General features: G+C 38.3%; 54 protein-coding genes and 1 tRNA gene (1 of these 55 running past the window's edge). 29 read left to right on the top strand and 26 right to left on the bottom strand.

The window, feature by feature from the left end; all coding sequences use genetic code 11:
* Positions 1 to 18, top strand: partial view of a hypothetical protein gene (locus FFJ24_RS16710; protein WP_138818288.1) — the final stretch only. It extends 579 nt beyond the left edge of the window; only the last 18 of its 597 coding nucleotides appear in the window; its start codon lies off the left edge, out of view; it ends in the stop codon at positions 16 to 18.
* Between the two features lie 225 nt (positions 19 to 243).
* On the top strand, positions 244 to 1,518 hold the full coding sequence (locus tag FFJ24_RS16705; RefSeq protein WP_138818287.1) for a mechanosensitive ion channel family protein: 1,275 nt from the start codon (positions 244 to 246) through the stop codon (positions 1,516 to 1,518).
* Here FFJ24_RS16705 and FFJ24_RS16700 read toward each other — a convergent pair whose 3' ends face one another.
* The 3 genes from FFJ24_RS16700 to FFJ24_RS16690 all read right to left on the bottom strand — a co-directional run bounded on the left by FFJ24_RS16700 (position 1,519) and on the right by FFJ24_RS16690 (position 3,578).
* Complete coding sequence (locus FFJ24_RS16700; protein ID WP_138818286.1) at positions 1,519 to 1,965, bottom strand: UPF0158 family protein; 447 nt, start codon at positions 1,963 to 1,965, stop codon at positions 1,519 to 1,521. It abuts the gene before it with no gap.
* Between the two features lie 9 nt (positions 1,966 to 1,974).
* Positions 1,975 to 2,802: a S9 family peptidase gene (locus FFJ24_RS16695; protein WP_138818285.1), complete on the bottom strand. Its 828-nt coding sequence runs from the start codon at positions 2,800 to 2,802 to the stop codon at positions 1,975 to 1,977.
* A gap of 392 nt (positions 2,803 to 3,194) precedes the next feature.
* The gene (locus FFJ24_RS16690) at positions 3,195 to 3,578 is read right to left on the bottom strand and encodes a DoxX family protein (RefSeq protein ID WP_138818284.1); all 384 of its coding nucleotides are present in this window, start codon (positions 3,576 to 3,578) and stop codon (positions 3,195 to 3,197) included.
* A gap of 136 nt (positions 3,579 to 3,714) precedes the next feature.
* On the opposite strand from FFJ24_RS16690, the gene hemA reads away from it, so the two are divergent.
* The 15 genes from hemA (at position 3,715) to FFJ24_RS16615 (ending at position 18,091) form a co-directional block, all read left to right on the top strand.
* The gene (gene hemA, locus FFJ24_RS16685) at positions 3,715 to 4,941 is read left to right on the top strand and encodes a glutamyl-tRNA reductase (protein WP_138818283.1); all 1,227 of its coding nucleotides are present in this window, start codon (positions 3,715 to 3,717) and stop codon (positions 4,939 to 4,941) included.
* A 378-nt stretch (positions 4,942 to 5,319) separates the two neighbouring features.
* Positions 5,320 to 6,900, top strand: a complete 1,581-nt coding sequence (hemC, locus tag FFJ24_RS16680) for a hydroxymethylbilane synthase (RefSeq protein ID WP_210419386.1) — start codon at positions 5,320 to 5,322, stop codon at positions 6,898 to 6,900.
* 235 nt (positions 6,901 to 7,135) lie between these two features.
* Positions 7,136 to 8,104, top strand: coding sequence for a porphobilinogen synthase (gene hemB, locus FFJ24_RS16675; RefSeq protein WP_138818281.1), 969 nt, complete (start codon positions 7,136 to 7,138; stop codon positions 8,102 to 8,104).
* 163 nt (positions 8,105 to 8,267) lie between these two features.
* Entirely contained in the window at positions 8,268 to 9,638 is a 1,371-nt protein-coding gene (gene hemL / locus FFJ24_RS16670; protein ID WP_138818280.1) for a glutamate-1-semialdehyde 2,1-aminomutase, read from the top strand.
* Between the two features lie 104 nt (positions 9,639 to 9,742).
* Positions 9,743 to 10,609, top strand: coding sequence for a sensor histidine kinase KdpD (locus tag FFJ24_RS16665; protein WP_138818279.1), 867 nt, complete (start codon positions 9,743 to 9,745; stop codon positions 10,607 to 10,609).
* An 8-nt stretch (positions 10,610 to 10,617) separates the two neighbouring features.
* On the top strand, positions 10,618 to 11,322 hold the full coding sequence (locus tag FFJ24_RS16660; RefSeq protein WP_025146905.1) for a response regulator transcription factor: 705 nt from the start codon (positions 10,618 to 10,620) through the stop codon (positions 11,320 to 11,322).
* A complete protein-coding gene (locus FFJ24_RS16655) occupies positions 11,322 to 11,837 on the top strand; it encodes a hypothetical protein (RefSeq protein WP_138818278.1) in 516 nt (171 codons plus the stop codon). Before FFJ24_RS16660 ends, FFJ24_RS16655 begins: the two co-directional genes overlap by 1 nt.
* A 178-nt stretch (positions 11,838 to 12,015) precedes the next feature.
* Positions 12,016 to 13,041: a uroporphyrinogen decarboxylase gene (gene hemE, locus FFJ24_RS16650; protein ID WP_138818277.1), complete on the top strand. Its 1,026-nt coding sequence runs from the start codon at positions 12,016 to 12,018 to the stop codon at positions 13,039 to 13,041.
* A 57-nt stretch (positions 13,042 to 13,098) separates the two neighbouring features.
* Complete coding sequence (locus FFJ24_RS16645) at positions 13,099 to 13,305, top strand: hypothetical protein (protein WP_138818276.1); 207 nt, start codon at positions 13,099 to 13,101, stop codon at positions 13,303 to 13,305.
* Positions 13,306 to 13,587, top strand: coding sequence for a type II toxin-antitoxin system YafQ family toxin (locus FFJ24_RS16640; protein WP_138818275.1), 282 nt, complete (start codon positions 13,306 to 13,308; stop codon positions 13,585 to 13,587). It begins immediately after the preceding gene.
* 28 nt (positions 13,588 to 13,615) lie between these two features.
* A complete protein-coding gene (locus FFJ24_RS16635) occupies positions 13,616 to 14,176 on the top strand; it encodes a CopD family protein (protein WP_138818274.1) in 561 nt (186 codons plus the stop codon).
* Between the two features lie 189 nt (positions 14,177 to 14,365).
* Positions 14,366 to 15,523 (top strand): hypothetical protein, encoded by a 1,158-nt coding sequence (locus FFJ24_RS16630; RefSeq protein ID WP_138818273.1) that lies wholly within the window; start codon positions 14,366 to 14,368, stop codon positions 15,521 to 15,523.
* A 396-nt stretch (positions 15,524 to 15,919) separates the two neighbouring features.
* On the top strand, positions 15,920 to 16,489 hold the full coding sequence (locus FFJ24_RS16625; protein WP_138818272.1) for an RNA polymerase sigma factor: 570 nt from the start codon (positions 15,920 to 15,922) through the stop codon (positions 16,487 to 16,489).
* Positions 16,470 to 17,222 carry a hypothetical protein gene (locus FFJ24_RS16620; protein ID WP_138818271.1) on the top strand — a complete coding sequence of 251 codons (753 nt, stop codon included), beginning with the start codon at positions 16,470 to 16,472 and terminating at the stop codon, positions 17,220 to 17,222. The genes FFJ24_RS16625 and FFJ24_RS16620 overlap by 20 nt, the downstream gene beginning before the upstream one ends.
* A gap of 83 nt (positions 17,223 to 17,305) precedes the next feature.
* The gene (locus tag FFJ24_RS16615; RefSeq protein ID WP_138818270.1) at positions 17,306 to 18,091 is read left to right on the top strand and encodes an outer membrane beta-barrel protein; all 786 of its coding nucleotides are present in this window, start codon (positions 17,306 to 17,308) and stop codon (positions 18,089 to 18,091) included.
* A 119-nt stretch (positions 18,092 to 18,210) separates the two neighbouring features.
* On the opposite strand, the gene FFJ24_RS26140 is transcribed toward FFJ24_RS16615, so the two are convergent.
* Positions 18,211 to 18,360: a DUF6364 family protein gene (locus tag FFJ24_RS26140; protein WP_168202496.1), complete on the bottom strand. Its 150-nt coding sequence runs from the start codon at positions 18,358 to 18,360 to the stop codon at positions 18,211 to 18,213.
* A 132-nt stretch (positions 18,361 to 18,492) separates the two neighbouring features.
* Between FFJ24_RS26140 and FFJ24_RS16610 the strand changes: the two genes are divergently transcribed.
* Complete coding sequence (locus FFJ24_RS16610; protein ID WP_138818269.1) at positions 18,493 to 19,485, top strand: ABC transporter ATP-binding protein; 993 nt, start codon at positions 18,493 to 18,495, stop codon at positions 19,483 to 19,485.
* A gap of 133 nt (positions 19,486 to 19,618) precedes the next feature.
* Here the strand turns inward: FFJ24_RS16610 and FFJ24_RS16605 are convergent, their stop codons facing one another.
* Positions 19,619 to 20,014 (bottom strand): hypothetical protein, encoded by a 396-nt coding sequence (locus FFJ24_RS16605; RefSeq protein ID WP_138818268.1) that lies wholly within the window; start codon positions 20,012 to 20,014, stop codon positions 19,619 to 19,621.
* Between the two features lie 135 nt (positions 20,015 to 20,149).
* On the opposite strand from FFJ24_RS16605, the gene FFJ24_RS16600 reads away from it, so the two are divergent.
* Positions 20,150 to 20,710, top strand: coding sequence for a DUF4230 domain-containing protein (locus FFJ24_RS16600; RefSeq protein WP_138818267.1), 561 nt, complete (start codon positions 20,150 to 20,152; stop codon positions 20,708 to 20,710).
* A gap of 232 nt (positions 20,711 to 20,942) precedes the next feature.
* Here the strand turns inward: FFJ24_RS16600 and FFJ24_RS16595 are convergent, their stop codons facing one another.
* From FFJ24_RS16595 to FFJ24_RS16500, 20 genes are all read right to left on the bottom strand, one after another.
* On the bottom strand, positions 20,943 to 21,293 hold the full coding sequence (locus tag FFJ24_RS16595) for a cupin domain-containing protein (RefSeq protein ID WP_138818266.1): 351 nt from the start codon (positions 21,291 to 21,293) through the stop codon (positions 20,943 to 20,945).
* 157 nt (positions 21,294 to 21,450) lie between these two features.
* A complete protein-coding gene (gene ilvA, locus FFJ24_RS16590; protein WP_138818265.1) occupies positions 21,451 to 22,701 on the bottom strand; it encodes a threonine ammonia-lyase IlvA in 1,251 nt (416 codons plus the stop codon).
* A 305-nt stretch (positions 22,702 to 23,006) separates the two neighbouring features.
* Positions 23,007 to 24,167 carry a 2-isopropylmalate synthase gene (locus FFJ24_RS16585; protein ID WP_138818264.1) on the bottom strand — a complete coding sequence of 387 codons (1,161 nt, stop codon included), beginning with the start codon at positions 24,165 to 24,167 and terminating at the stop codon, positions 23,007 to 23,009.
* A 10-nt stretch (positions 24,168 to 24,177) separates the two neighbouring features.
* Positions 24,178 to 25,269, bottom strand: a complete 1,092-nt coding sequence (leuB, locus tag FFJ24_RS16580; RefSeq protein WP_138818263.1) for a 3-isopropylmalate dehydrogenase — start codon at positions 25,267 to 25,269, stop codon at positions 24,178 to 24,180.
* 151 nt (positions 25,270 to 25,420) lie between these two features.
* Complete coding sequence (locus FFJ24_RS16575) at positions 25,421 to 26,887, bottom strand: ATP-binding cassette domain-containing protein (protein WP_210419384.1); 1,467 nt, start codon at positions 26,885 to 26,887, stop codon at positions 25,421 to 25,423.
* Entirely contained in the window at positions 26,887 to 27,471 is a 585-nt protein-coding gene (gene leuD, locus FFJ24_RS16570; protein ID WP_138818261.1) for a 3-isopropylmalate dehydratase small subunit, read from the bottom strand. The genes FFJ24_RS16575 and leuD overlap by 1 nt, the downstream gene beginning before the upstream one ends.
* Before the next feature lie 121 nt (positions 27,472 to 27,592).
* Positions 27,593 to 27,895 carry an antibiotic biosynthesis monooxygenase gene (locus FFJ24_RS16565; protein WP_138818260.1) on the bottom strand — a complete coding sequence of 101 codons (303 nt, stop codon included), beginning with the start codon at positions 27,893 to 27,895 and terminating at the stop codon, positions 27,593 to 27,595.
* A gap of 130 nt (positions 27,896 to 28,025) precedes the next feature.
* Positions 28,026 to 29,438 carry a 3-isopropylmalate dehydratase large subunit gene (leuC, locus tag FFJ24_RS16560; protein ID WP_138818259.1) on the bottom strand — a complete coding sequence of 471 codons (1,413 nt, stop codon included), beginning with the start codon at positions 29,436 to 29,438 and terminating at the stop codon, positions 28,026 to 28,028.
* A 60-nt stretch (positions 29,439 to 29,498) separates the two neighbouring features.
* Entirely contained in the window at positions 29,499 to 30,980 is a 1,482-nt protein-coding gene (gene ilvC / locus FFJ24_RS16555; protein WP_138818258.1) for a ketol-acid reductoisomerase, read from the bottom strand.
* Between the two features lie 386 nt (positions 30,981 to 31,366).
* Entirely contained in the window at positions 31,367 to 31,828 is a 462-nt protein-coding gene (locus FFJ24_RS16550; protein ID WP_138818257.1) for a DinB family protein, read from the bottom strand.
* A complete protein-coding gene (locus tag FFJ24_RS16545) occupies positions 31,825 to 32,223 on the bottom strand; it encodes a glyoxalase superfamily protein (protein WP_138818256.1) in 399 nt (132 codons plus the stop codon). Before FFJ24_RS16545 ends, FFJ24_RS16550 begins: the two co-directional genes overlap by 4 nt.
* Positions 32,224 to 32,330: 107 nt before the next feature.
* A complete protein-coding gene (gene ilvN / locus FFJ24_RS16540; RefSeq protein ID WP_138818255.1) occupies positions 32,331 to 32,969 on the bottom strand; it encodes an acetolactate synthase small subunit in 639 nt (212 codons plus the stop codon).
* A gap of 76 nt (positions 32,970 to 33,045) precedes the next feature.
* Positions 33,046 to 34,797 carry a biosynthetic-type acetolactate synthase large subunit gene (gene ilvB, locus FFJ24_RS16535; RefSeq protein WP_138818254.1) on the bottom strand — a complete coding sequence of 584 codons (1,752 nt, stop codon included), beginning with the start codon at positions 34,795 to 34,797 and terminating at the stop codon, positions 33,046 to 33,048.
* A 21-nt stretch (positions 34,798 to 34,818) separates the two neighbouring features.
* Entirely contained in the window at positions 34,819 to 35,391 is a 573-nt protein-coding gene (locus FFJ24_RS16530) for an ORF6N domain-containing protein (RefSeq protein WP_246862634.1), read from the bottom strand.
* A gap of 43 nt (positions 35,392 to 35,434) precedes the next feature.
* Positions 35,435 to 37,117, bottom strand: a complete 1,683-nt coding sequence (gene ilvD / locus FFJ24_RS16525; RefSeq protein WP_138818253.1) for a dihydroxy-acid dehydratase — start codon at positions 37,115 to 37,117, stop codon at positions 35,435 to 35,437.
* Between the two features lie 233 nt (positions 37,118 to 37,350).
* Positions 37,351 to 37,929 (bottom strand): O-methyltransferase, encoded by a 579-nt coding sequence (locus FFJ24_RS16520; RefSeq protein WP_138818252.1) that lies wholly within the window; start codon positions 37,927 to 37,929, stop codon positions 37,351 to 37,353.
* 121 nt (positions 37,930 to 38,050) lie between these two features.
* On the bottom strand, positions 38,051 to 38,941 hold the full coding sequence (gene ilvE / locus FFJ24_RS16515) for a branched-chain-amino-acid transaminase (protein WP_138818251.1): 891 nt from the start codon (positions 38,939 to 38,941) through the stop codon (positions 38,051 to 38,053).
* Positions 38,942 to 39,759: 818 nt separating this feature from the next.
* Positions 39,760 to 40,005 (bottom strand): ATP synthase F1 subunit epsilon, encoded by a 246-nt coding sequence (atpC, locus tag FFJ24_RS16510; protein WP_025145830.1) that lies wholly within the window; start codon positions 40,003 to 40,005, stop codon positions 39,760 to 39,762.
* An 85-nt stretch (positions 40,006 to 40,090) separates the two neighbouring features.
* Complete coding sequence (gene atpD / locus FFJ24_RS16505; RefSeq protein ID WP_090498722.1) at positions 40,091 to 41,593, bottom strand: F0F1 ATP synthase subunit beta; 1,503 nt, start codon at positions 41,591 to 41,593, stop codon at positions 40,091 to 40,093.
* A gap of 203 nt (positions 41,594 to 41,796) precedes the next feature.
* On the bottom strand, positions 41,797 to 42,411 hold the full coding sequence (locus FFJ24_RS16500) for a hypothetical protein (RefSeq protein WP_138818250.1): 615 nt from the start codon (positions 42,409 to 42,411) through the stop codon (positions 41,797 to 41,799).
* 245 nt (positions 42,412 to 42,656) lie between these two features.
* On the opposite strand from FFJ24_RS16500, the gene FFJ24_RS16495 reads away from it, so the two are divergent.
* The 3 genes from FFJ24_RS16495 (at position 42,657) to FFJ24_RS16485 (ending at position 44,272) form a co-directional block, all read left to right on the top strand.
* On the top strand, positions 42,657 to 43,559 hold the full coding sequence (locus tag FFJ24_RS16495) for an SDR family oxidoreductase (protein ID WP_138818249.1): 903 nt from the start codon (positions 42,657 to 42,659) through the stop codon (positions 43,557 to 43,559).
* Positions 43,560 to 43,634: 75 nt separating this feature from the next.
* The gene (locus tag FFJ24_RS16490) at positions 43,635 to 44,099 is read left to right on the top strand and encodes a redoxin domain-containing protein (RefSeq protein ID WP_138818248.1); all 465 of its coding nucleotides are present in this window, start codon (positions 43,635 to 43,637) and stop codon (positions 44,097 to 44,099) included.
* A gap of 99 nt (positions 44,100 to 44,198) precedes the next feature.
* A tRNA-Arg gene (locus FFJ24_RS16485) sits at positions 44,199 to 44,272 on the top strand.
* Positions 44,273 to 44,901: 629 nt separating this feature from the next.
* Here the strand turns inward: FFJ24_RS16485 and FFJ24_RS16480 are convergent.
* Entirely contained in the window at positions 44,902 to 45,276 is a 375-nt protein-coding gene (locus FFJ24_RS16480) for a chorismate mutase (protein WP_138818247.1), read from the bottom strand.
* A 547-nt stretch (positions 45,277 to 45,823) separates the two neighbouring features.
* Between FFJ24_RS16480 and FFJ24_RS16475 the strand changes: the two genes are divergently transcribed.
* From FFJ24_RS16475 to FFJ24_RS16445, 7 genes are all read left to right on the top strand, one after another.
* The gene (locus tag FFJ24_RS16475) at positions 45,824 to 46,402 is read left to right on the top strand and encodes an RNA polymerase sigma factor (protein ID WP_168202495.1); all 579 of its coding nucleotides are present in this window, start codon (positions 45,824 to 45,826) and stop codon (positions 46,400 to 46,402) included.
* Positions 46,403 to 46,503: 101 nt separating this feature from the next.
* A complete protein-coding gene (locus FFJ24_RS16470) occupies positions 46,504 to 47,685 on the top strand; it encodes a FecR family protein (RefSeq protein WP_138818245.1) in 1,182 nt (393 codons plus the stop codon).
* Positions 47,686 to 47,945: 260 nt separating this feature from the next.
* A complete protein-coding gene (locus FFJ24_RS16465) occupies positions 47,946 to 51,437 on the top strand; it encodes a SusC/RagA family TonB-linked outer membrane protein (protein WP_210419383.1) in 3,492 nt (1,163 codons plus the stop codon).
* Between the two features lie 5 nt (positions 51,438 to 51,442).
* Positions 51,443 to 52,813, top strand: a complete 1,371-nt coding sequence (locus tag FFJ24_RS16460) for a RagB/SusD family nutrient uptake outer membrane protein (RefSeq protein ID WP_138818243.1) — start codon at positions 51,443 to 51,445, stop codon at positions 52,811 to 52,813.
* Positions 52,814 to 52,824: 11 nt separating this feature from the next.
* On the top strand, positions 52,825 to 54,810 hold the full coding sequence (locus tag FFJ24_RS16455; protein ID WP_138818242.1) for a TlpA disulfide reductase family protein: 1,986 nt from the start codon (positions 52,825 to 52,827) through the stop codon (positions 54,808 to 54,810).
* Positions 54,810 to 56,441 (top strand): S41 family peptidase, encoded by a 1,632-nt coding sequence (locus tag FFJ24_RS16450; protein ID WP_138818241.1) that lies wholly within the window; start codon positions 54,810 to 54,812, stop codon positions 56,439 to 56,441. Before FFJ24_RS16455 ends, FFJ24_RS16450 begins: the two co-directional genes overlap by 1 nt.
* Positions 56,442 to 56,451: 10 nt before the next feature.
* The gene (locus tag FFJ24_RS16445; protein WP_138818240.1) at positions 56,452 to 57,600 is read left to right on the top strand and encodes an AhpC/TSA family protein; all 1,149 of its coding nucleotides are present in this window, start codon (positions 56,452 to 56,454) and stop codon (positions 57,598 to 57,600) included.
* The last annotated feature ends 71 nt before the right edge of the window (positions 57,601 to 57,671 follow it).

The following is a 57,671-nucleotide window of genomic DNA, read 5'->3' as shown; positions in this document are numbered from 1 at the left end:
AATGTCGTTTTATTATAGATAAGATCCTTTAGTCCGTATCCTTACAGACCACTATACTGTCATTCTGAGCGCAGCGAAGAATCTATATTCTGGTAGCACCGACTAAAAACTACTGTGCCATTATCAATACTAGCATAGTTTTAGCAGTACCAATATTCTCACAGCAGATTCTTCATTGTATTCAGAATGACAAAGACTACAGCACCATTTAATTTTCTGACCAATAAATCCTAAATTGCCTTGATGAATATCCCCGAGTTTCAATACCTGTTTAGTGAACTTAGAAACTGGCTGGCTGGTAAAGGCCTTGCAGGTAGTGAACTTGTTTATTCTTATTTTTTTATCGGACTGGTAGGCGTTACGCTATTTTTATTCATCACTATTTTTGTAACTCGCCAGGCTTTTATCGTAGTCGTAAAAAGTGCCAAAACCAAATCGGATTGGCAAAAGGCATTGTTCGAGTTTAGGGTGTTCAGGGCTTTCGCTTTAATATTTGGAGCATACATTATTTATAATGTTGTTCCTTATCTTTTTATCGATTTTAAAAACGGGTTATTTTATGCTTTAATATTTGCTAAAATCTACATGGTTTTAGCCGTAATGTTTGCTATAAATGCATTTCTGAATGCTTTGGTGTCCATCATGGAATCATCAAAGAAATATGCCGATAAACCCATAAGGAGTTACAAACAGGTAGCCAAAATTGTATTTTATATTGTTGGCTTCGTGTTGATTCTATCAATTATTTTAGGTGAATCACCCTTATATGTCTTTGGTGGTTTCGGTGCGGTTACTGCTGTTTTTATCCTGGTTTTCCGGGATCCTATTTTAGGTTTTGTAGCTTCGGTACAGATGAGTGCCATCGATCTGGTGAGGGTCGGCGATTGGATTACGGTAGAAAAATATGGTGCTGATGGCGAGGTAACCGAGATTAATTTGACGACCATTAAAGTACGTAACTGGGATAAAACGGTAACCATTGTACCTAGTTATGCCATTGTAAGTGAGTCGTTCAAAAATTGGCGTGCCATGGAAGAAAGTGAGGGCAGAAGGATTAAACGCCACATCAACATCAAAATTTCGAGTATTAAATTCTGTGATGAAGAACTGATCGGGAGGTTACAGAGCATCGATTATTTAAAAGATTATCTCAAAGAAACCCAAGCCTTTATTGAGCGTTATAATGCGGAAAATACGGTGAATCCCAACAACCTGGTTAACGGCCGCCACATGACCAATATTGGTACTTTTAGGGTTTATGCCGAAAAATACCTCGAAAGCAATCCTCATATCAATAAGGAACTCACCTTTATGGTACGCCAGTTACAGGCTACAGAAAACGGATTACCGATTGAAATTTATGTATTCTCGAAAGAAAAAGGTTTAAAACGTTTTGAAGAAGTGGCTGCAGATATTTTTGACCATTTGTTGGCTGCGGTTCCCTATTTTGATTTGGAGATTTTCCAAAGCCCTAGTGGAAGCGATATGCGTAATTTTGTAAGGAGAGGCGATGATTAATCATCGCCGGGGGTTCTCTAGCACAATAATATCTCCAATCCTCTCTAGCACGTAGTCAATTAATTTTTGATTTTTAAAATCAAACCATAGCTGCCTGTATTCGCCTGAATTATCTATCTCATATTTGAATTCTCTGAAAGGTTTTCTTTTATTAAGTGCTTCGATTAATGTAACTTTTATCCGTGTATTGTCGGGTAGCTCATCTGTAAAATCTTCCATAAACCTAAAAGACTCAGTGGAATCCGGTTTTTCAATTTTCCTATAATCGTTAAAATTATGCTCTACTTCTTTAATATCCTCATCCCATGCATCCGAGTCGTTATATTGCATTAGTTGATCGCTTGGTAGAAAGATCAGTTTATTATTCTTAATATTCCAATGGCACACTAAACCGCAATCAATAGTGTCTGCTATTTCTTTAATTTGTTCTGAAGTTAAAGCAGTCATAAAATTCAATTATTCTTCACCCAAAAATAATAAAACCTTTTCGCAAACCTTAAACAAAAGTGGTGGTAAAGTTTCACTCGTGTAAGGCTGTGTTGCTCCATACACATGGTTGGCAGCTTCAATTTTAACCAACCTGCTGCCCGGGTTGGCTTCTGCCAAGGTCTGAGCGGTTTCGAAAGGAACATTTACATCATCATCACCGTGGATAATTAACCAGGGAATATTTACACGTTTTGCCGCATCTGTAATATTCAATGTTGCGGCATTTTCTTCCAGATCTTCCAATAAAGTAACATTCAAAGGCATCTGTTCTTTGGTACGGGCATTGGTGACGAATATTTTACTGTTTTTCTTCCACTCTGCCTCCTGTTCTTTTTTCCAGAGACTATTAAAATCGGCAATGGCACTCCAGGTAATCAGTTTGTTAATCCTCAAATCGTTTGCAGCCTCTATGATGGATAATCCACCGCCACGACTATGGCCAATCAAATTTACTTTTGTGTTTGCGCCGTAAGCTTTTTCAATAAAATCGAGTACCGCGTTTACATCAAAAAGCTCTTTCGATACGGTATTGCTGGCAAAAGCTTCCATATCCGTCACATCTTTCGGGTCATCAACCGGCACACCGCTATGTGATAAATTGAACTTGATGTAACGGTAACCATTGCCGGCAAAATACCGGGCGACTAAATTATGTGCGCCCCAATCTTTAAAACCTTTAAAGCCATGTACAAAAAGTATAATGGGTGTATTGGGATTTTTTTCATCAAAAGTGATGTCGCCGATAATTAATTTTCCGTCAGCACCGCTAAGGCTAAAATTGCTTTGTATAATCATAGTTTAGAAATTGGTATAAAATATAAACCTAAAAAATCTAATTTTGTTGTATTTGGGATAGTAAGAAACAGATTACTACCTTTAGTATAATAGCCCTGATGGAAATGGAAATCCCTTTTGGAACCGATGAATTGTTGTTTAAAGATTTTATCCAAAAGGATTGCAATGTACAGCAGGACAGTACCTTTCCTAATTGCACAGGCATTGCGCTTCAAAAAAAGCATATTATTTTAATAGGGCCTGTTTAAAAATTAAATAAATTAATTCGTATGTCAGTCTGAGCGTAGTCGAAGACCATTTTAACACATTAATAAAATCAATCCATTACGCTCATCGTGAAAGCAAAAGGCTATGTAATATTTGCTATAAAAATTAAACAGCCTAATAATATATTATTCTTTAGTGTAATAATACGATGCCCAGCCAATAAAAACTAACTGAAAAGGCAACCTCAGCCACGCAATTAGTGGAGTAATCATTATTTGGCCCAACATAAAGGGTGCTTTCCGGATCATGTAAATGTGCGCAGGCAAAAAAGCAATCAGCATTAGTATAATTAGTACCGAAGCAAGATTTCTGGTCTTGTTAAACAACAATAAAAACCCTAAAATAATTTCTAATATTCCAGAAAAATAAATCAAAAAGCCAGGTGCAGGCAACCATTTTGGCATAATTACGTAATATACTGCAATGGATAAAAAGTGGTTACATCCGGCCAGAACGTAGAAAAGGGCATAAACCCAGAGAAAAATTTTATGGACTGGTCTGTTTATCATGATTAATAGATGGTTTAATTTTTAGAAGGTTGCTATTTAAAACCGTTCTAAATTGATGTAAATTACAGGTTAATGACAGTCACATGCCTTCACCATGTTACTTTTGTATCCCGATAATAGTTAATAACGGAAGCACTTGGAATATTTAAAAGTAATAGCTTTTACGCATCACCACATCGACCTGAAATCTTTAGGGAAATTAGTTATTTGTGATCAGAGTTTAGATAGCAGGTTGAAGAATGTTCAGGCTGAGCTTCCCGTTAGCGAAATTTTCTATGTCGGGACGTGTAACCGTGTGGAGTTCGTTTTCCTTACCAAAGAGAAAACAGACAAGGAATTTGTAACCAGATTTCTTACTGTTTTAGACATGGGTCTGCCTCCTGAATTTATGGAGCGTTTTCTGGATAATGTTACCGTATACGAAAACGAAGAAGCTTTTAACCATTTGCTCAGAACATCATGCTCTTTAGAAAGTTTGGTGGTTGGTGAAAAAGAAATTCTTGCCCAGATCCGTAAGGCTTACGAAAACTGCCGCGATGCTGGTTTTACGGGCGATTACATGCGTATGATTATGGATCGTGTGGTTAAAACCGCAAAAGAAGTTTATACGCACACTAATATTTCTAAAAATCCGGTTTCTGTTGTTTCATTGGCTTACCGCAAGCTAAAAGAGTTAAATATGTGTGGTAACTCGCGGATTTTAATTATAGGTGCTGGCGAAACCAATCAGAATATTGCAAAATATCTTAACAAACATAAATATTCAAATTTCTCAATTTTCAACCGTACGTTCTCTAAGGCCGAATCTTTGGCAGGAGAGTTAGGTGGTAAAGCTTATCCATTAGCAGCACTTGAAGATTTTAATGAAGGATTTGATGTGATCATTACCTGTACGGGTTCTACTGAGGCGATTATTAATGAAGCGTTGTACGCTAAGCTTTTAAATGGCGATCAGGGCAAAAAGGTGATTGTAGATTTGGCCATCCCGAATGATGTTACACCTGCAGTAATCCATAACAATCCTGTACATTATATTGAGGTCGAATCGCTGAAAGAGGTGGCACGCAAAAATATCCAGGAACGTTATAACGAACTGGTACATGCCGAAGAAATTATCAGCAATAACATTACCGAATTTTTCTCTGTTTTAAAACAACGCCGTATCGAATTGGCGATGCAGGAAGTGCCAAGAAAGATTAAAGAAATCAAAAATACAGCCATAAATGGCGTGTTTGCCGATGAAATTAGTCAGATGGATGAAGCCTCACGCGAAGTTTTAGAACGTGTAATGAACTACATGGAGAAAAAATATATCAGCGTTCCGATGGTAATGGCCAAAGAAATCTTGGTTAATCAATCTTAATTTAACCGCAAAGAGCGCTAAGTTTAGTTTTTCATTTTTATCATTCTTTTTAATAAAAAGAGTCGTCATCTCGACTGAAGCGCAGCGAAATGGAGAGATCTAAATCAAAAGTACTCTCGAGATAGATTTCTCGACTGCGTTGCACTCCGCTCGAAATGACGGTAACGTGGGGAGTTATATAAATTAACTTCTCTGTCATTCATATTGATTTTATTCCATAACCTTAAACCGAGATTGACAAAACCTTATGGTGTCAATCGCGTAATGTCACAGAAATCCTTTAAATTATCCCTTCTGTAACCTCACTGTCTCATTTTTAAACAATTCATGGTATAAACCACTAATTAAATTAAATTTGCAACTCATTTAACCTTTATAGTGAAGAAATTAACCATCGGAACACGCGGTAGCGACCTGGCTTTGTGGCAAGCAAATCATATAAAAGATGAATTGGCGGCCATTGGAATTGAAGCAGAAATAAAAATCATTAAAACACAGGGTGATAAAATCCTGAATTTAAGATTGGACAAACTGGAAGGCAAAGGCTTTTTTACCAAAGAACTGGAAGAAGAGCTTTTGGGTGGAACAATTGATCTGGCTGTACATTGCCTCAAAGATTTACCTACTACACATCCAGAAGGATTAATTATTGCTGCTTTACCCCCGCGAGAGGAAGCAAGCGAATATTTATTGATTTTAAAAGATTGTGTAGATGTTTCGCAGAAGCTATCGTTAAAAAAAGGTGCAATGGTGGGTACTTCATCTAACCGTCGCAAAGCCCAATTATTGGGTTTACGCCCCGATTTAGAGATTGAAGATTTACGTGGAAATGTACCTACCCGTATCCAAAAGCTCCGTGATGAAGATTACGATGCCATTTTGATTGCGAAAGCAGGTGTTAAGCGCTTAAATCTTGATGTAACCGATTTACATGTAGAAGAATTGGAAACCACTGAATTTATCCCAGCTCCTGCGCAAGGCGCATTGGCTATTCAGATCCGGGCAAATGATACCGAGCTTTTTGATGCACTGCAAAAATTGCATGATCCGGAGACAGCGGAAACAGTAACCGTAGAACGTAAGGTTTTAAACCTTTTTGAAGGTGGTTGCCACATGCCTTTAGGCTGTTATTGCAAAAAGGAAAACGGAAAATTTGAAATATGGACTTCAAAAGCTGAAACTGCTGATGATTTTCCAGAACGTTTGTTTTTACGTGCAGACACTACCGAAGGGTTAGCCGAAAAAATTGTAGCCAAGTTTAGTACAGACAGAAAGAAACCTGCAAAGGTTTTTATTTCGCGAGAAATAGGTGAACACAGTTATTTTCGTAGGGCATTAGAAAATAATAATATTGAAATAGAAGGACGTTCGCTAATACGTACGTTTCCGATTGTAACTGTTTTAGATCAGTTTATACTGAAGCATGTAGACTGGGTTTTCTTCAGTAGCCGCAACAGTGTCGAATATTTTTTCAATCTGAAACCGGTATTGCCCAAGAAAACCAAATTTGGTGTCGTGGGAAGAGGATCGGAGGATGCTTTGCGTAAATTTGGTTATATCGCCGATTTTGTTGGTGAAAGTGGCGATATTACAGAAGTTGCAGAAGATTTTGCGAAATTGGTTGGTGGTCAGCAAATATTGTTTCCAAGGGCGCAGGATTCTTTACAGTCTATTCAAAAATCGTTACCGGATGATGCTAAAATAATCGATCTTCCGATTTATGAAACGGTAATCGAAGAAGATATTGACCAGAGTTATGCTGATGTACTCATTTTTACCAGTCCATCAAATGTTGACGCCTATTTCGCAGATAATTTATTAGAACCCGAGCAACAAGTAATTGCCATTGGAAACTCCACAGGAAAGAAATTTGATGAAATGGGTGTGAAATACGCTTTGCCATATTCGCCAGATGAAATTGGATTGGCCGAAGCAGTGTTTGGAATAGAGATGAGGTAAGAAGGTAGTAAGGTAGAAGGTTTAGGGTGTAAGGTAAGGATAGGAAGGTTTACGAGTCTTGATACTCTATACTACAATCTTGATACTCAATACTGTGATCTCGATACTAAATACTAAATCCTCCAATCTGTGCAATCACCCCCGAAGGAAAAAATAAAAGATATTCAAGTCTTGATACTCGATACTAAAATCTCGATACTTCAAATCTTGATACGAAATACTTGATACTAAAAAAATGTTAAATCGTCCGCGTAGATTACGGAAAAATCCGTTAGTGAGAGAGATGATAGCCGAAACACGGTTATCGAAAGATATGTTTGTGTACCCTTATTTCGTCGTGCCGGGCACTAATGTTACCCATGCCATTGATGCCATGCCTGGGGTAAACCATTACTCAGTTGATACTTTGGTAAAAGATGTGGAAGCCGGATTGAAAAAAGGACTCAACAAAATCATGCTTTTTGGTGTTGGCGATGAAAAATCGGAAGATGCAAAATCTGCTTACCACGATCATTCTTTAGTGCCAACGGCGGTGCGTGAGTTGAAAAAACAGTTCTCCGACGATTTATATGTAATTACCGATGTTTGCGTTTGTTCATATACCACCCATGGTCATTGCGGTATTTTAGAAAACGATTACGTACAAAATGATAAAACGGTTGAGGTAATCGCTAAAATGGCTTTAACACATGCAGAAGCTGGTGCTGATATGTTTGCACCATCGGATATGATGGATGGGAGGATTGAAGCCATGCGTAATCTTTTAGATGAAAACGGCTTTGTAAATGCGGCCATTATGAGCCATGCTACAAAATTTGCTTCTGCATATTACGGCCCTTTTAGAGAGGCTGCAGATTGCGCACCGGGTAAAGGTGATAGAAAAGCCTATCAAATGGACTTCAGAAATCCATTAGAAGCCTTACGTGAAGCTGCTTTAGATGAACAGGAAGGTGCTGATGTGTTAATGGTGAAACCGGGATTAGCTTACCTGGATATTATCCAACGGTTAAAACAAGATACCAATCTACCTATAGCGGTTTACAATGTATCCGGCGAATACTCCATGGTAAAAGCGGCTGCCGAACGCGGTTGGATAGACGAACAAAAAGTAGTGATGGAAACCATGCATGCCTTTGCCAGAGCAGGTGCAAGCATTATTACCACTTACCACATTAAAGATATTTTAAATAACAACTGGCTTTAGAGGTGGGTGGCAGAAGGTTTAAGGTTTATATCCGTAATCTAATCCCAAGCTATTCAGTAATAAAATCTACAAAATATTAGGAGAAAAGTTGATGGTTTATCGCTTGTGGGGTATGTACCCAAAGCCTTCCGCCTTCTACCTTTCAGCCTTCAACCTTAAAAAGATGTTAGATTCATTAAAGAAAATGTTTTCAGGCAACGAAGCCGATATTCCGGTAAATACAGGTAGTAAACCTGATATTTCGAGGGTAAAATCTGCCGAGCTTTACGAAAAATCAAAAACGTATTTCCCTGGCGGAGTAAACTCTCCGGTAAGGGCTTTTAAATCGGTTTATGGTACACCGCTTTTTATCGAAAAAGGTGATGGCTGTTACATCTGGGATGCCGATGGTAATCAGTTTATCGATTTCTGTGGTAGCTGGGGACCATTAATTTTAGGACATAATAATCCTAAAATTCGCGAAAAAGTGACCGAAGTAATGCAGAACGGCATGAGCTTTGGTGCGCCAACTGCATTGGAAAATGAATTGGCAGAGCTGATTATCAAAAACAACCGTTTTGTAGAAAAAATACGTTTCACCAGTTCGGGTACCGAAGCCGTAATGTCGGCTATTCGTTTGGCAAGAGGGTTTACCGGCCGGGATAAGATTTTAAAATTCGAAGGTTGTTACCATGGCCACAGCGATTCACTTTTGGTAAAAGCAGGTTCGGGTTTGGTTACTTTTGGTGAAACTTCTTCTGCAGGTGTGCCAAAATCTTTTGCCGAAGAAACCATCGTGGTACCTTTAAATGATAAAACAGCCATTGAACAGGCTTTTGCCCAGTTTAAAGATCAGATTGCCGCGGTAATTATCGAAGGGATTCCTGCAAACAACGGTTTAATTATGCAGGATGAAGAATATATTCATTTCTTGCGTAAAATCTGTACCGATAATGGTTCCCTTTTAATTTTTGATGAAGTAATTACAGGATTCAGGATTGGTTTTGAAGGTGCTGCTGCACATTATGGCATTATACCTGATATTGTTACTTATGGAAAAATCATCGGTGGTGGTTTACCTGTGGGAATGTATGGTGCGCGAGCTGAAATTATGGAACATATTTCTCCCGATGGTGGCGTTTATCAGGCCGGAACCTTATCAGGAAATCCGGTAGCCATGGCAGCGGGCATCGCAACATTAACCGAATTGAATAAATCCGGCTTTTATAAAGATTTGAATAATAAGGCACAGGAATTTGTAGCGAGCATTCAACGTTTTGCAACGGCACGTAACTATAAATTTAAAGTATTCACCATTGGCTCTATTTTCTGGTTTGCCTTTACCGATAAAGATAAAATCCAATCTGCTGATGATATTGATGCCAGCAGCATGGAGAAATTTAAAGTGATGCACCGCGAATTATTAAACAGAGGAATTTATTTAGGTCCATCGGGATATGAAGTTGGTTTTGTATCTTCAGCTCATACGAAGATCGAGTTGGAGAAAGCAAAGAGAGCTATTTTTGAAGCATTAGATTTGGTGTTTAAGAAATAGTTTATTACTCATTATATGATACTGTGCGATGGTTCGTGGAGACACGAACCATGTATAAAAATAATCGGTGTAATCAAATCATCGGTGTAATCAACCCTAAGGGAATGAAGAAATCTATAATTATATTTTACGCCTTATTGCTTTACGCGCTGATTCAGCTCATTTCGTGGGGTACTTTAGTGGTGCGTTTGCAACCCAGCCGCATGACGATGATTATGGGCGAAGGCTCGGTATTTTTATTTCTGCTTTGTATTGGTGGTTATTTTCTCCATCAATCTTTAAAACGTGAAGATAAACTGAGGGAACAGCAGCAGAACTTTTTAATGTCGATCACGCATGAGTTAAAATCTCCATTGGCCGCAATAAAACTTTCTATCCAAACCATTGTTAAACGGGATTTGGATAAGACCCGCCAGGTATCGTTGCTCAACAATTCATTAAAAGATATTGAGCGGTTAGACGATTTGGTTGAAAATATGCTTTTAGCTACCAAGATTGAAAACCGTTCTTACACTTTTCCGAAAGAGGAATTTAATTTTTCAGAACTGGTGTATAAAATTACTGATCGGTTGCAGGTTCACTCTTGTGGCAACGAACAATTGATAAGTGCCCAAATTCAGCCAAATTTGCAGTTAATGGGTGACAAATTTGCCTTATCGTCAGTAGTGACCAATTTGATAGAGAATGCCGTTAAGTATTCGAGCCCATGTGATGAGATAAATGTGCATTTAAACAAAGTTGACGGACATATTCAGTTAAGCGTGATTGATAAAGGTCCGGGTATTTCAGATGCCGAAAAAATGTTGATATTTGATAAGTTTTACCGCGTTGGTAACGAGAATGTCAGAAAAGCGAAAGGAACAGGTTTAGGCTTGTTTATTGTGAAAGAGGTTTTACAATACCATGATGCAGATATTACAGTAAAAGACAATTTGCCTCAGGGAAGTATTTTTGAAGTAACATTTAGTTAATCTCAATTATGTCACAAAAATTAAGAATTCTATTGGTAGAAGACGAGGATCACTTGTTAGATGCTATCAAATTAAACCTCGAACTTGAGGGTTATAAAGTTCACGCCGTTAAAGACGGTAAAACCGCTCTTAAAATTTTTAAAGAAGAACGCTTTAATCTAATCATTTTAGATGTAATGTTGCCTGAAATGGATGGTTTCCAGGTTTGCGAAACAATCCGTTTAGAGAATGCAGAAGTTCCGATTATGTTTTTAACAGCTAAAAACACTTCTGAAGACCGTGTTTTAGGTTTGAAAAAAGGAGCTGACGATTATCTGGTTAAACCATTCAACCTGGAAGAACTCATTCTTCGTGTGGGGATTTTGGTGAAACGCAGTTTAAAATCTGATGATTTAAAAGAATTGAATTCTTACAAAATCGGGGATAAAACAATCTACTTTAACTCTTTCGAATTAAAACATGATGATGGCACCATCACACCGTTAACCAAAAAGGAAACGATGTTGCTGAAACTGTTAATTGAGCGTAAAAATGATGCCGTTTCAAGAGAACAGATTTTAGAAACGGTTTGGAATTATGATGTTTATCCGTCAACCAGAACGATCGATAACTTTATTTTAACGTTCCGTAAGTATTTCGAACCTGATCAAAAAAATCCGGTTTATTTTCACTCTATCCGTGGTGTAGGCTATAAATTTACAGATAGTCATTAATGTACAATAATAAAGGCAGGTATGCTTTAATGGCAGTTTTTGCGCTGGCTGCATTGGTTTGTATTTTTTACTATCAATATCAGTTGGCTGCTGTTTCTGGTGTTTTATTTGCCTTTGTTATTTGGAGCCATTTTAAGCATAGCTCGGTGTTAATGGCATCGAAACATTTCAAAAATAACGAATTTGGTAAAACCAGAGCATTGTTGGCCGAGGTAGCAAAACCGGAACGTTTGGCCAAAAGCCGCAGGGGTTATTACGAATTTATGCAAGGCAATATGGCTTTGAAAGAACAGGATTATGATAAAGCTGAATATCATTTTCAATTGGCCAGCCGTTTTCCGGTAGGGGGTAAAAATGAAAAATCGTATGTGCTGATCCATTTGGCTAACCTCGCTTTGCGGAAAAAAGACAAGGAAAGGGCAGAAGCTTATACCAAACTGGCAAAGGAACTTGCCGAAACACAACGATCAAAGGATATTATCGTTAAAATTGAAAAAGAAATAAGCAAAATATAATAGGACTATTGTCATTTTGAATAAACGAAGCACCGGTTTTTGATAAAAAGGTACTTCGTTTTTTTTTTATTTATACCTTTGCAGCCGATTCGTCATGCTGAATTTGTTTCAGCATCTCTTACTTTATTTATATGTTAAGTGTGGCAGGATGACGATAAAGCGATACCAAATACAGATCATGAAGAATAACTTATTTTTAGACGCAGCATTTTCAAAACAAACAGAACGCCCACCCGTGTGGATGATGCGTCAGGCAGGCCGTTTTATGCCACAATATTGGGAGATAAAAAACAAATACTCTTTTTTAGAGATGTGTAAAACTCCTGAGATTGCAGCTGATGTAACGATGTTGCCTGTTGATCTGCTGGATATAGATGCCGCGATTTTATTCTGTGATATTCTGGTAACCGGTGAGGCTATGGGTGGTGATTTAAGCTTCACTCAAGGTGTTGGTCCTAAATTTTCAAATCCGGTACGTACAGCCCAGGATATTGAAAATCTAAATGTTGATTGTTTGGATGAGTTACAATATGTGGCTGATGCGATTAAAGTGATTCAGCAAAGGTTAAATGGGAATATCCCTTTGATCGGTTTTGCTGGTGCACCGTTTACGGTAATGAGTTATTTAATTGAAGGTGGATCTTCTAAAGATTTCAAGTTAACTAAACTCTTTATACATAACCAACCAGAACTGGCACACAAGCTTTTGGCTAAAATTGCAAAAGTAACCGCAGATTATCTGAACCTTCAGATTGCTGCTGGCGTAAATGCAGTTCAAATTTTCGATAGTTGGGCACTTGCCTTAGCATGGAATGATTACCAGGAGTTTTCGCACCGTTATATTCAGGAAATTATTGCCAATCTAAACAGAAAAGATATTCCGGTGATTTCGTTCTGTAAGGGAAGTTCGGTTTTTGCTCCGATTATGGCAGAAGCTAAACCAGATGTAATTTCGGTTGACTGGAATGCTGATTTATTGAATATTAAAAATGCTTTGCCAAAAGGTATTGCTGTACAAGGAAATTTAGACCCACATATTTTATATGCGGATAAAGCTGTAATTAAGGCACAAATCCATAAGTTATTCGAACGCATGCGTGGTACTGAAGGATTTATCTTCAATTTAGGTCACGGTATTATGCCTGATATTCCTTTCGATAATGTGAAGTATGCAATTGATGTGGTGAAGGAGTTTAGGTATTAACCCCTGAATTCCCTAAAGGAGACTTTGAACGGTTGCTGTAAATCGTTATATTTGGATATGGAAACACTTATTATAAATATTCCTGAAAAAAAAAGCGAACTGGTAAAACAGCTTTTAAGGGAGCTTGGTGTTACTTTTAAAAAGGAGAGTGCAAGTAAATCTGTACCCAATTCGGTTACGCAAAAAACTATCGATGATGCACACAAGGGTATTGGGATAGGCGAACCGATTAAAGATATAAATTCATATATCAATTCCTTGTAGATGTTTGTTCTAAAGCCTACCAATCAATTTGATAAAGATATTAAGCTAATGAAGAAACGTTCTGCAAAGAACATAAATCTCATTAAGGATTTTTTGTTTAGATTAGAGATTGATGGTGCCAGTGGAATTGATAAGAAGCATCGCCCGCATAAATTAGTTGGAAACTATAAGGACAATTGGGAAGCCCATATTAAGCCCGATTTATTGATGATATGGTTTGAGATAACCGAAGAAAAGGAAATAATTCTATTAAGAGTCGGAACACATTCTGATCTATTTTAAATAAAAGGCTTTATCCTACAAACATTCCATGATAGAAACCTTATTGCCATATTACCACTATTTTCTTGCAGTACACATTGTATTTGTAATTAGCTGGATGGCCGGTTTATTTTATATTTTAAGTCTTTTTATTTATCACACGGAAGCAAACGATAAACCTGAACCTGAAAAAAGTATCCTCCAAAAACAGTTTGTTAAAATGGAAGCTACTTTATGGAAAATTATAGCTACTCCGGCCATGGTTATTTCTGTTTTGGCGGGCGCATCTATGCTCACTTTAAATCCGGGCCTGCTTCAAGCTGATTGGATGTGGGTAAAGCTAGGTTTTGTTGTTGGCCTGCTCATTTATCACTTTATCTGTCAAAATCTCGTTAAACAGCTTAAAAACAATCAATATAAGCTAACCAGCTTTCAGTTGAGGTTATGGCGTGAGCTGGCTACCATTTTTATGATTGCTATTGTATTTGTCGTGATCTTAAAAAGTGCCATCAATTGGATTTATGGTTTAATTGGTATCATGGGCGTAGCAATGGCCATCATGATTGCAGTTAAGCTGTATAAGAATTATCGTAAAAAAAGTGGTGAATAATCTTTTAACCACAAAGTCACCAAGGCACAAAGAATATTGTTTGTAATTAAAGGTGTCAATAAAACTTTGTGTTCTTTGTGCCTTGGTGGTCGATCCATATTAACTTTGTTTCCTTTGCGTAAACTTCGCGTGTTTTGCGGTTAAATAAACCAAAAACTATTCTAAATTTGGGCGATAAAATCCAAGCTCATGTTTACAAACACAGGTCTGAAAAGGGCCTTAATCTTAATAACTTTTCTTTTCAGTTCTTATTTTGCTTCTGCACAGTTTAATCAATCGGCTTTCGAAAACAGAATCCGCCCCGATAGCAGCTTAACCAACGAGGTTCACTTCAATTTTTACAATTTAAACTACGTCCGCAATTACGAGTACACTAATGATTTTCATGATGGTTATACTTTGTACGGAACGCAATTGCAGCCGCAAATCGTTTATTATGCACATCCAAACCTCGCCATCACTGCAGGTGCTTTCATCAGAAAGGATTTTGGCAGGAACGGGATTTCTGATGCTAAACCTTTATTCAACGTAAAATATCATAAGCGTAACCTCACCTTAATTTTTGGTAGTCTGGAAGGAAACATTCAGCATAAATATATTGAGCCTTTATACGATTTCGAAAGAACAATAACTACACCAATAGAATACGGTACGCAGTTATTGGTTGAGCGTAAGAAATTTACCTTAGATGCCTGGATTGCCTGGCAAAAAATGATCTATAAAGGTGATCCGGCTAAAGAAGAAATTATTGGTGGTTTATCGACCGAAAGTTTCTTAATCAAAAATGACGACTGGAAATTAAGTATTCCTGCACAGTTTTTGGCTTTCCACCAGGGCGGACAGATTGATGTGTTAAAAGAAATCCCGATCACCACCATGTTTAATGGCGCCACAGGTATAAAGCTTCATAAAGACATTAATACCAATATTAAACAGATATATACCGATAACTATATTGCGGTTTACAAAGATTTCTCTCCGGATAAAAGAAGAGCCTACCAGGGTGGTTTTGGTTTATGGTTAAATGCTGGTGTAGAAAGTAAATGGGGAAGTTTAGTGGCCTCTTACTGGAAGGGCAATAACTTTATTTCGATTAAAGGTATGCCACTTTATGAATCTGTTTCCGATAATTTGTATAGTCCGGGCTTGAGGCAAAGTTCAAGAAACATTGTTTCATTGCGTTATGCTTACCAAAAAGAGTTAATCCCACATTTATATCTTGATGTGCGTTTCGAACCGCATATTGATCTTGATCATACAGATAAACAACTTCAGTTTAACCACTCCTTCTTTTTGACCTATAAACAGGATTTCAAGTTGTTTAAGGTGAAAAAGGATGAAAGGTAGAAGGTAGAAAGGTTGAGGGTAATTTAACTAATCCATTACAAACCCCATAGGTACATAAACCTGCGGGGTTTATTGTTGATAGACTTCCGAAGTTCCCCCTGCGCCTAACTCCCTGTGAAACTTCGGAAGTTCCTGCCAACTAAACCCGATAGCAGCGAAAAACACGAAGGTGAGGAACGAACCGAGGCTTTGAAGCGAATAGCGGGACTGCTGCTCCCTATGAAATGCTGCATGTTCATTTTCAAATAAAAAATCTATATCTTTCTTGAAAATTATTTTAATTATATCTGTCTGATAATCAATTGGTATAATTCTAATTTTAACTTTATTTAACTTTTTTTCTCACCTCATGCAACCATTGTTTGTAATCTTCCATCTTCTATATACAAACACACAATGAAATTGACGCGAAGCTATACAATAAACGATTTGATGGAAGGCTGCAAAGCTGGTGACCGGAAGATGCAGGAGCTGCTCTACAAGCAAACTGCATCTAAGATGTTGGCCGTTTGTATGCGCTACGCCAAAGATAGGATGGAGGCAGAAGATGTGCTGCAGATGGGATACATCAAGATTTTTCAAAAAATAAAAGAGTATAGGGGCGAGGGTTCTTTTGAAGGCTGGATTAGGAGAGTAATGGTGAATACTGCGATTGAGAGTTACCGTAAAAATTTACGCAGCTTAAACGTAGTAGAAATAGATGAAGCTTACGAGCAACCATCAACCGGATTTGATTTTGGCACACTAGGCATGCAGGATTTGATGAAAGTGATACAAAAACTGGCAGATGGTTACCGCATGGTTTTTAACATGTACGTAATAGAAGGCTATTCGCATAAGGAAATTGGAGAAACGCTAGGCATCTCAGAAGGGGCGAGTAAATCGCAATTATCGAGAGCAAGGGCAATATTAAAAGAAGAAATTATAAAAATGGAGGGATTTGGTTATGCAACCTATACGGGATAAAGATTTTGATCAGTTATTTAAAGATGCTTTTGCTAACGCGGAAGTAACACCTTCGAGGGATTTATGGAGCAATATAGAAAGTGGAATAACGCCGAAGAAAAAAAGAATTATACCAATTTATTGGTTATCGGCTGCAGCGGTTTTGCTTATCGCCACAGTTGGAATTTTGCTTTATCAACAGCAGAATAATACTGGTGAGGGTAAAAAATTAGCCAATAATACAATTGAAAAGCCTAAGCCAGTAGTGGAAACACCAGTTGTAAAAGATCAGTCACCTGTAGTAGTTGAACCGGTTAAAGATGTTGCACCAATTTTACCGGTTGAGGCTAAACCAGCAAGGGCTATTGCCAAAACAAAGGTGAAACAAGATAAACCTGCTTTAGCGCAACCGCGGATAATTACGGCCCCTGAAATGCAAAAGCATGAAACCACTGTAGCTAAAGTTGAAGAGCCTAAAAAAGATATTAGAACGAAAATCGAAGAGGCGATTCTGCAACCCAAAGAGGAAACTGTAATAGTTGCTAACCCTACAGCCATTAAAACGGATGATCCTATTAACGATAACGAACAAGGCATTAAAGGTATCCGCAACGTTGGCGATGTAGTAAACCTGATTGTTAACAAAATGGATAAAAGAAAAGATAAGCTGATCCAGTTCCGTACTGATGATGACGACTCTTCTTTGTCATCAATCAATATCGGGCCTTTTAAATTTGGTAAAAAGAAGAAATAATAGTTTTCAGTTGGCAGTTTTTAGTTAACAGTGTCGACATTTATTAAAACCTTACAACATTTAACAAAATAATACACACAGATATGAAACGTCTAATATTTACAACACTTTTGGTAAGCGGGCTTGCCGGTGTTATGGCTCCAGGTGCTTTTGCACAACAAGATAGTACTAAAAAGAAAATGGATTATAGTGAAGGTCATGGTATTATGATTAATACAAAATCAGCAGATTCAGCAAAAAAAGGTCGTTTTGTAGGTGGAATTACTTTTACCAGAGTGGATTGGGGATTCTCCAGGCTGATAGACAATGGAAGTTTTAATTTATCACCTAATAATGATTTTTTAGATTACAAAGGTGGAAAAACCAGTACATTTTCTTTTGATGTTTTACAGTTTGGCTATCGCTTTAATTCTAACTTTAAAGTTTATGTAGCAGGAGGATTTGATTGGACCTTAATCCGTTTAAGAAAAGATATTACGATTGCTAAAAACGCTAACGAGTTTGTTTATACCGATCAATCACCGGTACATTTCTCTAAAAACCGTTTCTCCAGCAGTTATGTACATATTCCATTAAACTTCGAATTCCGTACCAGCGAAAACAAAAACGGCAAAAGATTTTACCTGGTGTTAGGTCCGGAGGTTAGCTTTTTGCTAAATGGAAAAATTAAACAGATAAGCGAAGAACGTGGTAAAGAAAAACAATATGATAGCTACCACTTTCAATCGGTTCGTTACGGAGGTACAGTTAGATTTGGTTACGGAGGTATAGGATTGTTTACCAAATATTACTTTAACGATATGTTTACTACCTCACAACAAGCTGGCTTAAAGAACATGAGTTTCGGGGTTACCTTTGGATTAAACTAAGCCATATCAATTTATATAGACTGATTAAGTCTCTCCTTTAGGAGAGATGTCCGAAGGACAGAGAGGTTAACACACAAATGAACAGATCCTGTTTCGGTTAGGCGAGACAGGATTTTTTGTTATAACGTTTCAGCAGGCTTATTCTCATCGATCAAAGACTTAAAGCAATTCTCCATAAATTTATCTAAACTTATTCCTTGCTCTTTCGCATAAATTTTAGCCTGCTCTATAACAGCATCATCAAGAATTAGTGTGATTTTAGCTTTCATGTCTTTGTATTTATTTGATTTAAAGATAAATACCGTTTTAGTGAATTTCTAAATAAAATATTAACAATTATACAAGTTGTAACCTTATACCCTCTGCCTCAAAACCCTCCACCTTTTTCTTATCTTTACCGCGTGAGCAATACCCTAATCAGCGTTAAAAATTTAACCAAGCAATATCAGGCAGAGCAGGCCGGTGGAATTAAAAATGTAAGTTTCGACATTAAAAGAGGTGATGTGGTGGCCATTATAGGCGAGAGCGGTAGCGGAAAATCGACCTTACTCAAATCCATTTACGGGCTGTTAAAAACTGATGAAGGCGAAATTCTTTTCGAAGATCAAAGGGTTAAAGGGCCGGATGAACAACTAATCCCCGGCCATAAGCAGATGAAAATGGTGACGCAGGATTTTTCGCTGAATATTTATGCGAAAGTGTACGATAACATTGCCTCACAGCTATCAAATACCGATCTGAAAACCAAGGCCGAAAAAACACTTCAGATCATGGAGCACCTTCGGATTTTACCACTGCAGCATAAAAAAATTATCGAGTTAAGTGGTGGAGAACAGCAGCGTGTGGCCATAGCTAAAGCCATGGTTGCCGATACACAAGTTTTACTATTAGACGAACCCTTTAGCCAGGTTGATGCTTTGCTTAAAAACCAGCTAAGGGCTGATATAAAACGTGTTGCAGCAGAAACCGGGGTAACTGTTATCCTTGTCTCTCACGACCCTGCTGATGGTTTATTTCTTGCCGACCAATTACTCATTTTGCGAAACGGAGAACTTTTGCAAACCGGTAAGCCTATCGATATTTATCAAAATCCAAAACACATTTACACTGCTCAAATTTTAGGCAATGCAGTTGTTTTGTCTCGTGGAGATGCAGAGAAACTAGGATTAAAAACTTTTGCAGGAAATGTGGTTTTTTATCCGGAATGGGCAGAAATTAGTAATAATTGGAGCAGCAGACGTTTTGAAGTAAAAGATGTTTACTATAAAGGATTTTATGATGAATTGCTTTTAGAAAGAAATGGCGTTAGCGTTCGGGCCTTACAGTTGAACAGGGGAGAGCATAAAAAAAATGACAACGTTCAGTTGAACATTAGTCGTTTTTTAGAGTTTTAAATGTAATTATATATTTGGTGATTTTTTATAAAAGTTATAACTATACTTATAATTTTTAGACCAGGAATAAGACATAAAAAAAACGACCACGTTCAATTAAACATCAGTCGTTTTTAGCATTTTAATGTTTTTTCTATGTTACATTTTCTGAAGCAACTAAAACAATTTTTATACGAATTGTATTTGTTGGAGGTGGCCCGTAGGAATAAACACGGATTGAACCTGTGTATATATCATAATCATAACTTTGAGCTTGATTAGGAATTTGAAAATATCCTGTAGAATTAGTTCCATCTGTTGCAATATAAACCAGAACACCTTCGTCTTGAACATTGATATTGTCAATTTCATTAGCGACTAAATCAACATAATATGTGTTTGTTGTTCCCGCTAACAGCCTCCAGCTATTACCCGGCTTATCAAATATAATTGTTCGATTCGGAGTAGTTTGATTAATAATCGGATCTTTTTTGCAAGAGGCCAGACCTAGTGTGGCGATGCAAAGCATTAAGATAGTAAATTTTTTCATTTTGATTTTGTTTATTTGTGTGTGTGATATTGGTATTACAAATCTTTTGCCAAAAAAATATTTTTTGTTAATAATGGATTAATTATTGAGCAACAGCTTAAATACAAAAATGTTATTATCCAATTTTTTAAAAATATGAAGCTCTTTTTCCGACTTTTACCCTGGTTAATTTTAGTCGTTGCAGGGTACTTATTTATTTCCAAAAAGTTTAGTATCAATACTACTGTTGAAAGCAAACATCAGCTTCTGGTAGAGAAAATTGAGGCTATTGGTAAATTGGAACTGGTGAGATATCAGATTAGTGATGTTTTGGAACATAAAAATAAAACAGATTTTTTACCTGAAGCGAGTGTTTTATTAATTGTTAAAGCCGAGGCGGTAGGCTGTATTGACCTGACCAAAATTACCCGTGAAGATATTAGCATTGATGCGGACACTGCTGTAGTAAATTTACCACAGCCCGAAATCTGTTATGTAAAAATCGACCATAAAAACTCACGTGTTTATGATACGAAGATGGCTTTCTTCCGTGAGGCAAGTTTAGTAGACGAAGCTTATAAAGCAGCTGAAAGACAAATTACTGCAGAAGTTAAAAAATCGAGCATTTTAGTACAGACGAAAACCAATGCGACAACCGTGCTTAAGCCAATTATTGAAGGATTGGGTTATAAGAATGTACGGTTTACTTTTGAGTAAAGGTGTAAGGCTGAAGGTAGAAGGTTGAGGGTATAAGGTTCCTGGCGATCTTTACACTTTAATGTCGTGATCTCGACCGGAACACAGTGGAGTGGAGAGATCTATCTCGAGGTAGATTTAGCTTCGCTGAGCACCTCGTGGTTCTCAACTTCTTTGCACTCCGATCGAAATGACGTACTTAATATGCACATAAACCTCCAACTTTCCGACTCCTGACCCCGGTCTTATTTCCTTACTTCAAAAAATCTTCCCGATGTGGATTAAAAATATCAACTAATAACCCGGCTTCCAGGCAAACCACACCATGAAAAACGTTTGATGGGGCAAAGAAAACATCCCCTTCGTTTAAGATCTTCTTATCATCGCCCATGCTTACTTCAAAACTTCCTTTGGCAACGTAACTCATCTGTAAGTGAGGGTGATTGTGAATGGTGCCAATGGCATCTTTTTCAAATTCTACTTTAACCAACATCAGGTTGTCATCATAAGCCATGATTTTGCGTTTAACGCCCGCACCTAAATCTTCCCAGTCGATATCGCTATCCGTAATTAATGCTTTGTTGCTTAAGTCATTGAAATTCATTTTTATATTTTTTGCGCTAAAAAAAAATCGTCATCTCGACTGGAACGCAGTGGAATGGAGAGATCTATGCTCGATAGATTTTGCTTCGCAGAGCCTTCGGGTTCTCGACTTCGTTGCACTCCGCTCGAAATGACAGAAATATCTATACGGTAAAACCTTAAACCAAATACTCAAACAAAGTCTGATCCTGGTTTAGTTCGATAATTTCAAATTTAAAATCTTTCATACGCTGCAACAAGCTGGCATAATCATTTTTGTTCGAAAGTTCGATGCCCACAAGCGCAGGACCATTTTCTTTATTCGTTTTTTTGATAAACTCGAAACGGGTGATATCATCCTGAGGGCCCAAAACCTCGTTTACAAATAATTTTAAAGCCCCTGGTCGCTGTGGGAAACGTACAATGAAATAATGTTTCAGCCCTTCAAAAAGTAAAGATTTCTCTTTAATCTCCTGCATGCGCTCTATGTCGTTGTTTCCACCGCTAACTATACAAACTACCGTTTTACCGGCGATCTGATCTCTCAGTTGATCTAATGCGGCTATAGATAGTGCACCAGCCGGTTCTACCACAATGGCGTCTTCGTTATACAGCTTTAAAATGGTGGTGCAGATTTTCCCCTCAGGGATTAAATGCATCTGATCAAGAAGTTCCTTGCAATATTCGTAAGTAATGTGGCCGATTCTTTTTACAGCAGCACCATCCACAAAGCGATCTATTTCTTCTAAAGTATAAGGGCCGCCGTGTTCCATGGCCGTAACCATCGATGGTGCACCCAGCGGCTCAACACCAACCAGTTTTACATCGGGTTTAACCGTTTTTATATAAGCACTCACACCCGAGGCCAAACCACCACCACCAACAGGCATTACCAAAATGTCTAAATCAGGCAGGTCTTCATAAATTTCTACACCAACTGTTGCTTGTCCTTCAATTACTTTTTCATCATCAAAAGGTGGAATAAAAGTGGCCGATCTTTCGGCACTGTAGGCCAGCGCTTCTTTCAGGCAATCGTCGAAAGTATCGCCAACCAAAACCACTTCTACACTGTCGCCACCAAACATATAAGTTTGTTTAACTTTTTGTTTAGGGGTAATTTCCGGCATAAAAATAACGCCTTTGATACCGAGTTTTTTACATGAATAGGCCACGCCCTGTGCATGGTTGCCTGCACTTGCACAAACTACACCGTTAATCAAAGCATCCTGTGGCAAGGTGCTAATTTTGTTGTAGGCACCGCGTAATTTATAGGAGCGTACAATCTGAAGGTCTTCTCTTTTCAAATAAATATTGGCGTTGTAATGAGCAGAAAGTCCGGCGTTAAACTCTAAAGGCGTACGTTTTACCACGCCTTTTAATCGTTGGGATGCAGATTGAAAATCCAGTGTATTCGGTGTTGTAGTATTCATTGTTGTAGTATCAGGTATAGAGAGAATCAAGTATCAAGACCGATATTCTCTTATGTTTTTGTAAAGCAGGGTTTGGTACTTTTCGGTTATTGCAGTCCTGCTATTCGTTCCAATCTTTTTAAAACCACTGTAATGCTGAGGAACGAAGAGTGTGTTTCATCGGTTGCAGATGCTTCGTGCCTCAGCATGGCATTGTATCCAAGGTTGCTGCAATTAAAAAGTATTTCCACTGCTATCAGGTTTAGCAAGCTTACTTCAATGCGTTAAATTAAAACGCTTACCGCTCAACGCCAAACCCTGAGCATTTAGGCCAAGTGCAGCGCCACCAATTGGTTTAAATCCTGGTCATTAATGCCCTGTTTGCTATCAGCCAAAACTAAAAACTGTTTGTAAACAATATCTAAATGGTCTTTTTCTAGTTTATGGCCTAAACGGTCTAAGTGGTGTTTTAAAGCATGGCGACCGCTTCTTGCCGTTAATACGATGGTTGCATCAGGGAAACCAACATCTTCCGGTTTAATAATTTCGTAGTTCTCACGGTTTTTCAAGAAACCATCCTGGTGGATACCCGAACTGTGCGAAAATGCATTTCCACCAACAATTGCTTTGTTCGGTTGCACGGGCATGTTCATCTGGTTTCTCACCATGTGGCTCATTTCGTAAAAACGGGTAGTATCAATCTGGGTATTTAAACCCAAAATTTTGTGTGTTTTCAAAATCATGACGACTTCTTCCATAGAAGTATTGCCTGCGCGCTCTCCAATACCGTTAATGGTACACTCTACCTGGCGGGCGCCATTTTGCAAGCCTGCAATAGAATTCGCTGTAGCCAGGCCTAAATCGTTGTGGCAATGCACGGAGATAATGGCTTTATCAATATTTTTTACGTTTTCTTTTAAATAAAGAATTTTAGAACCGTATTGGTCTGGCAGGCAATAACCATTGGTATCCGGAATATTTACCACGGTGGCCCCGACAGCAATCACTGCTTCAACCATTTTGGCTAAAAATTCGATATCAGCACGGCCGGCATCTTCTGCGTAGAACTCAACATCTTCTACAAATTTTTTCGAATACCTCACGGCTTCTACAGCACGTTCTAAAATTTCTTCGCGGGTACTGTTAAATTTATGTTTAATGTGGAAATCAGATGAGCCAATTCCGGTGTGGATCCGCGGTCTTTTAGCATAACGCAAAGCATCTGCAGCAACATCAATATCATTTTTATTTGCACGGGTTAAGGCACAGATAATCGGGTTGGTAACCGCTTTCGATAATTCTATTACGCTATTAAAATCGCCAGGGCTTGATACCGGGAAACCAGCTTCAATCACATCAACACCTAAAAGCTCAAGTGATTTTGCGATTTCTACTTTTTGGTTTGTATCTAACTGGCAGCCTGGTACCTGCTCGCCATCACGCAATGTCGTGTCGAAAATATAAACTTTGTTTGGATCGTGAATCATAATCTTAAGTTTAGGAAGTGATTAATTTTTGTGATAAGAATTTAATTACCAATTTGCCCATTTCGGCGGTGCCTAAAACTTTGAAACGGTTTGTGTTTTGATCGGCAATATCATGGGTTCTGAAGCCTTCTTTTAGTACCTGATCGATGGTATCAACCAATAGCTTGGCTTCTTCCTTAAGTCCGAAACCAATTTCCAGCATTAAAGCAGCCGATAGGATAGAGGCCAAAGGATTGGCTAAATCTTTACCGGCAATATCGTGTGCCGAACCGTGGATCGGCTCAAAGAAACCTGTGCTTTCGCCAACAGATGCCGAAGCCAGCATTCCCATTGAACCCGCAATCTGCGAAGCTTCGTCGGTTAAAATATCACCAAATAAGTTGGCCGTTAAAACCACATCGAATTTTTTAGGGTTTTTGATCAATTGCATCGCTGCATTATCAATAAACATGTGCTCAGTTTCTACATCAGGGTATTGTTTTGCAATTTCCTGAACAGTTTCGCGCCATAGGCGTGAGCTTTCCAAAACATTTGCTTTATCTACCGAGCATAATCTTTTGTTGCGTTGTTGTGCAGCCTGGTAAGCTTTATGTGCAATGCGTTCTACTTCGTAACGGTGGTAAATCATCAAATCAGAAGCAGTATTTCTATCTTCAGATCGTATTTTTTCTCCGAAATAAACATCTCCTGTTAATTCGCGGAAGAACAAAATATCGGTTCCCCTTAAAATTTCCGGTTTAATGCTTGAGGCTTCCAGAAGTTCATCAAATAGTAATATCGGGCGGAGATTGGCAAATAAACCCAATTCTTTACGGATTTTTAAGAGGCCTTGTTCAGGTCTAACTTTTAAACTTGGGTCGTTATCGTATTTGGCGTGACCAATGGCTCCAAAAAGGATGGCATCACTTTTTCTTGCTTTATATAAAGTTTCATCTGGTAAAGGCTCACCAGTAACTTCAATAGCTGCATGGCCCATTAAAGCTTCGTCAAATACAAATTCGTGGCCAAAAATTTCGGCAATTTTTTCTAATGCTGTTTTTCCCCAAGTGGTTACTTCGGGTCCGATACCGTCTCCAGGTATTACTAAAATGTTCTTCTTCATTGTTGACTCCTCTTTTGCCGTTGCAGTTTTTACCACAAATAAACACAGATTGATTTCTGACTCGGTTTGTATCTTTACAAACCATTAGATTTTATCTATATTTATCCTTTTATCTCCCGTTAAATCGGGACAAGTCGTGGTTAATTTTGCATTAGCCTAATATTTCTGTGTTTAAACTTTCGACGACTTTTACCTCGCCTTTTTCTAACAATATTCTTTTTTCTATGCAGGTTGGCAGCTGCGATTCAAAATGGCCAACATAAATTAATGTCATTCCGTTGCTGCACAGTTCGTCAACCAATTGGTTAAAGTGCTGTGTTTGCTGGCGGTCTAAACCCTGGCAGGGTTCATCCATAATTAACAGTTCCGGGTTTTTTATAATCGTTCGCGCTAACAATACCAATCGTTGTTTACCGAGTGGAAGCGCGGTTAATAATTCATTTTTGTTTTCAGTCAGGCCAAAATAAGCTATCAGTTCATCCACCTGTGTACTTTTGGTATAAGGCAGCTGCTGAAATAAACCTACGGTATCATAAAAGCCAGAGGCGATGCTTTGCCAAACAGTAGCGTTTGGATCGAAATACCAGTGAAACTCAGGAGAGATTAATCCGATATGCTGTTTAATGTCCCATATACTTTCGCCGCTTCCACGCCTATTGCCGAATAAATAAAGTTCGTTGGCATAAGATTGTGGGTGATCGCCGTTTACCAAGCTTAACAAAGTCGATTTTCCAGAACCATTATGCCCTTGCAAAAGCCATTTTTCTCCCGCTCTAACTTCCCAGTTGATATTTTTCAGTACCTGTTTTTCGCCATAGCTAATGTTTACATTAACCATTTTTACAATATCCTGTGAACTATAAACAGGCGATTCTTTTAAGAAATCCGGAATTTCCCTTAAATGGATTTCGGTACTGACAGAAGGTTCTAAAGCGTCTACTTGAGCTAATTGTCCATCTCTTATTTCGGCAAAAGAATTGATACAGGCTGGTAATTCACTTTCATTACAGATCAAAATCAATTGAACTCCTTCTTCAGCCACCTGATCCAGTAAAATGTTCAGGTTTTTGCGAGAAGCCGCATCTAAACCTGTGTATGGTTGGTCGATAATTAATAACTGTGGTTTTAACCAAAGTGCTTTAACCAGTTGTAATTTTTTGTGTTCGCCGCTGGATAATTCTATTAATTGTGAACTGGCAAATGTTACAAAGCCCAAAGCCTCTAAAACCGGTTCAACCTGATCAAAATGAAGCCCTTTTTCTTTACCATAACTGACCAACTCTGCATGAACGGTTAAAGTTTCTTTAGCCTGCTGACTGGTATAACGTTGCTGGTAATAAAAATTGGCAACACCTTCTAAGTTTTTAAACTGGTACCAGCTTTCTACATAAAGTACTTCTTTTGGTAGTGTGCTCAATACATCAAAATCAATCTCAATACTTCCCTGAGCTGGAACTAAACCTGCAATTGCTTTTGCTAACGAAGTTTTTCCTGTTCCGCTTTTACCACCAATTACATAATTTTCGCAAACATTCATTTCCCAATACAAATCCTTTAGCACCACTTTGTTGTGGTAACTCAGATTTAAATTCTGTATGTGAACGAATGGTTTAAACATTATCTTGCTTGCTCGAATTCTTCAATTAATTGTTTTTGGTTTAAGATGAAATCGATATCATCATAACCGTTAATCAGGCATGATTTTTTGTAAGGATTGATCTCGAATGATTCCTGAGCTCCGGTTTCTACAATCGTTACGGTTTGATTTTCAAGATCAACTTCTAAAGCTGATTTTGGATTGCTGTCAACCGCTTTGAAAACCTGCGCTAAGAACTCATCGCTTACCTGGATAGGTAATAAACCATTGTTTAACGCATTGCCTTTAAAAATATCGGCAAAGAAACTGCTGATTACCGCATCAAAACCGGCATCCTGAATGGCCCAGGCCGCATGCTCGCGACTACTGCCACAACCAAAGTTTTTTCCTGCAACTAATACCTGACCACTATAGGTGGGGTTGTTCATTACAAATTCTGGTTTTGGTGTATTATCGCCATTATAACGCCAATCGCGGAATAGGTTCTCACCGAAACCTTCGCGTGTAGTCGCTTTTAGAAACCTCGCAGGGATAATCTGGTCGGTATCAATGTTCTCTATGTTTAAAGGCACTACTGCCGATGTTAACTTTGTGAATTTTTTCATGTCAATTAGTATCAAGTAAGTAGTAATAAGTATCAAGACTTATAATCCACTTTTTTATCTTTTATCTCAGGCCTTTTGCTTGAATGGTGGTAATTTTATACTTCATGTTTTACCCTCCGCCTTAAGCCTTATTACCTTCTACCTCAGTAAAATGTTCAACTACCGGAAAAGGATCATAAAAGTGGTGCAATAACTTTTTCCAGTTCTGGTATGCTGCTGATCCTCTGAAACCTTCGGTGTGTGCCTCCAGCGTTTTCCAGTTTACCAGCAGGATATATTTATTTTCTACTTCTACACATTTCTGAAGCTGATGCGAAATGTAACCTTCCATTGCAGAAATGATTTTTTGTGCTTCGATGAAAGCTTTTTCAAAATCAGCCGATAGTCCGGCTTTTACATTTAGTATAGCAACTTCTAAAATCATATATTTATTTTCTTGTCATTGCTAGGTACTAAGCGATCTAATTTAGCCTTGCAATCGCATTAAGATTGCTTCGTGCCTCGCAATGACGATTAGTCTAGGCATTTTGCCGATACCTAAAACCTTGTGCCTTTTAACCTTCTACCTTTTCCAACATTTCCCTTACATCGGTAATTTTTCCGGTTACAGCTGCTGCTGCTGCGGTAAGTGGACTGGCCAATAAGGTACGTGCGTTTTGTCCCTGTCTACCCTCAAAGTTTCTGTTCGATGTAGATACACAGTATTTACCTGCAGGGATTTTATCTTCGTTCATGCCTAAACATGCACTACAACCAGGTTCGCGTAACTGGAAACCAGCAGCTTCGAAAATTTTATCCAAACCTTCGTTTTTAGCCTGTTGCTCTACCTGTTTCGATCCTGGTACAATCCAAACGGTAACATTATCGGCTTTGCGTTTATCTTTAACAAAATCAGCCACTTCACGTAAATCTTCAATGCGTGAGTTGGTACAGCTTCCGATGAACACATAATCAACTGGTTTTCCGATCAACGACGAATCATCATCAAAACCCATATAATCCAATGCTTTCTGGTACGAAAGTTTTTCTTTTTCCGGTTGTGCGCCAGTTGCCGGAATATGTTCCTGAATACCCATTCCCATTCCAGGATTAGTACCGTAAGTAATCATTGGAGCGATATCTGCAGCATCGAAAGTTAATACACTATCGAATTTTGCATCAGCATCGCTATATAACGTTTTCCAGTATGCTAAGGCTTTATCCCACTCTTCGCCGGCAGGAGCAAACTCTCTTCCTTTAATGTAATCGAAAGTGGTTTGATCTGGTGCAATTAATCCACCGCGTGCACCCATTTCGATACTCATGTTACAGATCGTCATACGGGCTTCCATACTTAAAGCTTCGATTGCCGAACCTGCATATTCTATAAAATAACCAGTACCGCCAGCTGCAGAAATTTTGGCAATAATGTATAAGATAATATCTTTTGCTCCAACGCCTTTTCCTAGTTCGCCGTTTACCTCAATTTTCATGGTTTTAGGTTTCGACTGCAATAAACATTGCGTTGCAAAAACCTGCTCTACCTGCGAAGTGCCGATACCAAATGCAATAGCGCCAAAAGCACCATGCGTAGAGGTATGGCTATCGCCGCAAACCATCGTTTTACCTGGTAGGGTTATACCCAGTTCAGGACCGATAACGTGTACAATACCTTGAAAAGGATGACCCAAACCATATAATTCTACGCCGAATTCTGCACAGTTTTTCGTGAGCATATCTACCTGATAACGCGAAAGCTCTTCTTTAATCGGCAACAACTGGTTTAAGGTTGGTACGTTATGATCGGCAGTTGCTACCGTCTGCTTTGGACGTAAAACAGGTAAACCTCTTTTGCGCAACCCATCAAATGCCTGTGGAGAGGTTACCTCGTGTATTAAGTGTGTATCAATGTATAAAATATCAGGAAATCCTTCTTCACTTTTTACAACGTGAGCATCCCAAATTTTTTCTACTAATGTTTTTGACATCTTTTTATGTAATTATTTAAACTTCGCAGGTTTCGCAAACCTGCGAGGTTTGTAAGTTTACTATGCAGTTTTAATCGCCTTCATTGCCGTCATTGCTTTACGCAACGTTGCTCCAATCTGCTCTACTTCGTGTGAACGGATAGCTTCGTTAACATCAATTAATTTTCTGTTGTCAACCGCGCCATCTTTACCTTCGTTAAAGTTTTTACCAACTAAATCGGTATCTACTTTTTTCATGAAATCGCCTAAAAGTGGTTTACAAGCCTGATCGAATAAATAACAACCATATTCTGCAGTATCAGAAATTACGCGGTTCATTTCGAATAATTTTTTACGTGCAATGGTATTGGCAATAAGTGGTGTTTCGTGTAACGATTCGTAATAAGCCGATTCTGGTTTGATACCAGCCTGTACCATAGTTTCGAAAGCCAATTCAACACCTGCACGAACAAAAGCAACCATTAAAGTATAGTTATCAAAATATTCTTGCTCGCCGATTTTAACATCACCAGCTGGTGTTTTTTCAAAAGCAGTTTCACCGGTTTCAGCTCTCCATTTTAATAGATTTTTATCACCATTTGCCCAATCTTCCATCATGGTACGGCTAAACTCGCCACTCATAATGTCGTCCTGGTGTTTTTGGAATAATGGACGCATAATGTCTTTCAATTCTTCCGAAATTTCAAAAGCTTTGATTTTAGCAATATTGCTTAATCTGTCCATCATCGCAGTAATACCACCTTGTTTCAAGGCTTCTGTAATTACTTCAACACCATATTGAACCAATTTAGAAGCGTAACCTGCATCGATCCCTTTTTCTACCATCTTATCGAAAGATAGGATAGAGCCAGTTTGCAATAAACCACAAAGGATGGTTTGCTCGCCCATTAAATCTGATTTTACCTCAGCTACGAAAGATGATTTTAATACACCTGCTCTGTGACCGCCTGTACCAACGCAATAGGCTTTAGCCTGTGCCAAACCTTTACCTTGAGGATCATTCTCAGGGTGTACTGCAATTAGGGTAGGTACACCAAAACCACGAACATACTCTGCTCTAACCTCGCTGCCAGGGCATTTAGGTGCAACCATGATCACGGTTAAATCTTTACGGATCTGCATACCTTCTTCCACGATATTGAAACCGTGAGAATATAATAAAGTAGCACCTTCTTTCATTAAAGGCATAATTGCATTTACAACAGCAGTATGTTGTTTATCCGGAGTAAGGTTAATTACTACATCTGCATTTGGAATCAGTTCTTCGTAAGTGCCAACAGTGAAATTGTTTTCAGTTGCATTTTTCCAAGAATCGCGTTTGCCTTCAATTGCTTCCTTACGTAAAGTGTAGCTTACATCTAAACCACTATCTCTCAAATTTAAACCCTGGTTTAGGCCTTGGGCACCGCAACCTACAATTACCAGTTTTTTGCCTTTTAATGCGCTAACGCCGTCTAAAAATTCAGAACTGTCCATGAAGTCGCAAACACCTAATTGGTTTAATTTTTCTCTAAGAGGTAATGTGTTAAAATAATTTGCCATTGTTATTATTGGTTAATTTCTATTTAATTATTGTTATATATTCTTTTTTGTTGTGGTTCGTGTCTTTACGAATCGTTTTTGCCTTCGGTTTGATTACACAGATATGGTGATTTCACCGATTTTTATCCATTTTCCATCTCACATCTTCCATCTCACATCTTCCATTTTACATATCTTCTATTTTTCCTTCTGATTGATCACACAGATGAGGTGATTTTTACCGATTTTTATTTGAAAAGCAGATTCCTGTGCTTTTCGGTTCCTTCAGTCCCGCTATTCGTTAAATTAGGCTGTGCTTTGACTACGCTCAGCATGATACCCTAATTTAACTGCTATCGGGTTTATTTTGCTTGGGTCTGTTTTCCAAAACCCTCATCCATCTTTGTTTAAACATGCTTTTTCAAAGCCCAGGCATAACCTTGGTGTACATTATCGTGGCCAATGGTTGTGATCAGAATTTCTTCAATACTGTTCATCTGTACGCCATAGGTTGCTGTTGTAAAAGGAGTGATGCTCGAAAATTTTCCATTTGCATAATCTTCCTTTATTTTTTCAATACTCTCTAATGCAAAGGCTTTCAATTCTGCTACCTCTTCTTCAGTTACGGTATAAGATGGCTTTGTATCTTTTTTATAATACTCGTTAAATTTTACAGAGGTTGCATCTTGCAATACACCTGTACGAACATAACAAAGCGTTTGTGTGCTCACTACAATGTGGCCAAAGTTCCAGATAATGTTGTTATTGTAACCATCAGGGATTTTATTCAATTCTTCGATGGTTAAGCCATCAATTAACCGGATAAATGCCTTGCGCGAGTTTATTATAAAATCAAATACTTCGTTCATATTTTTTCTTTAATCTCTGTATTTTCAGCTTCGTTTCGCTCTTCGTTAAAAGTAATCTGGTTAAAGAACGGGTCGTTTACGGTTACTGCCCAGGTTCCATGAAAAGTCTTCTCTAAGCCTGGTCTGTTATATTTGTAATTCTTTGCTGTTATTTCTTTATGGAATTCCTTTAAACCTACACAATCAATGTAAACATGTGCACCAGGGGCGCTGTCTCCATGGTGTTCGCTTAAATGAAGTTCAAGACCTTTCAATGAAACCTGGATATAAACCGGGGAATTCTTTTCCAGGGGGTATTCCCAGTCTATTTTAAATCCAAGCCAGTTTACATAAAACTCGATTGCTTTATCGTAATCGAATATTCTTAAAATTGGTATGGTTTTATTGCATTTCATATTTCTTTAATTTTTAACCGCAAAGGGCGCAAAGATTTTTCGCAAAGATCGCTAAGCATCGTGTTGTTTACCTTTCACCTTATGCCTTTCTACCTTTTACCTTTGTATTACATCGTAAAGATTTTCTCTCCTTTTTCTAAAAATTCATTTTCTACCAATTCTTCTCCTGGCTCAAAAGCTTCGAATTCCTTTAATTTTTCGTGGAAACCAGCGCTGTCTTTAATAATGGCTACTCTTGCAGATCTCACAAATTCAATTAGCTCGTAAGGTTCCAGGGCTTTCACCAAAGCATCAGTTTCTTCTCTGTGACCGGTTACTGCAAAAACGGTATAATCTTTACGGATCACTACTGCGCTTGCTCCATATTGTCTTAATAAACGCTCAACAGTTACTTTTTCGGCAATTTCATCTGTAGAAACTTTGTAAAGCGCCAGTTCCTGCCAGATAATTTCTTCATTTGTGTTGAAATAAACTTTTAATACCTCGATCTGCTTTTCAATCTGACGGGCCAGCTTTCTCACTACTTCGTAACCTTCGTGGATGACGATGTTGAAACGATGTATCCCTTCAATTTCTGATGGAGAAGTGTTTAAACTCTCGATATTGATTTTTCTTTTAGAGAAAATAATCGCAATCCTGTTTAATAAACCGATGCGGTTTTCGGCATAAACAGTAATGGTGTATTCCTGTTTACCTTCTAAATCGGCTTTATCTATTTTATGTTCTAATGTATTTTCAGTACTCATGTCCAAAATTTTTACCACTAAGGCACAAAGGCCACAAAGGTTTTGTTTATGCTATTTTTCGCTTTAGTCTTTCAACTTACTTCAATCTGATTTCGCTTACACTCATTCCTTGCGGAACCATTGGGAAAACGTTGTTTTCTCTTCCAACCATCACCTCTAATAAATAAGAGCCTTCGTGGTTGATCATTGTTTCCAGTGCTTGTCTTAAGTTTGCGCGCTCATCAACTTTGCTTGCTTCGATGTAATAAGATTTAGCTAAAGCCACAAAATCAGGACTGGTAATGTTCACAAATGAATAACGTTTATCATGAAATAACTGTTGCCATTGACGAACCATACCCAAAAAGCGGTTGTTCAGAATCAGGATTTTTACGGCTGCACCAAACTGCATAATGGTCCCCAGTTCCTGAGGCGTCATCTGGAAGCCCCCATCACCAATAATAGCGATTACAGTTTTATCAGGTGCACCGTATTTAGCGCCAATTGCAGCCGGTAAACCAAAACCCATGGTACCTAAGCCACCAGAAGTAATGTTGCTGCGGGTATTGTTGAATTTAGCATAACGACAAGCTACCATTTGGTGCTGACCAACATCGGTAACGATTATGGCGTCACCACCACAAATTTCGTTGATGTTACGCAACACTTCTCCCATGGTCATTTCATCACCAGTTGGATAAAGCTCTGGAGTAATAACCTGATCTATTTCTTCCTGGTTGTATTGTCTGAACTTGGCCAACCAATCTTCGTGTTTATTTTCGTTCACCAAATTGGTTAACAGGGGTAAAGTTTCTTTACAGTCGCCCCAAACACCAACTTCAGCTTTAACATTTTTATCAATTTCAGCCGGGTCGATATCTAAATGCACAACTTTAGCTTGTTTGGCATATTTATCCAGGCGGCCAGTCACGCGGTCGTCGAAACGCATACCAATGGCAATTAGTACATCACATTCGTTCGTTAACACGTTTGGTCCGTAATTGCCGTGCATGCCCAACATCCCTACGTTTAGTGGGTGTGAAGTTGGAATAGCGCCTTCGCCCATGATTGTCCATGCAGCAGGAATACCTGTTTTGTTGATAAAAGCCTTAAATTCTTCTTCGGCCTTACCCAAAATAACACCTTGTCCAAATAGAATGAAAGGTTTTTTTGCTGAATTGATTAATTCGGCCGCTTGTTCGATATATTCAACCCTAACTTTTGGTTTCGGGCGATAACTGCGGATGTGGTTGCATTTTACATATTCAGGAAATTCCTCCAATTGTAACTGCGCATTTTTAGTAATGTCAATTAAAACAGGACCCGGCCTACCGCTTTGAGCAATGTAAAAAGCTTTGGCCAATACTTCCTGAATTTCTTTGGCATCAGTAACCTGATAATTCCATTTGGTAACCGGAGTGGTAATATTGATCACATCGGTTTCCTGGAAAGCATCTGTTCCCAATAAGTGAGCGAAAACTTGTCCGGTGATACAAACCAATGGTGTACTGTCTATCTGGGCATCTGCTAAACCAGTAACCAGGTTGGTTGCGCCCGGTCCACTGGTTGCAAAACAAACACCAACTTTGCCACTTGTTCTGGCAAAACCTTGAGCCGCATGTATACCACCTTGCTCATGGCGGACTAAAATATGTTCTAATTTGTCGGCATAATCATAAAGAGCATCATAAATAGGCATGATAGCTCCTCCCGGATAACCGAAAATGGTGGTTACACCTTCTTCAATTAATCCATTCAACAAAACCTGAGAGCCTGTACCCTTGAATAAGGTTTTTGAGCTTTCTGCCTTCGCCCCGGTTTGTTGTATTGTATCTTGTGCAGTTTCCATAATTATGTTTTTGCGGTTCTGTTATTCTTTAATTTTAAACCCAATTCTTTCTCTGTCTTTCCACTTTATTTGAGCAATTTTCTCGTCAATTAAGTTTTCCATGGCATCATAAAGTTCGTTAAGCTGAACGTCATGTTCGCCAATCCGTTCTTTAATTTCTGTTAATTGTTCATTAAGATTGCTTTGTTTCAGCAATATTTTGCGAACATCAACAAAGGCTCTCATAATGGCAATGTTCATGTTAATGGCTTTGTCGCTATTTACAACGCCGCTTAACATGGCTACACCTTGTTCTGTAAAGGCATAAGGTGTTACACCCACATTTCTTTTATTTTGACTTATCATCACAATTTTTGAGGACGCATCAGTCTTTTCTGAAGATGCGGTCACAATTTGTGACCGGATACTTTCCCATTCAACTGGCGTGAGCCGGAACATAAAATCATCTGGAAAACGCTTTATGTTACGTTTTACTGCCTGATTTAGCGCTTTCGTTTCAACCTCATAAAGTGCTGCCAGATCAAAATCGAGCATTACTCTTTCTCCCTGGATTTCATAAATCCTATTCTGAATACTTTTAATTATTTGCATCATCTGTTTTTTAATAATCAACTAATCCAGGGATGATTTTTTGATTTTAGTATTCGTCAGTTACGCAACCACTAGCTGCGTCTGAAACTGTTTTAGCATATTTATATAAAACACCTTTTGTTACTTTTAATGCTGGCTGAACGTAGTTTTTTCTCCGCTCGGCAATCACTTCTTCGCTCACCTGTAAACTGATAATGTTGTTTACGGCATCAATTAAGATTCGATCTTCATCTTCAACCAAACCGATTAAACCACCTTTGTAAGATTCAGGTGTGATGTGACCAACTACAAAACCGTGTGTACCACCTGAAAAACGTCCATCAGTGATTAAAGCAACTGATTTACCTAAACCTGCACCAATAATTGCTGAGGTTGGTTTTAACATCTCTGGCATACCTGGTGCACCTACCGGACCTGAGTTTTTAATTACGATGACATCGCCAGGTTGAACACGGCCGCTGGAAATACCTGCGATCAAATCATGCTCACCATCAAATACGCGTGCCGGACCTTCAAATTTTTCACCTTCTTTACCGCTGATTTTGGCTACAGAACCCTTTTCGGCAAGGTTTCCGTAAAGAATCTGTAAGTGACCAGTTGCTTTTATCGGTTCGCTTAATTTTTGAACGATTTTCTGATCGTAATCCATAACCGATTTCACATCGGCTAAATTCTCAGCCATAGTTTTTCCGGTTACGGTTAAGCAATCGCCATGCAACAAGCCTTCATTTAATAAATATTTTAGTACAGCAGGGATACCGCCATATTGGTGTAAATCCTGCATTAAATATTTTCCACTAGGTTTGAAATCGGCAAGTACCGGAGTTACATCGCTCATTTTCTGAAAATCATCCTGTGTAATTTCTACGCCAATGGCTTTACCCATAGCGATAAAATGCAAAACAGCATTGGTACTACCACCTAATACAATGATCGAACGGATTGCATTTTCAAATGCTTTTCGCGTCATGATATCTGATGGTTTAATATCTTTCTCCAGTAAAACCTTGATGTATTTACCGGCATCTAAACATTCTTGTTTTTTCTCCGGGCTTATGGCTGGATTTGAAGATGAATAAGGTAAACTCATACCCAAGGCCTCAATTGCTGATGCCATGGTATTTGCGGTATACATACCTCCGCATGCCCCGGCACCTGGACAAGTGTGTTTAATAATGCCCTGATAATCTTCTTCTGAAAGATTACCGCAGATTTTTTGTCCTAATGCCTCGAATGCCGAAACAATATTCAATTCTTCTCCTTTATAATGGCCTGGGGCAATTGTACCGCCATAAACCATAATTGAAGGACGGTCTAAACGTGCCATAGCCATGATGGCACCTGGCATATTTTTATCACAGCCAGGGATGGATATAATGCCATCATAATATTGCCCGCCGCAAATGGTTTCGATACTATCAGCAATTACATCACGGCTAACCAATGAGTAACGCATCCCATCTGTACCGTTGCTCATCCCATCACTTACCCCAATTGTATTAAAAACCAAGCCGACTAAATCATTTTTCCAGACCCCAGCTTTGACGTCTTTTGCAAGGTCGTTTAAGTGCATGTTGCAGGTGTTGCCATCGTAGCCCATACTTGCAATACCAACCTGAGCTTTAGCCATATCAGCATCGGTTAAACCGATTCCATAAAGCATTGCTTGTGCAGCAGGTTGTGTTGGATCTTGTGTAAATGTTTTACTGTACTTGTTTAATTCGCTCATTGTTTAAAATGTATATTCTGGTTCTGTTAGTTGTAAATATTTTGAGGCAAAAAAAAACCGCCTCGTTTTGGAGGCGGTTTCGATAGGGTATATTTTGTATTATACGCAACGATTTCCACCTCTCTGTTGAGAAATGACAATAATTAGGTTGCTAATAATGTTTGTGTTTAAATTCATGAATCACAAACATACTAACTTATTATAAATGCAAAGAACTATTTTAATGTATTTCTCTATTTTTTTACTCCGATTACAATTCCTGTAGCCCAAACCTGCTTGGTTAAATGCAAATCATCACGAGATTCTAAATCTTTAACCAATTTAATCGCTTTATCCTGATGACCTTCAGGCCAATTCGATTGAGGCAGCATATCATCAATGATGTAAAGTCCGCCGGTGTTAAGCATGGATAGTACCTCGTCTAAAAGCAAATATTTTCCATGCCAGGTATCGGCAAATATGTAATCGAATTTTTTGTCTCTATTCTTTTCAATCCACTCCGCGCCATCGGTATCAACTAATGTTAAACGATCGTCACTACCGAGAAATGTTTTGGCAATGGCTAAACATTTAGCGTCGTTATCTATCGAAGTAAGTGTGCTTTCCTGATCTAAGCCATCTAAAATCCATGAAGTAGACAAACCTGTTCCGGTTCCAAGTTCCAGAAATTTACCTGAAGGTTTGGTTGCAGCAAGGGTTTTAAGCAAAGAGCAGGTTAATACGTCTGATGCCATATCAAAACCCGAAGCCTTGGTAGCCGTATTTATTTGTTGGTAAGCTTCTGGATAATTTTGATTGATTTCTTCAGTCATCTGTTCTCTACCTGAATGGTCTTCTATTGGTTAACTTTTTGTTTTTGGTCAATTGTTTTTTGGTTGATAGTTCATAGTCAAACTGACCATTAACCATTTGACTATGAATTATCAAACCAATCTATATAATCACCTCGTAATTCACTTTTTCTAGCACCAGGTTTTTATAGGCACGTTGTATGGTATAACCAATAGATTCCCGCCATAGTGGGCGATAAACAATATCATCGATGGAGGCAATGCCAGCTATCTCGGTGGCTGTTCCGCATAAGAAAGCGCCATCGGCATTTTTAAGGTCTTCTACCGTTAATTTTTTCTCAATACACTCTATATCCAGAACAGTGCAAAGCTCTTTTACAGTTGCACGGGTAATGCCTGGTAAAATGTTCCCTAAAGATGGGGTGTACAATTTTCCGTCCTTTTCAAGGAAGATATTTGCTCCTGATGCTTCGGCAACAAAGCCATGCATATCTAAAAGTAAAGCTTCATCGTAACCTTTAATGTTTGCTGCTGTAGTTGCCAAAATAGAATTAACATAGTTGCCACTCAATTTCGCTTCCATTGGAGTCGATTTTGGATTTGGCCTCTCGTAATCAGAAATGGTTAAATTTAACAGCTTATTGCCCGAGTAAGCATCCCATTCCCAGGCACAGATCAATATGGAAACGCCGCTAGGCTCATTCAATTTCATGTTTGGATGGCAAAAAACCAGTGGGCGGATATAGGCATCTTTCAGTTTGTTCAACTGAAGTAATTTATAGGTTGCAGCAATTAATTCTTGTTTATCCCATGGAAAAGGAATGTTTGCTAACTGGCAAGAACGCTCTAAGCGATCGAAATGGGCGGCAGCTTTGAAAATGCGGTTGCCATTATGCGTTTTATAGGCTCTAATACCCTCGAAAGCAGCATAACCGTAGTGTAGCGACTGTCCGTAAAGATCAGTACTGCTGTTTACAGCCTTTTCAAACTGTCCGTCAAGGTAAATAATCGTATTAGAATTATAGTATTTCATCTGTTTATTCTTATTGTTTTTTAACCGTCAGATGGAAGCCTAGCATGATAAATAAGCATTCCATATTTTATTTTGACTATTTATTATGGACGGTTCATAATACTGTCTTTTGTTATTTAAAAAAAGCGTCCCGTTTGTATCGGGACGCTTTAGGTATATTTAGTTTTTTAAAATCTATTTAAAAGCTGCCCATTTTCTTACTCCATAAAATGTTTAGGAGTAGGAGGTTAAGTAAAATGACAGGTAACAGCACTACATTACCTGCCGCTTTCGCAGTAATTTGTCTAGTAAATGAGTTGTTCTGAATTGTCATTATTATCTTAATGTTTATAAAAACCAATTTAGTTTTTGGTTCATTAATATGCAAGAGAAATCAGAAAAAAGTTAAATAAGAATTTTATTCTTGTATTTGTGTTGTAACCAGAATAATATTCTTAAATAGAGTTGAATTAGTTATTTAATGCCGATAGCTGTAGACCAGATATCAAAACGGTATATGGTCTGTTTGTTATGCTTGCATTATAAATTTTCTGTTTTTCTGCCTAAAATGCCTCAGGGTGCTCCGAAAATTGAAAATTTATATGTTATTTTGGTGATGAAATATAGAGAAAACTAGTGTTTTAATATAGACACTGAAATAAAGTTACTTCGTAGCTTTCCGCTTCGCTACAGTTCAGGGTGAAGGATCGATTTTAAACAATCTCTAAATATTTTTTAAAGCCTAATTCTGGTTATAATTGTTTTGAAATAGCAAATTAAACAAAAAGCCTCCCGTATTTTTTAAATCGGGAGGCTTCTTAAATGAGTTAATTATTTGCTTAAGCGATACCTTCAGCTAAAACCACAATTTTGTTGTGGATAGCTTCTACTACACCGCCTTTAATAAAAAAGCGTTGTTCATCAGCTTTATTTGCTTTTATAATAACTTCTCCATCTTCTAAAGTAGAGATGATGGCAGCATGGTCTTTTAAAATCTGAAAAGAACCTAAAGTACCAGGAACCGTAACTGCTGTTACTTCACCTTCGAAAACTTTTTTATCTGGAGTTAATATTTCTAAATTCATGTTTTTGGATTTGAGTATCAAGTAAGTAGGACCAAGTATCAAGACTGTGTTTGCAATCTTAATACTTGATGCTCAAATCTCAATACTAGTTCGCTTCTGCTAATAATTTTTTACCTTTTTCGATTGCATCTTCAATGCTACCAACTAAGTTAAATGCAGCTTCAGGGTACTCATCAACTTCACCATCCATGATCATGTTAAATCCTTTGATGGTATCTTTAATGTCAACCAATACACCTTTTAAGCCTGTAAACTGCTCAGCTACGTGGAAAGGTTGAGATAAGAAACGCTGAACACGACGTGCTCTTGATACAACTAATTTATCTTCTTCAGATAATTCATCCATACCTAAGATCGCGATGATATCCTGTAATTCTTTATAACGTTGTAAAGTTTCTTTAACACGTTGTGCAGTGTTATAGTGCTCATCACCTAAAACAGCAGGAGAAAGGATACGTGAAGTAGAATCCAATGGATCTACCGCAGGATAAATACCTAACTCAGCAATTTTACGCGAAAGTACTGTAGTAGCATCTAAGTGGGCAAAAGTTGTTGCCGGAGCAGGGTCAGTTAAATCATCCGCAGGTACATATACCGCTTGTACTGATGTAATTGATCCACGTTTTGTTGACGTAATACGCTCTTGCATTAAACCCATCTCTGTAGCTAAGGTTGGTTGGTAACCTACCGCTGATGGCATACGACCTAATAAAGCCGATACCTCAGAACCTGCCTGTGTAAAACGGAAAATGTTATCAACGAAGAAAAGGATATCTTTTCCAGCGCCTTCGCCATCACCATCACGGAAATATTCAGCAACTGTTAATCCTGATAATGCTACACGTGCACGTGCACCAGGAGGCTCGTTCATTTGTCCGAAAACCAATGTTGCTTTAGATTCTTTCAATTTTTCAGTATCAACAGCTTTCAAATCCCATCCACCTTTTTCCATAGAATGTAAGAATTCGTCACCATAGTTGATTACGCCTGATTCGATAAACTCGCGAAGTAAATCGTTACCCTCACGTGTACGCTCACCAACACCTGCGAATACTGATAAACCAGCATAAGCCTTAGCGATGTTGTTAACCAACTCCATGATCAATACTGTTTTACCTACACCAGCACCACCGAATAAACCGATTTTACCACCTTTAGCATAAGGCTCTAATAAATCGATTACTTTAATACCTGTAAAAAGCACCTCAGTTTCAGTAGATAAATCTTCGAACTTAGGAGGGGTTGCATGAATAGGACGACCGTCTGTTTTATCAACTGTGTTGATACCGTCAATCGCTTCTCCAACTACATTAAATAAACGACCTTTAATCTGGTCGCCAACTGGCATTTTAATCGCAGCGCCAGTATCAACTACTTGCATACCACGAACCAAACCATCTGTAGAATCCATCGAAATTGCACGTACGCGGTCTTCACCTAAGTGCTGTTGAACTTCTAAAACGATTTTTTGTCCATTTTCTTTCGTTATCTCTAACGCATCAAAAATTTTAGGTAGATGGGCATCATCAGCAAAGCTAACGTCAACCACAGGGCCGATAATTTGTGCTATTTTTCCTAAGTTAGGCATATCTGTTGTGAGTAAATTTATTACAGTCAATGAATTAAAGCTGTTTATAGGGGCTCCAATTCGGTTGGCAAAGTTAAGTTATTCTTGCTGAATTTTAAATATATATTACAAAATTTTTTAACATCTAAAATGTTGCTGGTTTTTAATGAAAAAATCCCCTAAAAATCTAGCTTTTTTAGGGAATTGAAGTGGGGATTGTAATACTAAAAAGTGTAACCTATCCTTAAATGAAGGTTTATAGCGACATCACTTTCATTTTTTAGATAACCAGCACTTTTTGCGAAATAATAGCGATAGCCAACTCCTAATCCGGCCTCATAATTGAAATGGTTTCCGATATGGCGTCTGATGCCCCAGGTTGGAATAATGGATAAATCGCTAACGATACTGACCTTTTCATAATTGGAAATGGTAAACCAATCAGGATGAAAACTGGTTCTTAGTGAAATAAAATTCGCTGAGTTATTTTTGATGCTTTTATTTTTCCTGGTTCTTTTACTAAGATTATAATAAAAGCGAGGTTCTGCTGCGATGATCGGCGTAAACACATAGCCGTTTTTTGGATAAAAGCTACCGCCCCAGAAACCGCCATCAAAACCGATCTCACTCCTTAAGGCGATGGCATTAGTTAATTTGGCTTCATTATTAACCCAAATACCCAAAAGGCCAGCCTGAGCACCAAAAACAGACTTTTCGACACTTGGTTGTACATGCTCCTGATTTTGGGCCTTAACGGTTGCGTTTGAAGATAACAAAGCAATTGTAATGAAAGTTAACAAAGGCTTTTTGAAGCGTTTTTTTAGATTTTTGTTTTCCATATAAAATGGTTTAAATATTTTTAATTATAAAATAAGATAATTTGCGCCGAAGATACCCGGAATAATCTTGTATTTACAAATGTTTGAAATGAATGTAAAAAAAATATATTATTTCTGATTGTCATGACTTTTTTTGCATACATCATTTAAAAAAGTACTTAGATTGTTTGGTGAGTAGAGAATTCGATTAGACAAAGTTTTTTCACATGATTTTAATAGATAATTTAGCGGCATAAATAAGGGATATGAAAACCATTTTAACAACCGGTAGCAATGGTCTTTTGGGACAGAAAATAACAGAAAAAGTATTAGTCGAGGGACGGGTAAATCTGGTTGCCACATCGGCAGGGGTAAATCGTTATCCTGTTAAAGAAGGATATGAGTATGCAGAAATGGATATCTTAAACCCTGAACAGGTAAAAGCGGTTGTTGAAAAATATCGTCCTGACGCGGTTATCCACACCGCTGCAATGACGAATGTAGATACCTGTGAGGCAGATAAGGAGCTTTGCCATCGGTTAAATGTTGATGCGGTTGGAACCTTATTATCAATCTGTGAGGAAAAAAATATACAGTTAATCCATTTGAGTACCGATTTTGTTTTTGATGGACTGAACGGGCCTTATAAAGAGGCAGATGCTGTAAATCCAGTTAGTTATTATGGTAAATCGAAGGTGCTGGCTGAAGAACTGATCAAAAATTCAAATGCAAATTACGCTATTTTAAGAACAATATTAGTATATGGAATTAGCAATGATATGAGCCGGAGCAATATTGTGCTTTGGGCTAAAGGAGCCTTAGAAAAAGCGTCACCCATAAATGTAGTGAACGACCAATGGCGCATGCCAACTCTTGCTGAAGATCTGGCCGAGGCCTGTCTGTTGGCTGTTGAACAAGATGCGCAGGGAATTTATCACATATCGGGTAAAGATTATATGAGCATTGCCGATTTAGTTCGGAAAGTTGCCGAATATTGGAAACTGGATCATTCGTTTATTAATGAAATAAGTTCGGCAAGTTTAAACCAAACGGCTAAACGACCTATAAAAACGGGATTTGTGCTGGATAAGGCCATTAAAGATTTAGGATATAATCCGCATTCTTTTGAGGAAGGATTATTAATTTTGGAACAGCAAATGAAAGGATAGTTCTGAGTCGCGATTCTGGAGCCTCAAATAACTAAGCAATTAAAATATTTAACAATATATAAATAAAAAAATCCAATGGCATTACAAGTTGGCGATACCGCCCCTGATTTTAAATTATACAGTTCTGATTTAACAGAAATTTCTCTTTCCGGCTTTAAAGGCAAAAAAGTAATTATTCACTTTTTTCCAATGGCATTTACCGGAACGTGTACCGAGCAGTTATGTACCATGCGTGATAATTTCAGTTATTACGAAGGAATAGATGCACAGGTAATTGGCATATCAGTTGATTCTCCTTTTTCTTTGGCTAAGTTTAAAGAAGAGCAGAATTATCAATTCCCATTATTATCTGATTTTAACAAAGAAGTATCTGCAGCTTATGGTGCTTTTTATGATGAATTTGCCTTTGGATTAAAAGGTGTTTCTAAAAGAGCAGCATTTGTGATCGATGAAGAAGGAAAAATTGCTTATGCTGAAGTTTTGGAAAATGCAAAGGATTTGCCTGATTTTAAAGCAATTAATGATGTGTTAGGCGCATAAAGCAAATTTTGTAAAGAATTATTTTGAGATTTTTTTTAAATTTAATTGGAAATTAAAATATCAAATTATACCTTTGCAGTCCGTTAACGATACGGAAACGCATTTGTAGCTCAATTGGATAGAGCATCTCACTACGGATGAGAAGGTTTGGGGTTCGAATCCCTACAAGTGCACTAAAAGGGAGAATTGAAAAATTCTCCCTTTTTTTGTCTTTTTTTAATTTAAACATCTCATTTCAATTGGTTAATGGATTAAAAAATCTTGTGTCGTAGGTGTTTGATAAATACCATTTTCATAGTGGAGATTTGAGTCGAACACCATATCTATAAACTCTCTTTTTTCCAAAGTGTCCGATTTATTGTAAATGTACTTAACGTCTGAAAGAAGTTCCGTTCGTCGATCCAGGATATTGAGTGCTTCGTTAGTGTTGCCAAGCCTTAACACAGCGGTTTCCGATACATCAATTTTCTATTTGTAAACTTTAAGCGATTATGCGGTAGTGTCTGAATTGAAGATAAATCCGGCAGTTGGATGGATTAGAAATGAAAATTACCGATGGAAATGAACTTAGGTCCGCATTATCCAGTAATCGAATTGGTGGCCTGTTGGCCCGAAACAGAGGAGACAATTCATTTCCTGCTTTATTTTCAATCAATCTTCGGAATTTCTTTGCCAAGGCCATGTGCGCTATAATTCAGTTGATGACTGGCACAATCTGGATATTAGCTTCTTTTGAGCATTGCTAAGTTTAGTTCCAGGAGCCAAACTATGATATTCAATAAAATCATGAAGCTGAATGAGCTTATTGTGCGGAATGGCCTGATTTTATTTCCTCTTCTTTTCTTAAACTTTCTTTGTGAATGGCATTGAAAACTTCAGTTACAAAATCCGGCGATAAATCATGCTTTTTACCCGCTGCTATATTTTTATCCAGCACCTGCTGAAAACGCGCGGCCTGTAAGGGTGGGATGTGGTTCTTTGCTTTATAAATCCCTATTTCTTTCACTACAAGTTCGCGCTGCCCTAATAATTCAATGAGTTGCTGATCTAAGGAATCTATTTTCTTTCTATTACTTTCCAATGGATTCATTGTATAAGATGTAGAAGTTGATTGTGCAAACAGGCGGTCGCTGCCAATGATGAGTAAGGTAACGAGTAAAAATTTTTGAAGTTTCATAACCCATTAACGTCAATTGAAATGTAATTGATATTAAAAACGTCGTTATTATTTATAGAAAGCAGGTTATCATACATTTTAATATTAAATGACGAATGGCTTTACAATGATTTAACATTAACAATAATTTTCATTTGTTAAGCTACTTATATTAATAGTATATCTATATTCTTATTTTACTGTCCTATAGATAATATGTTTGCATAACAGTTCTCTATTACCAAATAAACCCTAAACAAAATTGATTGCCGGTTCGCATAAATGCACTAAATGTAAGAAATCTTTAAACTCATAGGATGAAAAGAGGATTTCTTTCCAGTATTCCTCCATAACATTATTTATTTCCAGATTAAAAGATTCACGCTCATCTAATATTAAATATTTCAACGGATAAAGGCGGATACTTAACATTGAGCAAATAGGGGTTATTTATTCTGAATAACATTTAATTAAGAAACAAGATTATATCCCGATCATTATCATATTGTTAATGGTGTGCTTTTACCCATTTCTATTTACAATAAATAAGTTCTATTTTTACTCATCAATGGATCAGGATTATGCTACATATCATGACGACAAGTTACTTTCGCTATTAATAGATCGGGATAACAGGGCTTTTTCAGAAATTTATAGCAGATACTGGCCATTGCTCTACAAACACGCGCGACGGATGCTCAAAGAAGAGGATGAGAGCGAGGATGTAGTTCAGGAGGTATTTACCAAGTTGTGGCAGAAAGCACCTCAATTGCCATCTGATACTTCAATTGGAGCATATCTTTATGTTTCCACAAGAAATGCAATTTTGAATTTTTTTAGTAAAAATCAAGTGCATCATGCTTATTTAACCGATCTTGGTCAATTTTTGGATCAGGCACAGGAAATCACCGATCATCTCATTAGAGAACGCATTTTAAGCAAACTAATTGAAGAGGAAATTGAAAAACTACCTCCTAGGATGCGTGAGGTTTTCGAGCTAAAACGAAAACAAAATCTTTCCTATAGAGAAATTGCGGGTATTATGGATATTTCTGAGCTTACTGTTAAAACGCAGATGAACAAAGCCATCTCTACGCTGCGAACCAAATTTGGTAATCATTTGCCTTCCTTTTTCATCTCATTATAGTGCTCTTTTCAATAAATTAATAAAAAAGTAACTTTTTTTTAATATTGGATACAACATTGCCTTGAGCTGGCTGTCATACTATTATACTACCTATAATAAACATGAACAAACAAACTATAAGTGGATTTATCAAAGACTATCTTGATAATAAACTTACTGCAAAACAAAATGCCCGGCTCGAAACCTGGTATTTGTTAAAAGCTGAAGAAAATGAATCAGTTGATCCGCCGATAGAATATGAAAAGTTAGGAGCCAAAATTTGGACTAAAATTCTTTCCGATGTTTCACAGACAGCACCGGAATTATCTAAAGTTCAAAAGTTAAACCGTTCATATAAAAAAGCAATTTCAATAGGAATTGCTGCAAGCATATTATTGATCGCAGGAATAGGCTACCTGATGCTTAAGAATAACAGTACTACTCATGATCAGTTTGTCATTGCAAAAAAATACGACCTGCCTGCTGGTACTGATAAGGCAATATTAACTCTATCTGATGGTAGAGTAATTGATTTGAATAAGGATGCTGTTGGAAAAATTGCAACCGAAGCTGGAATAGAAATTACAAAATCTTCAGAGGGAACTTTGGTTTATAAGGCATCAAATACAAAAGGTAAAAGTGTAGGGTTTAATACCATTACTACACCTATTGGCGGACAATATACTATTATCCTGCCTGATGGGTCCAAAGTTTGGCTAAATTCAGGGTCGTCTTTAAAATATCCGACAGCTTTTGCGGCAAGTGGAAGACATGTATTTTTAACTGGTGAAGGATATTTTGAAGTTGCGCATATAGCGGGAGCTAAAGGGAGAGTGCCTTTCTCCGTATCAGTGATTAAAAATAATGCCCAGTCTGAAAAGGTACAGGTACTGGGAACGCATTTCAATATCAATGCCTATGCCGATGAGCCTTTTATTAAAACTACTTTACTTAAAGGAAGCGTAAGTGTTGCTTTAAATGATACTAAAACAACATTGCTTAAACCAGGTCAGCTGGCAAAGCTGAGTAATCAAAACATACAGGTACAAGAGGCAGATACGGAAATGGCAGTTGCCTGGAAAAATGGAGCGTTTGTATTTAGAGAAGATTTACGTAGCGCGATGAGAAAGGTAGCCCGATGGTATGATGTAGAAATAGTTTATGAAGAAACTGCACCAGAAAATTTAATGCTGGGCGGTTGGATGTCGAGAGGCACAAATATTTCAGAAGTGCTCAACCATATTCAGTTAACAGGAAAAGTACATTTTAAACTTGAAGGAAGGAGGGTAATCGTTTCTAAATAAATTAAAAACGATTCCAAAAAAAACCAGAAGTGCTTGGCGGCACCTCTGGATAATTGGTAGTCGACAATAATTAATCAACTAATAATCGCATAAGGTCCTGATTTTGAAGCCCGGGCCGAATGCAATAACCAAACAAACAAATGTATAAAAATTTTACTTCACTCGGATTGCTTAACCGGCAGTTCCGAAAACTGCTACTCGTTATGCGACTAACTGCTGCGATTCTTCTTTTAACGTTTATGCAAATCAGTGCATCAACAATGGCACAAAAAGTTTCCATTGTTGAAAAAAATGCATCACTGGAACGCGTGCTTAAAGAGATACGTAAACAGAGCGGTTACGACATTATTTATGACCTCAATATTATTCTGGATGCCAAGCCGGTTTCCATCAATGTAAACCAGGTTAGTGTATTCGAGGCTATTCAAAAATCACTAAATAACCAGGCCCTTACTTTTTCGCTGGATGGTAAAACCATTGTAATTAAAGAAAAGAGCGTGACGGATAAACTGGTTGATATTATTAAGGCCGTTGATGTAAAGGTTTCGGTTAGGGATTCCTCAGGCAGGCCACTCCCGGGAGCCAATGTTTACAACAAAACAATCAATAAGATGTACACCACCGACAAAAACGGGGACTTAGTGATTAATGATGTGCCTGCCAATGGTTATGTTCTGCAAATCAGTTATCTGGGCTTTAGGGGCGAGGAGATTTTCGTTGACCGGAAAACGATCACTTATTATATCACACTCCGGCAGTCTTCAGCTGCGTTGGAGGAAGTGTCAGTGGTTTCAAACGGATATCAAAAAATAAGCAAGGAGCGTGCTGCAGGCGCTTATACTGTTATCACCGGTAAGGAACTGGCAGCTAACCCCGCCATAAATATTATGGAACGCCTGGAAGGACAGGTAGCGGGCGTGAAGTTTGATATCAAAGGCAATAGCGTACAAATTAGAGGGGTAAATAATTATGGAGCAGGCAATGGAATTCCTTTAATTGTTCTTGATGGGTTTCCTTTAATGAATTCAAGTGACGCAGCAACCCTCACCAAACAGGTTGCGGGAAATACCTTTGGCAATTCAGTGATCAGTAATATCAATATGGCAGATATTGAGCAGATTACTTTCCTGAAAGACGCTTCGGCAACTTCTATATGGGGCTCAAGAGCCGCAAATGGCGTAATTGTTATAGAAACTAAGAAAGGAAAAAAAATTGCACCTTCCTTGAACGTTGGTTATATTTTCGGCATTTCAAAAAATCCATCTATTGCCGATTTGCATTGGATGACTAGTGCTCAATACATCAATTTAGAGCAGGAGATGGTGGATAAAGGGATACTTGTAGACCCGGTTGCAGCTGCTTTAACAGATCCGAGCAATGCCATATATACGCCCAACAACAGTGAAGCAACGGAATGGATGTTCAGGGTTAAACGCGGTACTGCGACAGTGGCACAGCGAGACGCCGCATTGGCTGAAATTGCATCGAGAGATGGAATGAAACAGATTGAAGATAAATTATTGCAAAATGCCGTAAATCACCAATATAACCTTTCTTATTCAGGCGGTTCTGAAAGCAGTACCTATTACATATCCGGAAATTACACTAAAGATATACCGGTTTTTAAAAGCAATTTTGCTGAAAACGCCTTTGTAAACGCGAATACATCAACCGATTTTTTTAATAAAAAAGTAACACTGAGGGCATTATTTAATTATCAATACTCCAGGTCGCAATACAATGCAGCAGCAACAAATGCGCTATCAATAAGCACTACAGCATTACGTCCTTATGATTTATTGCAGGATGCAAATGGTAATAGTATCGGCAGAAATATTATCATTACCGATACTTATGCGAACAAATTGGTAAACCAGGGTTATTTGCCATTTACTTACAATACATTAGATGAGTTAAATTATTCAAATTCTATCGCTAAAAATAATGTACTCAGAATGAGTGCAGGTTTAAATGGTAAAATTGCGAAATGGCTAAATGCTGATGTTTCCATATCTAATCAGCGGCAGTTTGGTAGCTCTTATACGCTGGATGATGCAAATAGTTATGCAGGCAGATTGCTTACAAATAACTTTACCCCGCTTGTTAATGGTCGGGCAGTTCCACCATCTTTTGCGGGTGGACGCTATACTACCTATGGGAACACATCATCAGAAACATCGCTAAGAGGTCAGCTGAACTCTGACTTTAATATAGGTGGTAAACACCAGTTCAATGCAATTGCTGGTGCCGAAATCAGAGAAACCAATTCTGATAATACATCTGAAACCAGGTACGGATTTAATGCAGATACACGTACGACCGCAACAGTTAATCCTACGCAAATATATCCAGATATTTATGGTTATGGCCAGTCTTTAGGTTCTAATTTAAGTAGTCTAATTGCTTACCGTAAGAGGTATTTATCCTATTATGGAAATGCATCATACAGTTATCAGGAAAAATATTTTGTTACAGGTAGTGTGCGGTTTGACGATGCCACCCTGCTGGGAGTTGAAAGGCGTAAAAGAGCCGTGCCATTTTGGTCGGTTGGTTTGAGGTGGAATGCGAACAAAGAAGAATTTTTACAGAATACAGAATGGCTGAATGCAATTAGCGTTCGTGCAACTTTAGGAACGGCAGGTGTAGCACCACTGACTGGCACAAATGTGCCTATATTAGCGATAACAGGTACCGATCCACGAACTAACCAGCCAGTAGCCAATATCGATTTACCTGCCAATTCTGATCTGGGTTGGGAAACTACAAAAATGGCCAACCTGGGAATTGATTTTGGATTATTTAAGGGTAGATTAAATGGAAGCTTTGATGTATATTTCAAAAGAACAACAGGCATTTTAGGAAACTTTGCCTTCAACCCGACATACGGATGGTCGAACCTTAATTTTAATAGTGGAACGTTAAGTGGTAATGGTTATGAATTTACTTTAAACGGTGAAATCATCAGGGCTGGAAAATTCAGCTGGAAATCCATATTGAATTTTGGCTATAACACCAATAAGGTTACTGATCAGCGATATGCCAATAACGCCAGTAGTATCGCAGGGACAGCGGCGACAATTGAGGGCATGCCATTAGGGGCTACCTACGTTTATCGCTGGGCAGGACTTGATAATAAAGGTCAATCGCAGATTTATGATCGCAACAACAAAATTATCAATAACACAACCAACCTGACTAATGCATTTACCAAAGATGATTTAGTTTATGTGGGTAGACGCTATGCGCCTTATACAGCTGGTTTCAACCACAACTTCAGCTATGGTCAGTTGGAGTTAGGAGTAAGATTTGTAGGTTATTTTGGACATATTTTCTTAAAAAATGCCGTGACCAATTATCCAAATTTTGCAGGCACATATTCAGGCGTGCTTGGTCGTCAGGGAGAACTGGATAATCGCTGGAGAAAACCAGGTGATGAAGCCAATCCCGATGTTATTCCGGGCTTGACAGACGTGAACTTTAACAGCATTAACCGTTACCGCTTTTCAGATGCTTTAGTCCGAAATGCAGATAATATCCGTTTACAACAGATTTCTCTTGCTTACATCGTTCCACAGCGCTTCCTGCCCCGCAACTTTGTGAAATCTTTGTCGCTATCGGCCAATGTGCGAAACCTTGGAATTGTCTGGCGCGCCAACAAAGATGGTATCGATCCTGAATTTATCAACACAGGAAATTTTGGTAGCGTAACACCTACGCCAAGTTATGTTTTTGGAATTAATGCAACGCTATAATCAACATGAAAAATAGATATTCAATTATATTGTTTGCCTTAGCAATTACTTTGGCAAGCTGCAGAAAATATGTGGAGATTGATCAGCTTTCAGTCAGAACACTAAAATATACTTCCGATTTCAGGAATACCATGAACAATAATGGTGTTCTGGAAGGGAACTATTCTTATCCGATTCTTTCGGGTGATGATATAGAAATTACAGATGCAACAAGGCAGAACTCCCTAGGGGACATTTTAGGTAATGTATACAGCTGGGCGCCGAAATATACGTCCGATAGCCAGAGCGATGCCGATTGGGATAAGCTGTATAAAACCATTTATGTATGCAATCAGGTGTTGGACGGCGTTTTGACTTCTCAGGGTGGAACGGAAGCGGAAAAGAAGCGGATTTATGCAGAGGCTCTTGTACACCGGGCTTATACCTATCTGGTATTGGTGAATATGTATGGCAAACAGTATAACGCAGCTACCGCATCAACTGACCTGGGCGTTCCACTGCTTACGACACCAAATTTATTTACTAAACTCAACAGAGCCCCTGTTGCCGATGTATATAAGCAGATCTTAAATGATTTAAGAACATCAATAAGTCGTTTGCCTGCGCTTGCGGAGTATAATGTACGCCCGGCGAAAGTATCAAGCTATGCCATATTTGCTAAAACGTATTTAAATATGCGCGATTTTGGCAACGCAGCTCTATATGCGGATAGCGCCCTGGCCTTGCAAAGTGGCTTACTCGACTTGAAAACCTACGAAAATACGCCTGGAACCATTCCCGTAAGATTGTTAAATCCTGAAATCATATTTTCGAAGACTTCAAATGTAGTCTATCAGGCTACTTCGCTAAGCAATGATTTACTTACTTCTTTGGGAACAACAGACTTACGTTACAAGCTTTTTACAGATATGGGGAGTCGGTTTAGGGGCCAGTTTAGCTCTTCCTTCACCGGAAGGGCATCCACCAAATACCTGATTAATGAATTTGTAATTAACAATGGTCCAACTGTTCCTGAAATGATGCTGATTAAAGCGGAGTGTTTAGCCAGGGCTGGAAAAACTGACGATGCTATTCAAATCGTAAACAATTTAAGAATCAAACGCTTTACAACGGCCAATTATGTTCCGTTAACAGCAGCAAGTGCCAGTGAAGCACTTCGTATAGTTGTTGAAGAGAAAAGAAGGGAATTTTTTGGAACAGGTACGCGTTGGTTTGACCAGAAGCGTCTGACTTTTGATAACGATTTCGCCATAACAAAAAATCGTAGTTTCAAGGGTGTTAATTATACTTTACAACCCAATAGCAACCTTTACTTATATCCTATCGGAGATAAATACATTCTTCTGAACCCGGAATTGCAACAAAACCCTAGATAGAAAATCAATCCATGAAAAAACATTTTTTTAGAAAATGTATGCTACTGCTTTGCCCATTTTTTGGGCAGCAGTTAGCTGCACAAACGGTAACCTGGCAGCCCGAAATACTAAAACAAAACCAGAAAATCAGCTTTCAATACCAACCGAAAGGTGGCGATCTTGAATTTAGTGACGGGCCAAAAGCACTCGCAGGAGTATACAGCGGTAGCAAATGGAACACTGTCCCGGTGCAGTTAGAGAAAAAGAACGACGTATGGACTGGAAGTTATCAACTTCCGGAACACGCGGTGTTAATCGCCTTAAAATTTTATCAGGGTGACCTTCAGCAACCTGAAGCAATTGACAATCAAAATGGTAAAGGTTATTATCACCTTGTTAAAAATACAAAGGGGCAGGTAATCCCGGGTTCCTATCTGGCAGAAGCCGCTTTCAAAGCAGGGACAACGGGGAATGGGATGCTGAGTAGCTTCATTATTCCATCTATGGATAAAAAAATGATTGACTCTTTGCTCCAACAGGAAAAAAAGCTTTCTAAACGTATACCAAGGTCACTTCTGTTCAATTATCTCGATTTAAAGCAACTCACCATGCCCGCTTCTGAATTCAGCGTATTGGCTGATAACCTTTTAAAAAGCGAACTAAAAAACGGAAATCTTAACGAACAGTTTTTAGCACAGGCACAACGCTATTACGATAGATTAAAAGATAAAAATGGTTCAGCAGCAGTAGAATCACTTATTTTTAAAGATTACCCTAAAAGCAGCACAGCCAGGTTTTTATCCTTCAGAAAATATACGGAGGGAAAATACGGAAAGGATTTCGAAACAGGTGCTGAAGATTTTCTTAAGGCTTTTCCATATTTGGAATGGAAGAAATCACCAGACAACCAGGCATATATTTACTACACGATATTCAGAAACCTGGCAACACAATACTTTGACGGCGGGCAAAATGATAAATTTTTAGAGCTCTTTAAGGATATTGATTTTAAAACTGCCAATGAAATCTACCGCTGGAATATAAGCCGAAATCAAATGGCGGGAAAAAGCGATCAGAAATTACTTTATAACGATAGCCGCATAATTATTCCTTATCTGCTGGAAAGACAAAAGGACAAATCCTATTCAGGCGATTTCGATGATGCGGAAAAAGCACAGGAAAATGCAGATAATCAAATGGATGATCGCTTATTTACCCACATCGCCCTCGCAAATGCCCAGGGTGATTATGCCGGGGCAAACCAGTACTTCAAATATTTATCAAAAAAAGGGACTTTCGGAAATGCGGATTTAAATGCAATGCATGTTAATGTTTTGGAAAAACTGAACGATACCAAAGCAATTAAAGCCTTATTGGAATCCAGTGTAGCTGCGAATGCAGTAACGCCGGTTATGTTTACCAAACTTAAAGAACTATATAAAAGCGAGCATGGCGGGAAAGAAGATGGCTATGAGCAATACCTTGTTGGTTTAACGCCATCGGACAAGAAAAATGAAATGAGGGCACATGTAATGGCAAATATGGTCAACTACCCGCTCGCTCCATTTAGTTTAGAAAATGCCGATGGTAAAATGGTCAATTCAAAAGATTGGGCAAACCAGATTGTGGTCATCGACTTTTGGGCAACATGGTGCAGACCATGCATTGAAGCTTTCCCGGGTATGCAGCTTCTGATAGACCAATACGCAAAAGATCCCAAGGTTGCTGTATATATGATCGGTACCATGCAGTTTGGCGATTATAAAGCCAAATCTGTAAATTATGTAAAAAGTCAGGGCTTTCGTTTCAATCTTTTGCATGATGCTATTAGTCAAACAGGGTCGCAGGATCAAGTATTTAAGAGCCTTTTGCCATTGTTTAAACAGTCCTCTATCCCACGCAAAATCATCGTAAAAAACGGTGTAGTACGCTACAGTTCAGAAGGATATTCCGGTAGTCCTAGCCAGTTACGCGATGAATTATCTACCGCGATTGAGATTTTAAGAGCAGAGAAATAATGATAAGAAAAACGATAATTACAGCCTTTTTTTCCTTTTGGATTGGGCTTTCTGTTCAGGCACAGATGAATCCGAAGATTAAGCTGCAGGATGCACTTAAACTCATTCAGGATAATTATGTAGATCCGGTAAATGATGAGCAGGTTGTTGATGCGGCTATCAAAGCGATGTTAAGCAGCCTCGATCCGCATTCCAGTTACATTAGCCGCGAAGAAATAGAAGCCATGAACGAGCAAATGACTGGCAGTTTTGCCGGTATCGGTATCTCATTTGCAATGGTGGCTGATAGCACCTTTATAACTGGTATTAATCCTGATGGCCCGGCAGCAAGGGCAGGTTTGCAGGTAGGAGACCGGATTAATATGGTTGATGGTGCCTCTATTTTCGGTAAAGGTTTAAAAAACCAGGATGTGATGCGGATGCTGCGGGGCGAAAAAGGGAAGGCTGTTAAGTTAGGCGTTATTCGCAAGTCGCAAACCACACCGCTCGAATTTAATGTGATGAGGGAACAGATTGCTGAACTTTCTATCAATACCAGTTACATGGTAAGCAAAAATGTAGGCTACATTTCGCTGGCTATTTTTAGCCAGTCAACCAGAAGGGAAATGGATGCGGCATTAAAGAAATTAAAGGCTTTAGGCATGACCAAATTAATCCTGGATTTACAATCTAATGGTGGCGGACTTGTTGAAGCTGCTATCGGTGTAGCAGATGAATTCCTGGCCAAGGATAAACTGGTTTTCTATTCAGTAACCAACTCCGGTGTAAAAGATAATTATATGACTGGTGGATTTGGCCAGTTTATGACAGGCGATCTGGTGGTTTTAATTGATGAATCTACCGCATCATCAAGCGAAATATTAACAGGTGCTTTACAGGATTGGGACAGGGCTGTGGTAATTGGCAGAAGAAGCTTTGGTAAAGGCATTATGCAAAAAGGCCTTGAATTGAGCGATGGTTCAGTAATCAAATTGACAGCAGCACGTTATTATACACCATCAGGCAGATCGATTCAAAAATCTTATGCTAAAGGCAAAACAGATTACTTTGAAGATTTTAACAGGCGTATGGCTTCTGGTGAACTTACTGAGGGCGGACATGTGAACTTTCCGGATTCTCTAAAACACACGACCCTCCTGAATAAAAGAACGGTTTATGGTGGTGGCGGGATTATGCCTGATAAGTTCATACCAATCGATACGGCACTGTACAGCGCATGGTTGAATAAATTGATGAACAGTGGGCGGGTAACCCAGGCGGCTTTCAATTATGTACAACAAAACCGAAAAAGCTTAACTGATAAATATACGGATTTTGATGCTTTTGATCATTCCTTCAACATAGATGAGCAAATGGTTGATCAGATTATGACCAGCGCAATTAAGCAAGGGCTTAAATTACCACCCGTAACGGATAAGGTAGCCAGAAAAACCATTGCGGTAGAATTAAAGGCAGAGATGGCCGATATGCTCTATCTAGGTAAAGGTTATGCACTTCGCGTTCGAAATGAGGCCAGTAATGCATTTAGTACGGCGCTTAATATTTTAAATAATCAAAAGATTTATAATCAGTTCCTCGAAGCTAAATCTTTACAGAATACATCATCTCCATCCAAAACCACAAAAAAATAATTTATAAATCATGAAAAAAACATTATTGGCAGCAACATTGGTGATTAGTGCTTTTGTTGCCTCTGCACAAACAGGATATGTAATAAATGGCCAGATTGGCAAATTGGGAAAACCGGCAAAAGCCTTTCTCTTAATCAAATTAGAAGGGGCCCAAAAATTAGATTCGGCAGAACTGGTTAACGGGGCTTTCACATTTAAAGGTTCGGTACCTTCACCAATGGAAGCTACGCTTCGCCTTAAACACGACAAATCAATCGATACACCGGGACGACGGATTAAAATTGATGGCATGGCGATCATTTTAGGAAATGAGAACATCACCATTACCGGAAAAGATTCCATTAAGACAGCTGTTATCAAAGGTTCTACTTTAACCGATGAAAGTAAAAAAGTTGATGCCCTTTTAGCTCCTGTTTATGGAAAACTGAAAGCGCTGGAAAAAGAATTTGCTGATCAGCCAGAAGCTAAAAAACAGGATAAAACCTATATCATGGACCTGGAAAAAAGAGCAAAGGTGATAGAGAAAGAGATTTTTGATGCAAAAATTAATTATGTTAAACAAAATCCTTCGAAATACATGGCCTTAATGGCACTTAATTCGACTTTAGGCCCGGGTTTCGATGCCATAGAAATGGAAAAAATCTTTGCAAATATTTCTCCGGAACTCAGAAACTCTTTTTTCGGAAAACAGGTTGCTGAGCGTATTGCTAACTTCAAAAAAACACAGGAAGGTGTAGAGGCGCAGGATTTTGCCCAGCCAGATGTAGACGGTAAAATGGTTAAGCTTTCTGATTACAAAGGAAAATATGTGCTGATCGACTTCTGGGCATCATGGTGTGCACCATGCCGGAGAGAAAATCCAAATCTTGTTAAGGTTTATGAACAATATAAATCAAAAGGCTTTGAAATTTTAGGCGTATCTCTTGATAAGGCTGCTGATAAAGCAAAATGGCTTAAAGCCATCGCTGATGATAAATTGACCTGGAAACAGGTTGGCGATTTAAAAGGCTGGGAAAACGAGGCGGCGGCTAAGTATGATGTTAAAGCTATCCCTATGAATTTTTTAATCGATCCAAGTGGAAAAATTATTGCCAAAGAACTTCGCGGCCCTGCACTGGAAGCTAAAATAAAAGAGATTTATGAAAATAAGTCTAAGTAGTAAAAATTTTATTAGTTAATGATGACGAATGCAGGTTGATGGATGTCGCCTGCATTTTTTGTATCATTTAC

Origin of the sequence: Pedobacter sp. KBS0701 (assembly GCF_005938645.2) — a bacterium.
Lineage (GTDB): Bacteria > Bacteroidota > Bacteroidia > Sphingobacteriales > Sphingobacteriaceae > Pedobacter.
This window is presented reverse-complemented; position numbering and strand designations above follow the sequence as displayed.

Excerpts from the sequence above, each read along its gene's own strand:
- FFJ24_RS16705 (WP_138818287.1), top strand. The coding sequence starts at position 244 with ATGAATATCCCCGAGTTTCAATACCTGTTTAGTGAACTTAGAAACTGG.
- FFJ24_RS16700 (WP_138818286.1), bottom strand. The coding sequence starts at position 1,965 with ATGACTGCTTTAACTTCAGAACAAATTAAAGAAATAGCAGACACTATT.
- FFJ24_RS16695 (WP_138818285.1), bottom strand. The coding sequence starts at position 2,802 with ATGATTATACAAAGCAATTTTAGCCTTAGCGGTGCTGACGGAAAATTA.
- FFJ24_RS16690 (WP_138818284.1), bottom strand. The coding sequence starts at position 3,578 with ATGATAAACAGACCAGTCCATAAAATTTTTCTCTGGGTTTATGCCCTT.
- hemB (WP_138818281.1), top strand. The coding sequence starts at position 7,136 with ATGTTAAATCGTCCGCGTAGATTACGGAAAAATCCGTTAGTGAGAGAG.
- hemL (WP_138818280.1), top strand. The coding sequence starts at position 8,268 with ATGTTAGATTCATTAAAGAAAATGTTTTCAGGCAACGAAGCCGATATT.
- FFJ24_RS16665 (WP_138818279.1), top strand. The coding sequence starts at position 9,743 with ATGAAGAAATCTATAATTATATTTTACGCCTTATTGCTTTACGCGCTG.
- FFJ24_RS16660 (WP_025146905.1), top strand. The coding sequence starts at position 10,618 with ATGTCACAAAAATTAAGAATTCTATTGGTAGAAGACGAGGATCACTTG.
- FFJ24_RS16655 (WP_138818278.1), top strand. The coding sequence starts at position 11,322 with ATGTACAATAATAAAGGCAGGTATGCTTTAATGGCAGTTTTTGCGCTG.
- hemE (WP_138818277.1), top strand. The coding sequence starts at position 12,016 with ATGAAGAATAACTTATTTTTAGACGCAGCATTTTCAAAACAAACAGAA.
- FFJ24_RS16645 (WP_138818276.1), top strand. The coding sequence starts at position 13,099 with ATGGAAACACTTATTATAAATATTCCTGAAAAAAAAAGCGAACTGGTA.
- FFJ24_RS16640 (WP_138818275.1), top strand. The coding sequence starts at position 13,306 with ATGTTTGTTCTAAAGCCTACCAATCAATTTGATAAAGATATTAAGCTA.
- FFJ24_RS16635 (WP_138818274.1), top strand. The coding sequence starts at position 13,616 with ATGATAGAAACCTTATTGCCATATTACCACTATTTTCTTGCAGTACAC.
- FFJ24_RS16630 (WP_138818273.1), top strand. The coding sequence starts at position 14,366 with ATGTTTACAAACACAGGTCTGAAAAGGGCCTTAATCTTAATAACTTTT.
- FFJ24_RS16625 (WP_138818272.1), top strand. The coding sequence starts at position 15,920 with ATGAAATTGACGCGAAGCTATACAATAAACGATTTGATGGAAGGCTGC.
- FFJ24_RS16620 (WP_138818271.1), top strand. The coding sequence starts at position 16,470 with ATGCAACCTATACGGGATAAAGATTTTGATCAGTTATTTAAAGATGCT.
- FFJ24_RS16615 (WP_138818270.1), top strand. The coding sequence starts at position 17,306 with ATGAAACGTCTAATATTTACAACACTTTTGGTAAGCGGGCTTGCCGGT.
- FFJ24_RS26140 (WP_168202496.1), bottom strand. The coding sequence starts at position 18,360 with ATGAAAGCTAAAATCACACTAATTCTTGATGATGCTGTTATAGAGCAG.
- FFJ24_RS16605 (WP_138818268.1), bottom strand. The coding sequence starts at position 20,014 with ATGAAAAAATTTACTATCTTAATGCTTTGCATCGCCACACTAGGTCTG.
- FFJ24_RS16600 (WP_138818267.1), top strand. The coding sequence starts at position 20,150 with ATGAAGCTCTTTTTCCGACTTTTACCCTGGTTAATTTTAGTCGTTGCA.
- FFJ24_RS16595 (WP_138818266.1), bottom strand. The coding sequence starts at position 21,293 with ATGAATTTCAATGACTTAAGCAACAAAGCATTAATTACGGATAGCGAT.
- ilvA (WP_138818265.1), bottom strand. The coding sequence starts at position 22,701 with ATGAATACTACAACACCGAATACACTGGATTTTCAATCTGCATCCCAA.
- FFJ24_RS16585 (WP_138818264.1), bottom strand. The coding sequence starts at position 24,167 with ATGATTCACGATCCAAACAAAGTTTATATTTTCGACACGACATTGCGT.
- leuB (WP_138818263.1), bottom strand. The coding sequence starts at position 25,269 with ATGAAGAAGAACATTTTAGTAATACCTGGAGACGGTATCGGACCCGAA.
- FFJ24_RS16575 (WP_210419384.1), bottom strand. The coding sequence starts at position 26,887 with ATGTTTAAACCATTCGTTCACATACAGAATTTAAATCTGAGTTACCAC.
- leuD (WP_138818261.1), bottom strand. The coding sequence starts at position 27,471 with ATGAAAAAATTCACAAAGTTAACATCGGCAGTAGTGCCTTTAAACATA.
- FFJ24_RS16565 (WP_138818260.1), bottom strand. The coding sequence starts at position 27,895 with ATGATTTTAGAAGTTGCTATACTAAATGTAAAAGCCGGACTATCGGCT.
- leuC (WP_138818259.1), bottom strand. The coding sequence starts at position 29,438 with ATGTCAAAAACATTAGTAGAAAAAATTTGGGATGCTCACGTTGTAAAA.
- ilvC (WP_138818258.1), bottom strand. The coding sequence starts at position 30,980 with ATGGCAAATTATTTTAACACATTACCTCTTAGAGAAAAATTAAACCAA.
- FFJ24_RS16550 (WP_138818257.1), bottom strand. The coding sequence starts at position 31,828 with ATGAACGAAGTATTTGATTTTATAATAAACTCGCGCAAGGCATTTATC.
- FFJ24_RS16545 (WP_138818256.1), bottom strand. The coding sequence starts at position 32,223 with ATGAAATGCAATAAAACCATACCAATTTTAAGAATATTCGATTACGAT.
- ilvN (WP_138818255.1), bottom strand. The coding sequence starts at position 32,969 with ATGAGTACTGAAAATACATTAGAACATAAAATAGATAAAGCCGATTTA.
- ilvB (WP_138818254.1), bottom strand. The coding sequence starts at position 34,797 with ATGGAAACTGCACAAGATACAATACAACAAACCGGGGCGAAGGCAGAA.
- FFJ24_RS16530 (WP_246862634.1), bottom strand. The coding sequence starts at position 35,391 with ATGATGCAAATAATTAAAAGTATTCAGAATAGGATTTATGAAATCCAG.
- ilvD (WP_138818253.1), bottom strand. The coding sequence starts at position 37,117 with ATGAGCGAATTAAACAAGTACAGTAAAACATTTACACAAGATCCAACA.
- FFJ24_RS16520 (WP_138818252.1), bottom strand. The coding sequence starts at position 37,929 with ATGACTGAAGAAATCAATCAAAATTATCCAGAAGCTTACCAACAAATA.
- ilvE (WP_138818251.1), bottom strand. The coding sequence starts at position 38,941 with ATGAAATACTATAATTCTAATACGATTATTTACCTTGACGGACAGTTT.
- atpC (WP_025145830.1), bottom strand. The coding sequence starts at position 40,005 with ATGAATTTAGAAATATTAACTCCAGATAAAAAAGTTTTCGAAGGTGAA.
- atpD (WP_090498722.1), bottom strand. The coding sequence starts at position 41,593 with ATGCCTAACTTAGGAAAAATAGCACAAATTATCGGCCCTGTGGTTGAC.
- FFJ24_RS16500 (WP_138818250.1), bottom strand. The coding sequence starts at position 42,411 with ATGGAAAACAAAAATCTAAAAAAACGCTTCAAAAAGCCTTTGTTAACT.
- FFJ24_RS16495 (WP_138818249.1), top strand. The coding sequence starts at position 42,657 with ATGAAAACCATTTTAACAACCGGTAGCAATGGTCTTTTGGGACAGAAA.
- FFJ24_RS16490 (WP_138818248.1), top strand. The coding sequence starts at position 43,635 with ATGGCATTACAAGTTGGCGATACCGCCCCTGATTTTAAATTATACAGT.
- FFJ24_RS16480 (WP_138818247.1), bottom strand. The coding sequence starts at position 45,276 with ATGAAACTTCAAAAATTTTTACTCGTTACCTTACTCATCATTGGCAGC.
- FFJ24_RS16475 (WP_168202495.1), top strand. The coding sequence starts at position 45,824 with ATGGATCAGGATTATGCTACATATCATGACGACAAGTTACTTTCGCTA.
- FFJ24_RS16470 (WP_138818245.1), top strand. The coding sequence starts at position 46,504 with ATGAACAAACAAACTATAAGTGGATTTATCAAAGACTATCTTGATAAT.
- FFJ24_RS16465 (WP_210419383.1), top strand. The coding sequence starts at position 47,946 with ATGGCACAAAAAGTTTCCATTGTTGAAAAAAATGCATCACTGGAACGC.
- FFJ24_RS16460 (WP_138818243.1), top strand. The coding sequence starts at position 51,443 with ATGAAAAATAGATATTCAATTATATTGTTTGCCTTAGCAATTACTTTG.
- FFJ24_RS16455 (WP_138818242.1), top strand. The coding sequence starts at position 52,825 with ATGAAAAAACATTTTTTTAGAAAATGTATGCTACTGCTTTGCCCATTT.
- FFJ24_RS16450 (WP_138818241.1), top strand. The coding sequence starts at position 54,810 with ATGATAAGAAAAACGATAATTACAGCCTTTTTTTCCTTTTGGATTGGG.
- FFJ24_RS16445 (WP_138818240.1), top strand. The coding sequence starts at position 56,452 with ATGAAAAAAACATTATTGGCAGCAACATTGGTGATTAGTGCTTTTGTT.